At 64.6% G+C, this 56,186-nt stretch carries 53 protein-coding genes (1 of these 53 running past the window's edge); 17 read left to right on the top strand and 36 right to left on the bottom strand.

Annotated features, from left to right (window positions below):
- The 11 genes from AC1DEK_RS20360 to flgB all read right to left on the bottom strand — a co-directional run.
- Positions 1–1,016, bottom strand: a 1,016-nt coding sequence (locus AC1DEK_RS20360) for an MCP four helix bundle domain-containing protein (protein ID WP_478127095.1), incomplete at its 3' end; no start/stop codon positions are given.
- Between the two features lie 45 nt (positions 1,017–1,061).
- On the bottom strand, positions 1,062–1,583 hold the full coding sequence (locus AC1DEK_RS20365) for a chemotaxis protein CheW (RefSeq protein WP_478127096.1): 522 nt from the start codon (positions 1,581–1,583) through the stop codon (positions 1,062–1,064).
- Positions 1,584–1,593: 10 nt separating this feature from the next.
- Positions 1,594–2,586, bottom strand: coding sequence for a flagellar assembly peptidoglycan hydrolase FlgJ (gene flgJ / locus AC1DEK_RS20370; protein WP_478127097.1), 993 nt, complete (start codon positions 2,584–2,586; stop codon positions 1,594–1,596).
- A gap of 8 nt (positions 2,587–2,594) precedes the next feature.
- Positions 2,595–3,710, bottom strand: coding sequence for a flagellar basal body P-ring protein FlgI (locus tag AC1DEK_RS20375; protein WP_478127098.1), 1,116 nt, complete (start codon positions 3,708–3,710; stop codon positions 2,595–2,597).
- Between the two features lie 2 nt (positions 3,711–3,712).
- Entirely contained in the window at positions 3,713–4,381 is a 669-nt protein-coding gene (locus tag AC1DEK_RS20380) for a flagellar basal body L-ring protein FlgH (RefSeq protein ID WP_478127099.1), read from the bottom strand.
- 101 nt (positions 4,382–4,482) lie between these two features.
- Positions 4,483–5,265 (bottom strand): flagellar basal-body rod protein FlgG, encoded by a 783-nt coding sequence (gene flgG, locus AC1DEK_RS20385; protein ID WP_478127100.1) that lies wholly within the window; start codon positions 5,263–5,265, stop codon positions 4,483–4,485.
- A gap of 8 nt (positions 5,266–5,273) precedes the next feature.
- A complete protein-coding gene (locus tag AC1DEK_RS20390) occupies positions 5,274–6,017 on the bottom strand; it encodes a flagellar basal body rod protein FlgF (RefSeq protein ID WP_478127101.1) in 744 nt (247 codons plus the stop codon).
- Between the two features lie 13 nt (positions 6,018–6,030).
- Entirely contained in the window at positions 6,031–7,251 is a 1,221-nt protein-coding gene (flgE, locus tag AC1DEK_RS20395) for a flagellar hook protein FlgE (RefSeq protein ID WP_478127102.1), read from the bottom strand.
- Between the two features lie 66 nt (positions 7,252–7,317).
- Positions 7,318–8,004 (bottom strand): flagellar hook assembly protein FlgD, encoded by a 687-nt coding sequence (locus AC1DEK_RS20400; RefSeq protein WP_478127103.1) that lies wholly within the window; start codon positions 8,002–8,004, stop codon positions 7,318–7,320.
- A gap of 30 nt (positions 8,005–8,034) precedes the next feature.
- Positions 8,035–8,430: a flagellar basal body rod protein FlgC gene (gene flgC / locus AC1DEK_RS20405; protein ID WP_478127360.1), complete on the bottom strand. Its 396-nt coding sequence runs from the start codon at positions 8,428–8,430 to the stop codon at positions 8,035–8,037.
- 36 nt (positions 8,431–8,466) lie between these two features.
- Entirely contained in the window at positions 8,467–8,874 is a 408-nt protein-coding gene (gene flgB, locus AC1DEK_RS20410; RefSeq protein ID WP_478127104.1) for a flagellar basal body rod protein FlgB, read from the bottom strand.
- Positions 8,875–9,047: 173 nt separating this feature from the next.
- Here flgB and flgA point away from each other — a divergent pair, with 173 nt between their 5' ends.
- From flgA to AC1DEK_RS20425, 3 genes are all read left to right on the top strand, one after another.
- The gene (gene flgA / locus AC1DEK_RS20415) at positions 9,048–9,761 is read left to right on the top strand and encodes a flagellar basal body P-ring formation chaperone FlgA (RefSeq protein WP_478127105.1); all 714 of its coding nucleotides are present in this window, start codon (positions 9,048–9,050) and stop codon (positions 9,759–9,761) included.
- An 83-nt stretch (positions 9,762–9,844) separates the two neighbouring features.
- Positions 9,845–10,135 carry a flagellar biosynthesis anti-sigma factor FlgM gene (gene flgM / locus AC1DEK_RS20420; RefSeq protein ID WP_478127106.1) on the top strand — a complete coding sequence of 97 codons (291 nt, stop codon included), beginning with the start codon at positions 9,845–9,847 and terminating at the stop codon, positions 10,133–10,135.
- Entirely contained in the window at positions 10,132–10,587 is a 456-nt protein-coding gene (locus AC1DEK_RS20425; protein WP_478127107.1) for a flagella synthesis protein FlgN, read from the top strand. Before flgM ends, AC1DEK_RS20425 begins: the two co-directional genes overlap by 4 nt.
- A 32-nt stretch (positions 10,588–10,619) precedes the next feature.
- Here the strand turns inward: AC1DEK_RS20425 and AC1DEK_RS20430 are convergent, their stop codons facing one another.
- From AC1DEK_RS20430 to AC1DEK_RS20440, 3 genes are all read right to left on the bottom strand, one after another.
- Positions 10,620–11,753: a zinc-binding dehydrogenase gene (locus AC1DEK_RS20430; RefSeq protein WP_478127108.1), complete on the bottom strand. Its 1,134-nt coding sequence runs from the start codon at positions 11,751–11,753 to the stop codon at positions 10,620–10,622.
- Positions 11,754–11,802: 49 nt separating this feature from the next.
- Positions 11,803–13,182: a type II toxin-antitoxin system HipA family toxin YjjJ gene (gene yjjJ / locus AC1DEK_RS20435; RefSeq protein ID WP_478127109.1), complete on the bottom strand. Its 1,380-nt coding sequence runs from the start codon at positions 13,180–13,182 to the stop codon at positions 11,803–11,805.
- Between the two features lie 98 nt (positions 13,183–13,280).
- Positions 13,281–14,594, bottom strand: coding sequence for a hemolysin family protein (locus AC1DEK_RS20440; RefSeq protein WP_478127110.1), 1,314 nt, complete (start codon positions 14,592–14,594; stop codon positions 13,281–13,283).
- A gap of 23 nt (positions 14,595–14,617) precedes the next feature.
- Between AC1DEK_RS20440 and AC1DEK_RS20445 the strand changes: the two genes are divergently transcribed.
- Positions 14,618–15,460, top strand: coding sequence for a symmetrical bis(5'-nucleosyl)-tetraphosphatase (locus AC1DEK_RS20445; protein ID WP_478127111.1), 843 nt, complete (start codon positions 14,618–14,620; stop codon positions 15,458–15,460).
- 119 nt (positions 15,461–15,579) lie between these two features.
- Here AC1DEK_RS20445 and AC1DEK_RS20450 read toward each other — a convergent pair whose 3' ends face one another.
- The 4 genes from AC1DEK_RS20450 to guaD all read right to left on the bottom strand — a co-directional run bounded on the left by AC1DEK_RS20450 (position 15,580) and on the right by guaD (position 20,197).
- Positions 15,580–17,043: a DEAD/DEAH box helicase gene (locus AC1DEK_RS20450; RefSeq protein ID WP_478127112.1), complete on the bottom strand. Its 1,464-nt coding sequence runs from the start codon at positions 17,041–17,043 to the stop codon at positions 15,580–15,582.
- 169 nt (positions 17,044–17,212) lie between these two features.
- On the bottom strand, positions 17,213–18,094 hold the full coding sequence (gene ypfJ, locus AC1DEK_RS20455) for a KPN_02809 family neutral zinc metallopeptidase (RefSeq protein WP_478127113.1): 882 nt from the start codon (positions 18,092–18,094) through the stop codon (positions 17,213–17,215).
- 176 nt (positions 18,095–18,270) lie between these two features.
- Complete coding sequence (gene dcd, locus AC1DEK_RS20460; protein WP_478127114.1) at positions 18,271–18,837, bottom strand: dCTP deaminase; 567 nt, start codon at positions 18,835–18,837, stop codon at positions 18,271–18,273.
- A 70-nt stretch (positions 18,838–18,907) separates the two neighbouring features.
- Positions 18,908–20,197 carry a guanine deaminase gene (gene guaD / locus AC1DEK_RS20465; RefSeq protein ID WP_478127361.1) on the bottom strand — a complete coding sequence of 430 codons (1,290 nt, stop codon included), beginning with the start codon at positions 20,195–20,197 and terminating at the stop codon, positions 18,908–18,910.
- Between the two features lie 190 nt (positions 20,198–20,387).
- Between guaD and AC1DEK_RS20470 the strand changes: the two genes are divergently transcribed.
- Entirely contained in the window at positions 20,388–21,557 is a 1,170-nt protein-coding gene (locus AC1DEK_RS20470; protein ID WP_478127115.1) for a glycosyltransferase family 4 protein, read from the top strand.
- Positions 21,554–22,216, top strand: coding sequence for an acyltransferase (locus tag AC1DEK_RS20475; RefSeq protein ID WP_478127116.1), 663 nt, complete (start codon positions 21,554–21,556; stop codon positions 22,214–22,216). Before AC1DEK_RS20470 ends, AC1DEK_RS20475 begins: the two co-directional genes overlap by 4 nt.
- Before the next feature lie 25 nt (positions 22,217–22,241).
- On the opposite strand, the gene AC1DEK_RS20480 is transcribed toward AC1DEK_RS20475, so the two are convergent.
- Positions 22,242–23,351, bottom strand: coding sequence for a BMP family ABC transporter substrate-binding protein (locus AC1DEK_RS20480; RefSeq protein WP_478127117.1), 1,110 nt, complete (start codon positions 23,349–23,351; stop codon positions 22,242–22,244).
- A 188-nt stretch (positions 23,352–23,539) separates the two neighbouring features.
- Here AC1DEK_RS20480 and AC1DEK_RS20485 point away from each other — a divergent pair, with 188 nt between their 5' ends.
- Positions 23,540–25,738 carry a phosphocholine-specific phospholipase C gene (locus tag AC1DEK_RS20485; RefSeq protein ID WP_478127118.1) on the top strand — a complete coding sequence of 733 codons (2,199 nt, stop codon included), beginning with the start codon at positions 23,540–23,542 and terminating at the stop codon, positions 25,736–25,738.
- Between the two features lie 61 nt (positions 25,739–25,799).
- On the opposite strand, the gene AC1DEK_RS20490 is transcribed toward AC1DEK_RS20485, so the two are convergent.
- The 12 genes from AC1DEK_RS20490 to AC1DEK_RS20545 form a co-directional block, all read right to left on the bottom strand.
- A complete protein-coding gene (locus tag AC1DEK_RS20490; protein WP_478127119.1) occupies positions 25,800–26,216 on the bottom strand; it encodes a hypothetical protein in 417 nt (138 codons plus the stop codon).
- A 120-nt stretch (positions 26,217–26,336) separates the two neighbouring features.
- Positions 26,337–27,404: an adenosine deaminase gene (locus AC1DEK_RS20495; RefSeq protein ID WP_478127120.1), complete on the bottom strand. Its 1,068-nt coding sequence runs from the start codon at positions 27,402–27,404 to the stop codon at positions 26,337–26,339.
- Positions 27,404–28,405 carry an aromatic ring-hydroxylating dioxygenase subunit alpha gene (locus AC1DEK_RS20500; protein ID WP_478127121.1) on the bottom strand — a complete coding sequence of 334 codons (1,002 nt, stop codon included), beginning with the start codon at positions 28,403–28,405 and terminating at the stop codon, positions 27,404–27,406. Before AC1DEK_RS20500 ends, AC1DEK_RS20495 begins: the two co-directional genes overlap by 1 nt.
- A gap of 81 nt (positions 28,406–28,486) precedes the next feature.
- On the bottom strand, positions 28,487–29,662 hold the full coding sequence (locus AC1DEK_RS20505) for a BMP family ABC transporter substrate-binding protein (protein WP_478127122.1): 1,176 nt from the start codon (positions 29,660–29,662) through the stop codon (positions 28,487–28,489).
- Between the two features lie 66 nt (positions 29,663–29,728).
- Positions 29,729–30,649, bottom strand: a complete 921-nt coding sequence (locus tag AC1DEK_RS20510; RefSeq protein ID WP_478127123.1) for an ABC transporter permease — start codon at positions 30,647–30,649, stop codon at positions 29,729–29,731.
- Entirely contained in the window at positions 30,649–31,797 is a 1,149-nt protein-coding gene (locus AC1DEK_RS20515; protein WP_478127124.1) for an ABC transporter permease, read from the bottom strand. The genes AC1DEK_RS20510 and AC1DEK_RS20515 overlap by 1 nt, the downstream gene beginning before the upstream one ends.
- A complete protein-coding gene (locus tag AC1DEK_RS20520; protein ID WP_478127125.1) occupies positions 31,790–33,331 on the bottom strand; it encodes an ABC transporter ATP-binding protein in 1,542 nt (513 codons plus the stop codon). The genes AC1DEK_RS20515 and AC1DEK_RS20520 overlap by 8 nt, the downstream gene beginning before the upstream one ends.
- A 50-nt stretch (positions 33,332–33,381) precedes the next feature.
- On the bottom strand, positions 33,382–34,665 hold the full coding sequence (locus AC1DEK_RS20525; protein ID WP_478127362.1) for an NCS2 family permease: 1,284 nt from the start codon (positions 34,663–34,665) through the stop codon (positions 33,382–33,384).
- Positions 34,666–34,836: 171 nt separating this feature from the next.
- On the bottom strand, positions 34,837–35,793 hold the full coding sequence (locus AC1DEK_RS20530; protein ID WP_478127126.1) for a LysR family transcriptional regulator: 957 nt from the start codon (positions 35,791–35,793) through the stop codon (positions 34,837–34,839).
- Positions 35,794–35,858: 65 nt separating this feature from the next.
- Complete coding sequence (gene xdhB / locus AC1DEK_RS20535; RefSeq protein ID WP_478127127.1) at positions 35,859–38,285, bottom strand: xanthine dehydrogenase molybdopterin binding subunit; 2,427 nt, start codon at positions 38,283–38,285, stop codon at positions 35,859–35,861.
- 1 nt (position 38,286) lies between these two features.
- Positions 38,287–39,867, bottom strand: a complete 1,581-nt coding sequence (gene xdhA, locus AC1DEK_RS20540; protein ID WP_478127128.1) for a xanthine dehydrogenase small subunit — start codon at positions 39,865–39,867, stop codon at positions 38,287–38,289.
- A gap of 119 nt (positions 39,868–39,986) precedes the next feature.
- On the bottom strand, positions 39,987–40,898 hold the full coding sequence (locus tag AC1DEK_RS20545) for a LysR family transcriptional regulator (protein ID WP_478127129.1): 912 nt from the start codon (positions 40,896–40,898) through the stop codon (positions 39,987–39,989).
- 94 nt (positions 40,899–40,992) lie between these two features.
- Here AC1DEK_RS20545 and AC1DEK_RS20550 point away from each other — a divergent pair, with 94 nt between their 5' ends.
- The 8 genes from AC1DEK_RS20550 to AC1DEK_RS20585 all read left to right on the top strand — a co-directional run bounded on the left by AC1DEK_RS20550 (position 40,993) and on the right by AC1DEK_RS20585 (position 50,251).
- Positions 40,993–42,189: a PQQ-dependent sugar dehydrogenase gene (locus AC1DEK_RS20550; RefSeq protein ID WP_478127130.1), complete on the top strand. Its 1,197-nt coding sequence runs from the start codon at positions 40,993–40,995 to the stop codon at positions 42,187–42,189.
- Between the two features lie 35 nt (positions 42,190–42,224).
- Complete coding sequence (locus AC1DEK_RS20555) at positions 42,225–42,839, top strand: c-type cytochrome (RefSeq protein ID WP_478127131.1); 615 nt, start codon at positions 42,225–42,227, stop codon at positions 42,837–42,839.
- Positions 42,840–42,898: 59 nt separating this feature from the next.
- Positions 42,899–45,052 (top strand): thiamine pyrophosphate-dependent enzyme, encoded by a 2,154-nt coding sequence (locus AC1DEK_RS20560; RefSeq protein WP_478127132.1) that lies wholly within the window; start codon positions 42,899–42,901, stop codon positions 45,050–45,052.
- Positions 45,053–45,185: 133 nt separating this feature from the next.
- Positions 45,186–46,802 carry an indolepyruvate oxidoreductase subunit beta family protein gene (locus AC1DEK_RS20565; protein WP_478127133.1) on the top strand — a complete coding sequence of 539 codons (1,617 nt, stop codon included), beginning with the start codon at positions 45,186–45,188 and terminating at the stop codon, positions 46,800–46,802.
- A 134-nt stretch (positions 46,803–46,936) separates the two neighbouring features.
- A complete protein-coding gene (locus AC1DEK_RS20570) occupies positions 46,937–47,983 on the top strand; it encodes a TRAP transporter substrate-binding protein (RefSeq protein WP_478127134.1) in 1,047 nt (348 codons plus the stop codon).
- Positions 47,983–48,534 carry a TRAP transporter small permease gene (locus AC1DEK_RS20575; protein ID WP_478127135.1) on the top strand — a complete coding sequence of 184 codons (552 nt, stop codon included), beginning with the start codon at positions 47,983–47,985 and terminating at the stop codon, positions 48,532–48,534. The genes AC1DEK_RS20570 and AC1DEK_RS20575 overlap by 1 nt, the downstream gene beginning before the upstream one ends.
- Positions 48,531–49,832 carry a TRAP transporter large permease gene (locus AC1DEK_RS20580; RefSeq protein ID WP_478127136.1) on the top strand — a complete coding sequence of 434 codons (1,302 nt, stop codon included), beginning with the start codon at positions 48,531–48,533 and terminating at the stop codon, positions 49,830–49,832. Before AC1DEK_RS20575 ends, AC1DEK_RS20580 begins: the two co-directional genes overlap by 4 nt.
- Positions 49,832–50,251, top strand: a complete 420-nt coding sequence (locus AC1DEK_RS20585; protein ID WP_478127137.1) for an acyl-CoA thioesterase — start codon at positions 49,832–49,834, stop codon at positions 50,249–50,251. The genes AC1DEK_RS20580 and AC1DEK_RS20585 overlap by 1 nt, the downstream gene beginning before the upstream one ends.
- Before the next feature lie 99 nt (positions 50,252–50,350).
- Here AC1DEK_RS20585 and AC1DEK_RS20590 read toward each other — a convergent pair whose 3' ends face one another.
- The gene (locus tag AC1DEK_RS20590) at positions 50,351–50,713 is read right to left on the bottom strand and encodes an SPW repeat protein (protein WP_478127138.1); all 363 of its coding nucleotides are present in this window, start codon (positions 50,711–50,713) and stop codon (positions 50,351–50,353) included.
- Positions 50,714–50,863: 150 nt separating this feature from the next.
- Between AC1DEK_RS20590 and AC1DEK_RS20595 the strand changes: the two genes are divergently transcribed.
- On the top strand, positions 50,864–51,190 hold the full coding sequence (locus AC1DEK_RS20595; RefSeq protein ID WP_478127139.1) for a RodZ family helix-turn-helix domain-containing protein: 327 nt from the start codon (positions 50,864–50,866) through the stop codon (positions 51,188–51,190).
- A gap of 135 nt (positions 51,191–51,325) precedes the next feature.
- On the opposite strand, the gene AC1DEK_RS20600 is transcribed toward AC1DEK_RS20595, so the two are convergent.
- The 4 genes from AC1DEK_RS20600 to AC1DEK_RS20615 all read right to left on the bottom strand — a co-directional run bounded on the left by AC1DEK_RS20600 (position 51,326) and on the right by AC1DEK_RS20615 (position 55,816).
- Positions 51,326–52,198 (bottom strand): carbohydrate ABC transporter permease, encoded by an 873-nt coding sequence (locus tag AC1DEK_RS20600; RefSeq protein ID WP_478127140.1) that lies wholly within the window; start codon positions 52,196–52,198, stop codon positions 51,326–51,328.
- Between the two features lie 226 nt (positions 52,199–52,424).
- Positions 52,425–53,336, bottom strand: coding sequence for a carbohydrate ABC transporter permease (locus AC1DEK_RS20605; RefSeq protein WP_478127141.1), 912 nt, complete (start codon positions 53,334–53,336; stop codon positions 52,425–52,427).
- A gap of 41 nt (positions 53,337–53,377) precedes the next feature.
- A complete protein-coding gene (locus AC1DEK_RS20610) occupies positions 53,378–54,706 on the bottom strand; it encodes an ABC transporter substrate-binding protein (protein WP_478127142.1) in 1,329 nt (442 codons plus the stop codon).
- Positions 54,707–54,742: 36 nt separating this feature from the next.
- On the bottom strand, positions 54,743–55,816 hold the full coding sequence (locus AC1DEK_RS20615) for an ABC transporter ATP-binding protein (protein ID WP_478127143.1): 1,074 nt from the start codon (positions 55,814–55,816) through the stop codon (positions 54,743–54,745).
- 156 nt (positions 55,817–55,972) lie between these two features.
- On the opposite strand from AC1DEK_RS20615, the gene AC1DEK_RS20620 reads away from it, so the two are divergent.
- Positions 55,973–56,186, top strand: partial view of a FadR/GntR family transcriptional regulator gene (locus AC1DEK_RS20620; RefSeq protein ID WP_478127144.1) — the beginning only. The gene runs 614 nt beyond the window's last position; only the first 214 of its 828 coding nucleotides appear in the window; it begins with the start codon at positions 55,973–55,975; the stop codon falls past the right edge of the window.

Genomic DNA, 56,186 nt, shown 5'->3' on the forward strand with positions numbered 1-56,186 from the left:
CTGACCACGCTGCCGCCCTTGACCGCGACGGCCGACGCCGACACTGCGAGTTGATTCGCCTGCCGCGCGTTGTCCGCGTTCTGCTTCACCGTGGAGGTCAGCTCTTCCATCGAAGCCGCCGTCTCTTCCAGCGAACTCGCCTGCTCTTCAGTGCGCGATGAGAGATCGTGATTGCCCGCCGCGATCTCCTGCGAAGCCACGAGGATCGAATCCGTCGATGCGCGAATGCGGCCCACCACGTCGGTGAGCTTGTCTTCCATTTCACCCATTCCGCGCAACAGACGTCCGAAGTCGCCGCCGCGATCGGAATCGAAGTCCTTGCTGAGATCGCCCGCGGCAACGGTCTCTGCAATCAGCAGCGCCTCGCCGATCGGCTCGACGATGCTGCGCGTCAACAGCCATGCCAACACGGCACCCACGGCCAGCGCGATCAGTGCAAGCACGACCAACTGGGTCCGGCCCGAACGGTCAAGCCCGTCGATCGCATCTGCGGATTTGTCGATCTGCTCCTTCTGATAGGTGAGCATCGCGCGGATGCTTCCGTCATAGCTGTCGAGTGCAGCCAGCAGCTTGTCGCCGCTGAGCCGGTCGGCTTCCTCGCGCTTGCCTTCCGCCTTGAGCTTGAGAATCGTGTTGCGCAGCGCGACGTATTCGCCCCGGTTCTTCTTGATGTCTGCGCTCAGCGCGAGCTCTTCAGGCGATGCAAGAACATCCTCGAGCCGCTTCTGCGCCTCCGAAATCGCCGCACTGGTCTTGGTAATGTTCTTCTGCAGGTAGTCCTGCACGTCGGCATCGTTGCTCTTGAGCAGCGAGAAGGTGCGCACGCTGTTCGTGCTCGTGAGCAGGAGCCAGTTTGCCGCCAGGCGTTCTTTCTCGAGCGACTTCCGCGCCATCTCGTGGGTCGCGTCGCCAAGGCTCTGCAATCGCATCACACCGACGACGGCGATCGCGGCAGCCAATGCCAGCACCAGCGCGAATCCGCTTCCGAGGCGCGTCCCGATCTTCCAATCCTTCATTCCGGTCTCCCATGGTTTCGTTATGGATTTCAGGGTTTCAGGGCCTCAGGCGGCCATCTTCTCGATCAGTCCCATGTCTTCGCTGGACATCAGGCGGTCGATGTCCACCAGGATCAGCATCCGCTCGTCCAGCGTGCCCAGGCCGATCAGGTAGTCCGTGTCCAGCACCGAGCCCATCGCGGGTGCCGGCTTGATCTGCTCGGCCGCCAGCGTGATCACGTCGGAGACGCTGTCCACCACCATCCCCACCACGCGGCCTCCGATGTTCAGCACGATCACCACCGTGAACTGGTCATAGCTCGGCGTGCCCAGCGCAAACTTGATGCGCATGTCGATGATCGGAACAATGATCCCGCGCAGGTTCACCACGCCCTTGATGTACTCCGGAGCGTTGGCAATGCGCGTGACCGCGTCGTAGCCTCGCAGCTCCTGCACCTTCTGGATGTCGATGCCGTATTCCTCGTCGCCCAGCGTGAAGGTGACCGCCTCCAGGCGGCCCGCGCTCGCGAGTGCCGCCGCCGCAGCGGCGCTGCTCGCGTGTTGTTGAATGCTCGTGATCTCTGCCATGGGATTCCTTTCAACCGAACTTCTGCATGATGCGAACCAGCTTCTGGCCGTATTGCGGATCCGTCGCGTAGCCCGCGCGCTGCAAGCCGTGTGCGGCTTCGGCCGGGTCGTCGGTGGCCAGCACGTTGGCGTAGCGCGGATTGCGTGTCATGAAGCGCGCGTAATCGGTAAATGCCTCGTCATAGGAGGCATAGGCCCTGAACTTCGCGCGCACGCGTTGCGGCTCGCCATCCACGTATTCGGTCGTGGTCGTCTCGACCACGGGGCCCTTCCAGCTGCGGTCGGCCTTGATGCCGAAGAGATTGAAACTCTGCGTGCCATCGTCGGCACGGATCTCACGCTTGCCCCAGCCGGATTCGAGCGCGGCCTGCGCCAGGATCAGCGGAGCCGGCACGCCGCTCGCGTTGCTCGCCGCCTGTGCAGAGGCGCCCATGCGGTTGACGAATCCGTCGATGTGGCTCTGCAGCGATGCGGTAGCGGCCGAGCTGCTTGCCGAGCGATCGTTGTTGACCTGGTAGGCACTGAGATCCGCACGCGCCGCGGGCGACGGCGAAGATCCCACCGGCACGCCCGCGTCCGGCTTCAGCGGCATCGCGCCGCGAGGTGCCAGGGACATCGGCGCGACGTCGGCGTCCATGTTGGTCGAACCTGACGCGACGCTGCGCTGGAGCTGCGCCAGCATGGCCTCAGCCAGGCCCACGCCGCGTCCCGACAGGTTCTGTGAAAGCTGCTGGTCGAGCATCGACGTGTAGATCTTCTCGTTCTGGCCACCGTCGAGCAGGCCGCTGGATGGCGTCGCCTCGCGCATGCTCTTGAGCACCATGTTCATGAACATGGCCTCGAACTGGCGAGAGACCTGCTTGAGACCCTCTTCCGGCGAGTTGCGGACGGTGCGGCGCAGGGCATCGACGCCCTGCACATCGAGCGCGAAACGCTGGTCGAGTGCGCCGGCACGGCTGCCAGCGTCGCTGCCGGTCCACGAAGTGGCTGCGGGGATCGCCATGTCCGCCCTCAGATGATTTCAAGCTCGGCGCGCAAGGCACCGGCCGATTTCATCGCTTGCAGGATCGAGACCAGGTCCTGCGGATTTGCGCCCAGGGCATTGAGACCCTTGATCACATCCGAGAGGGAAGCACCGCTGCGCACCATCTGCAGCGCACCGCCGGATTGGTTCACCGAGATTTGCGAAACCTGCGCGGCAACCGTGTTGCCGTTGGAGAACGGTCCGGGCTGGCTCACCACCGGCTCGGTGTTGATGACCACCGACAGATTGCCGTGCGCGACTGCACAGTCGTTGACGCGGACGGCCTGGTTCATGACCACCGAGCCCGTGCGCGCGTTGACGACGACGCGTGCCACCGCCTGCGCGGGCGTGAGTTCGACGCCTTCGAGGCGCGCGAGGAAGCTGACCCGCTCCTGGGGTGCCTCCGGGGCACGGACGCGAATCACGCGCGCGTCGACAGCGTCCGCAACGCCTGAACCGAACTGCCGGTTGATCGCCTCGACAGCCTTCTGTGCCGTGCTGAAATCCGAACGCGTGAGTTCGATGGTCAGCATGCCATCGCCGCCGATGGAAGACTCCACCGTGCGCTCGACGGTCGCTCCCGACGGAATGCGTCCGGAGCTCAACTGGTTGATCTGCACCTTGCTGCCGTTGGCCGACGCACCCGCGCCGCCGACGACCATGTTCCCTTGCGCGATGGCATACACCGAACCGTCCACACCCTTGAGCGGTGTCATCAGCAAGGTGCCGCCGCGCAGGCTCTTGGCATTGCCCATGGACGACACCGTCACGTCGATGCTCTGCCCTGGCCGCGCGAACGACGGCAGCGTTGCGGTCACCATCACCGCGGCCACGTTCTTGAGCTGCATGTTCACGCCTTGCGGCACCGTGATGCCGAGCTGCTGCAGCATGTTGTTCAGGCTCTGCGTCGTGAACGGCGTCTGCATCGTCTGGTCGCCCGTACCGTCGAGGCCCACCATCAGGCCGTAGCCGATCAGCGGGTTGTCGCGGACGCCCTGGAAGGTCGCGAGCTCCTTCAGTCGCTCGGCATGCACGTAGGGGTTGAGGCACAGGGCGCAAAGGGCGCCCAGCGCGGCGGAGAGGATGAAGCGTTTGGTGATCATGATCAGAATGGCGACACATTCAGGAAGATGCGCTGCATCCAGCCCATGTGCTGGGCCTCGTCGATGTAGCCCTTGGCCGTGTATTCGATGCGCGCGTCGGCCACCTGGGTCGACAGCACGGTGTTTTGGCCGGTCACCGTGCGCGGATTCACCACACCCGAGAACCGGATGAATTCGGTCCCCTGGTTGATGCCCATCTGCTTTTCCCCACTCACCAGCAGGTTGCCGTTGGGCAGCACGTCGGTCACTGTCACGGTGATCACGCCGTTGAAAGTGTTCGCGGCATTGGCGCCGCCCTTCGCGGTCAGCGCGTTCGAGCCGGACATCTTCGCGTCCTGCCCATCAAGCAATCCGATCATGAACTTCGGAATCGTCGCAAAGGCCGCACCCACGCTGCCATCGCGGCTCGCGTTGGCCCCCGAGTTCTTGCTCGCATTCACCTTCTCGCTGATCACGATCGTCAGGATGTCCCCGACATACCGCGGCCTGCGGTCCTCGAACAGCGCCACCCCCACGCTCTCATTGAAGATCGCCCCCGTAGACGGCCGCCGCTGCATCGACCCCATCGTGTCCGCCCGAGCCGTCATAGGTTGATGCACCAACGGCTCCCGAGGCAACTGCGCACACCCGGCCGACAACACAACGACGCCCCAAAGAACCCCCGCGCCCATACCAGAGACACCGCGGAACCGGCTCCGCCGGGCCGCCGGTGTCGCCCCCTGCAAGGGGGTAGGCGAAGCGACACGAAGTGCGCGAAGCCTGGGGGTGTGCCTCATAGCTGCGCCAGCCGTTGCAGCATCTGATCCGACGTCTGGATCGCCTTGCTGTTGATCTCGTACCCGCGCTGCGTCGCGATCATGTTCACCAGTTCTTCCACCACGTTGACGTTCGACGCTTCGGTGTAGCCCTGGCTCAGGATGCCCGCGCCATCGACGCCGGGGTTCACCAGGTTGGGCGCGCCGGACGAATCGGATTCGGTATAGAGGTTCTCGCCCGTGCTCTGCAGCCCGGCCGGATTCAGGAAGGTGGCGAGCTGGAGCTGGCCGACCTGCACGGTTGCCGTACTGCCTGCCTGCGTGACCGAGACGATGCCGTCGCGCCCGATCGTCATGCTCGTGGCGTTCTGCGGAATCGTGATGACCGGCTGGATGGTGAAGCCGCTCGCCGTCACGAGCTGGCCGTCCTTGTCCGTCTGGAAAGAGCCATCGCGCGTGTACGAGGTCGTGCCGTCCGGCATCAGCACCTGGAAGAAGCCGGCGCCATTGATGCCGACGTCCTTCGGGTTGTCCGTCTTCGTCAGGTTGCCTTGCGAGTGCATGCGCTCTGTCGCGACCACGCGCACGCCGGTGCCGACTTGCAGGCCCGAAGGCAGGCGCGTCTGATCGGAGGTCTGGCCGCCCACCTGACGCAGGTTCTGGTAGAGCAGGTCCTCGAACACCGCGCGGCTCTTCTTGAAGCCGGTGGTCGCCACGTTGGCAAGGTTGTTCGACACCACGTCGAGTTGCGTCTGCTGGGCTTCAAGGCCGGTCTTGGCGACGTAAAGGGAACGGATCATTGGATTTCTCAGTTGTAGGCAAGCAGCTTGTTGGCTGACTGCGCGTTGGTGTCGGCGGACTGGATCGACTTCATCTGCATCTCGAAGCTGCGTCCGTTGGCGATCATTGCGACCATGGCTTCGACCGGGTTGACGTTGCTGCCTTCCACCGCACCCGCGGTGACCGTGACGGCGGGATCGGCGTCGGCGGGCGGCAGCCCGGGGCGCATCCGAAAGAGGCCGTCGTCACCGCGAACCAGATCGGCCGTCTGCGGGTTGACCAGCTTCAGGCGGCCGACTTCGGACACGCCGGTGATCGGATCGCCGGGGCCGCGCGCCGCGATGGCGCCGTCCGCGGCAATCGTGACGGTGGAACCCGGCGGAATCACGAGCGCGCCGCCGTCGCCGACGACCGGGCGCGAGCCCATCGTCATCACCTGGCCGTCCGGACCCACCTGCAGATTGCCGACGCGCGTATAGGCCTCGCCGCCATCCGGCGTCTGGACCACGAGCCAGCCGTCGCCCTTGACCGCGACATCGAGCTCGCGCCCGGTCTCGGTGATCGGGCCGTGCGAGAAGTCGGCGCCCGCCGTGGTCGCCGCCACGAAGGCACGCGTCTGCGCTTCCTCGCCAACGACCGGCACCGCACGGAAGGCATTCACCTGCGCCCGAAACCCGGGTGTCGAGACGTTCGCCATGTTGTTGGCGACAGAGGCCTGCTGTTCCATGGCCTGCTTGGCGCCGCTCATGGCGACGTACAACATTCGATCCACGACTGCTCCTGCTTCAGCGCATGTTGATCAAGGTCTGCATGACCTGATCCTGCGTCTTCACCGTCTGGGCGTTGGCCTGGTAGTTGCGCTGCGCCACGATGAGATTGACCAGCTCCGAAGTCAGGTCGACGTTGGATGACTCCAGTGCGCCGGATTCGAGCGAACCGAGCTTGGTGCCCTCGCCCGGCGTGCCGGTCAGCGCCTGGCCCGAAGCCTGCGTCTCGGCATACATGTTCTGGCCCTTGGGCTCCAGGCCGTTGGGATTGGCAAAAGACGAGAGCACCACCTGGCCCAGCAACTTGCTCTGCTCGTTGGAGAACTTGCCGGTGATCGTGCCGTCGGAATTGATCGAGAACGACGTCAGCTCGCCGGAGGTGTAGCCGTCCTGGTTGAGCTTGCTCATCGCGTTGGTGGAACCGAACTGCGTCGTGCCGGTGAGGTCGACCGTCATGTTCAGCGCCGCCGAGCCGTTCGGGAAGTTCGCGGTCGGCAGCGTGATCTTGCCGCCCGCGGGTGCCGTGAGATTGCCGTTGGTGTCGAAGGTCAGCGAACCGCCGGCGAGCTTGGCGCCGCCGTTGAGCGCAGCGCCGTCGAGGGTCCCGTAGGTGTCCCACGTGCCGGCGCCCGTCTTCACGAAGTAGACCGCGAGGTCGTGCGGATTGCCCAGCGAGTCGTACACCGGACCGATCGCATTGGAATAGTTGAAGGTCGCCGAATCATTGGCGTCGAAAGGCGTCTTCGTCGGGGCAGTGCTGCGCGAATCGAGATTGAACTCGGCGTCCACGCCCGTGGTGGCGTTCGGCGTCATGGCGGCGGTCGGGATCTGGATGGCCGACGGCGTGCCGCCGTTGATGCCGCCGCTGGCGTTGACGCCGAAGCCCGTCAGGCGCAGGCCGGATGCGTTGACGATGAAGCCGTCCTTGTCCTTGGTGAACTGGCCGTTGCGCGAATACATGACCTCGCCGCTGGCGCTGGACATGCGAAAGAAGCCATCGCCGTTGAGGATCGCGACATCCAGCGGACGGCTGCTGGTCTGCGTCACGCCTTGCGTGAAGTTCTGCACCACACCAGCCACCGACGCGCCGAGGCCGACGCGCGAACCGGCATAGACGTCCTGGAAAGTGGCGGCAGCGGACTTGAAGCCTACCGTGCCCGAGTTCGCGATGTTGTTGCCGATGACGTCGAGGTTGGCGGCGGAAACGCTCAGGCCGCTGATGCCTTGGGAGAAACTCATGATGAATCCTTGTTTGATGCAGAAGGAAAACGGAAGACGGGAGACGGAAGGCGTGCCTGCCTTGCGTCAGAGGAACATGCGCACGTCGGAGAGATTGATGGTCTGGCCCGATGCGAGCTCGAGCGTCGGGCCGCTCGCGCTCTGCTTGACGGCGGCCACCTGCGCGAAGGTGAGCGCAGTGGCGTCCACAGCCGTGCCGCCATTGGTTGCGGCCACCGTGAACTTGTAGCTGCCGGCCGCCACGGCGTTGCCCTGGTCGTCCTTGCCGTCCCAGGTCACTGCGTTGACGCCCTCGGTCATGGAGCCGGCTTCGATGGTGCGCACGGTCTTTCCGCTCGCATCGACGATCTTGATCTGCACGTCGGCCGCGGTGCCTGGCAACTGCACTGCAAAGGCCTGCACAGCCGGGTCCTTGCCGTCTTCCGGCGCCGTGGTGGTCAGCGAGTCGCCCGGCGACAGCACGTGATAGCCGATGAGAGACGCAGCCTGCAGCACCTGATTGGAGCCCGTCTGGTTCACCAGACCCGACAGCGTGTTGTTGAGCTTCTCGATGCCGCTCACGGTGCTCATCTGTGCGAGCTGCGAGGTGAGCTCCGCGTTCTCCATCGGATTGAGCGGGTCCTGGTTGTTGAGCTGCGTGACCAGCAGCTTGAGAAAGCGCTGCTCGGTGTCGTTGTTCGAGACACTGGCGGTGCTCGCTGCGGCACTGGCTGCGTTCAGCCCGCTGATGGAAGACGTGTCTGCGATGGCCATGGATGCTTTCCTTGCTTTCCGTGAGTGGTTTTATTGGCCGATGGTCAGCGTCTTGACCATCAGCGTCTTGGCTGTGTTGAGCACTTCGACGTTCGCCTGGTAGCTGCGCGACGCTGAAATCATGTTGGTCATTTCTTCGACGACGTTCACGTTCGGCATCGCCACATAGCCTTCGCCGTTGGCATGCGGGTTCTTCGGATCGAAGACCATCTTTGCGGGCGACTGGTCCTCGACGACGCCCGAGACCTGCACGCCACCGATGTCCTGCTGACCCGAGGGCGCGACTTCGAAGAAGACCTGCTTGGCACGGTAGGGTTCGCCGTCGGGGCCCGCCACGCTTTCCGCATTGGCAAGATTGCTCGCAGTGACGTTCATGCGCTGCGACTGCGCAGTCATGGCGGAACCCGCCACGCTGAAGATGTTCATGGAACCGCTGGAGATTGGCATCGCGTGTTCCCTCGCTTACTGCTGCACCGCGGAGAGCAGCGTCTTGATCTTGGCGCCGATCACGGTGAGGTTCGATTCGTAGCGCAGCGCGTTGTCCGCGAAGTTGATGCGCTCGACGTCCATGTCGACCGTGTTGCCGTCGATGCTCGATTGCATGGGCACGCGATAGAGCAAGTCCTGGTCGGGCATCGACTTCGCTTCGCCCGCGAGATGGCGCGACGATGTCGTGGCCAGCGCGAACGATTGCGACTGACGCCCTTGCTCCACGGCCTGGGACAGACGGCTGCTGAAATCGAAATCGCGGGCCTTGTAGTTAGGCGTGTCCGAGTGGGCGATGTTGGCCGCCAGCACTTCCTGGCGCTCCGCCCGGAGATTGAGTGCTTCGCGGTTGAAGCGAAGCGCCGCATCCAGCTTGTCGATCATTCTTTCCATCCTTGGTGGCGTCGCGTCCGCACTGGGCATGGCGACAGATGGAAAGCGAGTCTATGGACGCGCCGTTTTTGCAATGGGTCGAACAAAGGGGGTTTTCAGCGGCACTTCGCCACTTCGGCATCGGGGGTGTCTTCCTAGAATTGCCCGGCAACTCCTCGATCACCATGCAACAACGCAAGACCCGGAACCGCCTGCTGCGCCTCATGCTGCCGGCATGGATGGCCTGCATGGGCACGGCCTCTCTCGCGGCCGCGCCCGCGCCCGTGCCCGAAGCGGCACGCGCAGCCATCGACAAGCTTCTGCAGGCGCAGACGGCCGGCCTGCCCGGCAAGGCGACGGTCTCCATCAACTCGACGGGGTCTGCACCGCTTCCGCCATGCGATGACTTCGAGGCCTTCATGCCGACCGGCACGACGCCTTGGGGGCGTCTGTCGGTAGGCCTTCGCTGCCGGGGCGACAAGCCCTGGAGCCGCTTCATCTCGGTCAACGTCGCCGTGACAGGCACGTACTTCGTCGCCGCACGCGCCATATCGCCTGGCGAGAGCCTCGGCCCCGGAGACGTGATCGAACGCACCGGCGACCTGAGCAGATTGCCGCGCTCGGTCGTCACCGACGTTTCGGCGCTGCGGGGCGTCACCAGCACGCAGCGCATTGCCGCAGGCGCGCCGCTGCGAAAGGAATTGATGCGCGGCGTCGTCGTGATCCAGCAGGGCCAGACCGTGCAACTGGTCGCTCAGGGCCAGGGTTACGCCGTCAGCACCGAAGGCAAGGCGATGACACGCGCCGAAGCCGGCGCCACGGTGCAGGCCAAAACGCGCGATGGCCGTCTGGTGAGTGGGATCGCCGACGAGGAAGGCCAGATCCGGCTTGCTCAGTAAGCCGCGCTCGCCATTCGATGCGATCGGGCCTAAAGTTCCTGGTCAAGCCGCCGATATATGGGCCAGCCCTTTGAGGAATCATCTTGAAAATCGATCAACCCGCGCCTTCGGCCACGCCTCTTTCCCGCCCCTCCAAGCCGGGCTCTGCCCCAGCGTCCGCCGCCGACGCCGCGAGCCGCTCCAAGGAGGTGGTGCAGGTGTCCGGACAAATCCATGCGCTGCCCAACTCCGCTGGCAGCGATTTCGACGCGGCTCGCGTCGCGGCAATCCGCGAGGACATCCGCGCCGGCCGCTATCAAGTCAACCCCGAGCGGATCGCCAGCGGCCTGCTCGACAGCGTGCGCGACCTGCTCGGCGCCGAGAAGAAGCAATGAACACCATGCTGCTCTACCTGCACGCGGAAAAATCCTGCGTGGAGGAATTCCTGGCCATCCTGTCGCAGGAAGAGGAGGCCATGACGAACCGCCGCTTTGCGGAAGCCGAGCAGATCACCGAACAAAAGATCCAGTTGCTGGAACGCCTGGCTGAACTCGACCGCCAGCGCGAAGCCGCACAGGCCGCACTCGGGTTCGAACCCGGCCGCGCCGGCGCTGATGCGGCGGCGGCGGCCGGCGGGGAAGCAACCCGGCAGGCTTGGGCGGCATTGCTCGAACTGGCCGAGCAGGCCCGAGTGCACAACCTGCGCAACGGTTCGGTTGTCTACGCGCAGCTCGATTTCACGCAGAAGGCACTGCACTTCCTGCAGTCGAGCGTGCAGATGTTCTATGGACCGGACGGCGCCCGCAAGACGGCGGCCGGCGGCCGCGCGCGCCTGGCGCTGGGCTGAACTCTCCCCTCGGGCGCGAAAGCCGCGCCCGGCTACTTGTTCGGATTGAGCAGGTACTTCTCGCCGGTTGCGTGCTTCGAATAGACCGCAATCTCGTCCAGGCGCAGCGCCTCGACCAGCGAGACTTCTTTGGTGTAGCGGCTCGCAAAAGTCGTCTTGAGCTCCTTCGCCACCCGCGCCTTCAGCTTCTGCTGCCCTTCGGGGCCGATTTTCTGAAGGAAGGGGAACAGCAGCCAGCCGCCCATCCCCCAGGTCATGCCGAAATTGCGCACGAACTCCGTTGGCCCGCGATCGAGCCCGCCGTAGATGTAGACCTGCTTGTAGGTGGTCGAGCCATAGCGGCTGTATTCGGTAGCGGTCCTGTTTGCGGCAGCTTCCATGCAGGTCAGGATCTGGCCCGCCAGCTTGCCGCCGCCGATTGCGTCAAAAGCCAGCGTGGCGCCGGTGGCGACCAGCGCCTCCGTCAGATCCTGCATGAAGGTCGGCGATGTGGCGTCGCAGACATACTTGGCGCCCATGCCGCGCAGGAGGTCTTCCTGCTCCTTCTTGCGCACGATGTTCACCAGCCCGATGCCGTCCTGGATGCAGATCCGGTTGAGCATCTGCCCAAGATTGGACGCCGCCGCCGTGTGCACCAGCGCCTTGTGGCCGTCGCGCCGCATCGTCTCGACCATGCCCAGGGCCGTGAGCGGATTGACGAACGAGGACGCCCCTTCGGCAGGCGTCGCGCCGTCGGGAAGCACCATGCACTGCTCAACGGGAATGCAGCGGAATTGCGTGTACATCGCGCCGCCGAGCACCGCGACCGTCTTGCCCATCAGCGCCTGCGCTTCGGGCGAGGCGCCCGCCGCGACCACCACCCCTGCGCCTTCGTTGCCGACCGGCATCGATTGATCCAGGCGAGCGGTCATGCTCTTCATGGCGGCTTCGGGCACCGTGGCGGTGATCACCGGCCGGTCCGGCGTGCCGCCGGCCTTGGCTGTGCGCATGTCCGCCGCGCCGAACAGCAGGCCCAGGTCCGAAGGATTCATGGGTGCTGCTTCGACGCGGACGACCACTTCGTTGGCCGCTGGCTGCGGCAGTGCTTCCTCCGCGAGCGCGAGTTCGAGCACGCCGTCGCGGCGGATCAGCGAACGCAATTGGAGGGTGGTCTTGGGCAGGTGCATGGCGGTGTCCGGTCTGCGAAATGAGGGCGGTCAGTATAGGAGTCAGGGATCAGACGTGCTCGGCCCGATCCTTCAGGTGCCGCGCATTGGCTGCGGCGATTGCCCTGAAGGGATCGCTGATGCGTGCATCCGTAGACGCGCGATGCCAGAAGTCCAGGGCAGCCAGGCACGCGCCCGTCCAGACAGCCCGTTGAGCCGGCAACGGAAGAGGTGCCTCGAAGTTCCGCGGCGGGACCTCCCCGCCCGCGAGTGGCGCATAGAGCATCGGCAGCATGTCGTAGACCGGCGCGAGCGACAGGCAGCCTTGCGGCCGGAAACTGAGGTTGCCAAGATGCATGTCGGCGTTGGCAATCAACCGACCGAACCACCACAGATGCTGGATGCGGATTTCATCATGGGCAGATAGCAGCCCCGCGCCGGCAAGACGGCCCGCGATCCTGGTCCAGTCCATCGCAGCTTCGCCAACCAGCGCAGCGTTGATTGCTTCAAGGCTGCACAGGCGGCTTCTTCCAAACATGCCGATTCGATCGAAGCGCTCCACCTCCAGGAATGTGCGGCCATCGTGCACGAGGATGCGACTTCGCGAGCGCTCGATGCCGGGCAGCGTCCCGGCAGCTTCCAGCGCCAGATGTTCGGCCACCAGCAGATCCGCCCAACGCCGGACCGCCGGCGATCCGTCAGACCCCGAGAACTTGACCAACACATGGGGCGTCGCCTGTCCTTCGAGCGTTCGCAATGCTGGGAACTTCGGGAATTCACCCGCGGCGCTCGAGCCTGGCACCCCTGCCGCAATCGCCTGTTCCGCCAACGCGGCGTAGGCGCGGCCTACGCGCGAGCTGTTCAAGGGCTCGGCCGGCTTGACCTTGTGCTGAAGCCAATTCTCGTAGGCGAGGTCGCCGAGGATGAGGCTGCCACTGGCATCTGAACCTGTACGGCTCAACACGAAGAGGATGTCGTCGTCGGACCACTCGGTCGGATCCGGGGACACCGCAAGCTGGCGATGCTCAGCCCGTGCGAACTGGCGGCCCATGTACCCTTGCGGACGCATGTCGTAGAGGGGATAGGGAAGGCCCTGCCACCACCCGTCGCGCGACGCATCGTCCAGCGGCCAACCGGCCTTGGCGAGATCCAGCAGGGCGCCAGAAGGAGATACCGGGGTCAGCGACGCGATGGATTCGGCCCTGCCCTCGGCATTGACCTCGTACAAGGATAAGTCGGAGGCGTCCCCGCGCAAGGGACGGCGCAATGCATAGCGCGCGCGCCGCGCTTTACCGATGGTTAGGACTCGGTCTCCAAGCTCGCCCAACAGCCGATGCAAGGTCGCGACACTGACACCCACAGCATCAGCCAACTCGGCGGCGCTAGCCATCGGGCGTCTGGCGAGTAGCGCGGTCAGCTGGTCGCGCGCAGCCTGGTTACGAATTCGCATGCTCTTTATGAGAAGATTCCTGAGAAGATTATTCCCATCATCTCATAGAGCGATCGACCGATTTTTACTATCTTTTTTGAGAAGATCAGGAGACCAAATCAAGGCGCAAGATCATCCGCGCCCGCATCCGGATAGGCCAGCACCCGGTCGATCCGCTTGCCATCCAGGGCCGCGACTTCGAAGCACCAGCCTGCGCATTCGATGCGCTCGCCGACTTCGGGCAGCTGGCCGGAGACAGACATCAGCAACCCGGCCACGGTGTTGTAGCGGCCGCGATCTTCATCGGGCAGTTCGCGAATACCAAGCCGCGCGCGGAGTTCGGACACCGGCATCAGGCCATCGAGCTCCCACACGCCGTCGGGACGCTCCCGCGCCCAGGCTTCCTCGTGCGTCTGCACCTGCAATTCGCCGGTGATCGCCTCCAACAGGTCGCGCGGCGCCATCAGGCCCTGGACGACGCCGTATTCATCGACCACGAACACCAGCCGCCCGGCGCGCAGACGAAACTGCTCGAGCAGCTCCATGCCCGTCAGTGTTTCAGGCACGAACACGGCCGGCTGCGCCGCCTGTTCGACAGTCCCTTGGTGATCGGGGCCGAGCCGGAGCAGATGGGCGACGCTGATCACGCCGATGACGTCGTCCAGCGAATTTCGGCAGACCGGATACCAGGAATGGACCAGGTCGAGAGCGCCGGCGTCGGAAACCTTCCGAAGGCACTGCGCGATCGTGAAAGAGGCTTCGAGCCATTCGATGTCGGCGCGCGGAACCATCAGCGACGTGAGCCGCCGATCGTCGAGGTGAAACACATTGCGCACCATCTGGTGCTCGTGCATTTCGATCACGCCGGCATCGACGCCTTCTTCGAGACTGGCGGAGATTTCCTCTTCGGTCACTACGCGTGCGGCGTTCGAATCGATGCGCAGCAGCTTGAGGGTTGCGGCCGTGGCGCCCGACAGCAGCAGGACGAAAGGCTTGGCTGCCGTGGCAAGGCCGCGCATGGGGCGCGCCACAAAGCGCGCGACCGGCTCCGGATAGAGCTGTCCGATGCGCTTGGGCACCAGCTCGCCGAAGATGATCGTGAAAAAGGTGATGCAGCTCACGACGACCGCCGTCGACGCGATGCTGGCGCTGCCCCGGCCCATGCCTGCTTTTTCCATCCACTCGGCGAGCGGCGCCGCGAAAGCCGCCTCCCCGACGATGCCGCTCAGCATGCCAATGGACGTGATGCCGATCTGGACACTGGACAGGAACTGCGTCGGATCGGCCATCAGCTTCAGCGCCGCGGCGGCACCTGCGTCGCCCGTCTCTGCCAAGGCCGCGAGGCGTGCGCGGCGACTGGTGGAAAGGGCCATTTCGGACATTGCGAACAGCGCATTGAGCGTGGTCAGCAAAGCCAGTAGGAAAACATCCATGGACGCGGGAGAGAATGGGGACCATGGCACTTTACTTGATCGGCGATGTGCAAGGCTGCGACGAACCGCTGCAGCGCCTGCTCGACCTCATCGCCTTCTCGCCGAGCCGCGACGCTCTGGTGGTGCTCGGCGACCTTGTCAATCGTGGGCCGGACTCCGCCCGCGTGCTTCGGCGAATGCAGCGTTATGGTGCCTCGGCGCGCAGCCTTCTCGGCAACCATGACCTGCACCTGCTCGCCGTTGCCTATGGCGCCCAGAAGGCCGGGCGCAAGGACACCACCGCCGACGTGCTCACGGCGCCTGACCGCGACCTCATGCTCGATTGGCTGCGCCACCAACACATGGCGCTCCATCAGAAGATCGGCGGTGACGACCTGCTGATGGTGCATGCGGGCGTCTTGCCGCAATGGACGGTCGAAGACACCGTTTCGCTGGCGTCCGAACTGGAATCGGTGCTGCGCGGCCCGGCGATCGCCGATTTCCTGCCTGTGATGTACGGCAATGAACCCGACCAGTGGAATGACGCCCTCACCGGCGCCGAACGGCTGCGCGTCATCGTCAATGCGCTGACGCGGATGCGTTTCTGCACTGCCGAGGGTGCAATGGAATTCGAGAGCAAGGATGCGGTCGGCACTGCGCCATGGGGCTACATGCCGTGGTTCGACGTCCCAGCGCGCAAGACGGCGACCGCCACAGTCGCTTTCGGCCACTGGTCGACCTTGGGCTGGTTGTCACGGCCGGACCTGATCTCGACCGACACGGGCTGCGTGTGGGGCGGTTGCCTCAGCGCCGTGCGCTTTGGCGCATCTACGCAAGAACGCGAGCTGATCCAGGTGAAATGCCCCCAAGCCCAAAAACCAGGCTGAGCATAGATCAGCCCCCTTCGAGAAACACCGCGGAACCGGCTTAGCCGGGCCGCTGGTGTTGCCCCCGGCAGGGGGTGGGCGCCCGACACGAAGTAGTGCGGGCAACCTGGGGGCGAGCCCTATTCCGCCGACTTGAAGAGGGCGGGCACCTTGCGCTTGCTCTTGATGTTGCTGGAGAGCCCTCGGGCAGGCGCAGCTTTGGCCGCGGCTTCCCATGCGGGGGCGGCTTCGCGCTCGGCGGGCGCCTCATAGGGCTGCTCGAAGAACGGGTCTCGGGGGGCCGCGGGTGCACGGTGGGGGCGACCGCCTCGAGCCGAACGGGCATCGCCACGGTCGCGGGGGCGGTCCAGCGTGTCAAGCACGTCGCGTGCATCGCCCGCTTCGCCCTCTTCGCGCCAATGGCGGCGGCCATCGTTGATGCGGCCGCGCGGACGGTCTTCCTCGAACTCGATCGGCTCGAGCTCGATCTTCTTCTTGATCAATTTCTCGATGTCGGCGACGAGTCGAACGTCGTTGCCGCCGCTGGCGAAGCTCACCGCCAGGCCTGAGGCTCCGGCGCGACCCGTGCGTCCGATGCGGTGCACATAATCTTCGGCGTTGAACGGAATGTCGAAATTGAACACCGCCGGCACGTCCTTGATGTCGAGTCCGCGCGCAGCGACGTCGGTCGCAACCAGCAGGTCGACCTCGCCGGCCTTGAATGCAGCAAGCGCCTTGAGTCGCTCGTCCTGACTCTTGTCGCCGTGCAGCGCGGTGGTCTTGAGCCCCTCGCGCTCGAGCGAACGCGCGAGCCGCGCGCAGCCCAGCTTGCTGTTGACGAAGACGAAGGCCTGCGTGATGCCGCGCTGGCGCACGATCTGCTTCAGCGCGCGGCGCTTGTCGTCGTCACCCACGCTGTAAAAGCGCTGCTCGACCGTGGAGGCCGTTTCGTTCGGCCGCGCGACCTCGATCGTGACCGGGTTCTGCAGGTAGCTGCCAGCCAACCGCTTGATTTCAGGGGAAAAGGTTGCCGAGAACAGCAGCGTGATGCGCTGCTTGGGCAGATAGGACAGGATGCGCTGCAGGTCGGGCAGGAAACCGATATCGAGCATGCGGTCGGCCTCGTCGAGCACCACGTACTCCACCTGGTTGAGGACCGCGTTCTTGGCCTCGATGTGGTCGAGCAGGCGGCCGGGCGTTGCTACCAGCACTTCGACGCCTTTTTTGAGTTCGAGCGTCTGCGGCTTCATGTCGATGCCGCCGAACACCACTGCACTGCGGAGGTTCGTGTACTTGGCGTACAGCTTGACCTGCTGCGCGACTTGGTCGGCGAGCTCGCGCGTCGGCAGCAGCACCAGGGCGCGCACCGGATGGCGCGCGGGCGAGGTGGAGCTGTTCTCGTGCTTGAGCATCCGCTGCAGCAACGGCAGCGAGAACGCCGCCGTCTTGCCGGTGCCGGTCTGGGCGGCACCCATCACGTCCTGGCCCGACAGGACCACGGGAATGGCCTGCTCCTGGATCGGCGTCATGGTTTCGTAGCCCATTTCGGCTACGGCGCGCGCCAGCGGTTCGGCCAGGGAAAGATTGGAGAAGGAGCTTGTCATGAAGCCGAGCATTCTCTCACCCCCAGGCTCCGCGCACTTTGTGTCGCTTCGCCTACCCCCTGACCGGGGGCAACACCGGCGGCCTGGCGAAGCCAGTTCCGCAGTGTTTCTAGGATTTCGCCGTCCCGCTGCGGGGGGGGCGAATGAAGGCACACTGGCTGGCGGGTTTTTAGAGGCTTTTTGAGGCGAAGGTGTCGCAGTCTTCCATGTTGCCGCTCTTGAAGCCGGTCATGAACCAGCGTTGGCGCTGGGCGCTGCTGCCGTGGGTGAAGCTGTCGGGGACGACGGCGCGGCCGGCTGAGCGTTGGAGGGCGTCGTCGCCGATTTTCTGGGCGGCGTTCATGGCGGATTCGATGTCGCCCGGATCCAGCCACTGCTTGGACTCCTGGGAATGATGAGCCCAGACGCCGGCGAAACAATCGGCCTGCAGTTCCACACGGACGCTCAGCGCGTTGTTCTGGCCGTGGCTCAAACGGCCGCGCATCTGGTCGACCTTGCCGGTGACGCCGAGTTCGTCCTGCACGTGATGGCCGACTTCGTGCGCAATGACGTAGGCCTGCGCGAAGACGCCGGGCGCGCCGAGTTGGTTTCTCAGCGTGTCGTAGAAGCCGAGGTCGATGTAGACCTTCTGGTCGCCGGGGCAATAAAAAGGACCCATAGCCGACTGGCCGGTGCCGCAGGCGGTCGGCGTGGCGCCGCGGAAGAGCACCAGCTTCGGCGCCGTGTACCTCGCGCCGCGCTGCTGGAAGATGTCACCCCAGACCACTTCGGTGTTTCTGAGCACGGTGGAGACGAAGGCCGCGTCCTTGTCGTTGGCCGGCGGCTTGTGCGCCGGGCCCTGCTGCTGCACCTGGGGCGCCGGCTCGCCGCCGCTCAGGAGCCCGAGCACCGTCAGCGGGTTGATGCCGAAGATCCAGCCGGCGATCAACGCGACGGCCACCGTTCCGATACCGATCCCGCGCCCGCCGATCGGCAGGCCAAAGCCCCCGCCGCCGCCATCATCGCGGCGGTCTTCGACGTTGTCGGATTGTTCGTTGCCTTCCCATCTCATGACGCACTCCTTGCCGCTGCCGCAGCGGTCGCAAGATGGTACGCGTTCACCGCGGCACCACGTCTCCGACATTGATGGCGAGATGCTGCCGGTCGCGGGCAGCCGGCAAAGGCCGCTCCGGCCCCGAGATGCTGTAGGACCGGGCCCGAGGTGGCCCACAGGTTTCGGGAAGCCACTCAGGCCTTGGGCAAGGTCACGCCGCGCTGGCCCTGGTACTTGCCGCCCCGGTCCTTGTAGCTCGTCTCGCAGACTTCGTCGCTTTCGAAGAACAGGACCTGCGCGCACCCTTCGCCAGCGTAGATCTTGGCCGGCAGCGGCGTGGTGTTGCTGAATTCGAGGGTGACGTAGCCTTCCCATTCGGGCTCGAAGGGCGTCACGTTGACGATGATGCCGCAGCGGGCGTAGGTGCTCTTGCCCAGGCAGATGGTCAGCACGTTGCGCGGGATGCGGAAATACTCGACCGTGCGCGCGAGTGCGAAGCTGTTGGGCGGAATGATGCAGCTGTCGCCGTGAAAGTCGACGAAGCTCTTCTCGTCGAAGTTCTTCGGGTCGACGACCGTGCTGTGGATGTTGGTGAAGACCTTGAACTCGGGGGCGCAGCGGATGTCGTAGCCGTAGCTCGAGGTGCCGTAGCTGATGATCTTGTGACCATCGCGCTCGCGGATCTGGCCGGGCTCGAAGGGCTCGATCATCCCGTTCTTCTCGGCCATGCGCCGGATCCACTTGTCGCTCTTGATGCTCATGTCGGGGGTCCTTCCTAGGGGCCGCTATTCTAGGCAGCGGCGGCCCTCCGTCCCCCTGCCCTCCGCTGCCTCAGTCGGCGAGAGCTTGCGAGACCACGGTCCGCTCGATCAGCCGGTCGTCGCCCAGCACGATGAGGGCAAACAGCATCTCCTCGAGCGTGTTCGCCAGTGCCGTCTTGCGCGCCAGCAGCGGCGTCGCCGTCGGGTTGATCACCACGAAGTCGGCCTCGCAGCCAGGCTGCAGATTGCCCACCACGCCTTCCAGCCCGAGCGCTCGCGCTGCCCCTGCCGTGTGTCGCCACCAGAGCTGCGAGGGCGGAATGCTGACGCCGGGCTTGGTCTGGCCCTCGCGGCCCGCGTAGTAGGCAGCCAACATGGTGGCGAAAGGGCTGAAGCTGGTGCCGCCGCCGACATCGCTTGCCAGGCCATACGGATAGCCAATGCGATCTGCGCCTTCGAAGTCGAAAAAACCGCTGCCCAGGAAGAGATTGCTCGTCGGGCTGACGGCTGTCGCGGTACGGGTTTCGCGCATCAGGCGGCGATCGTCGTCGTCGAAGTGGATGCAATGCGCGTACACGGCGCGCTCGCGCATCAGGCCGAAGCCGGCATACACATCGAGGTACGAACGGGCATGCGGAAAGAGCTCCCGAGCCCATTTCACCTCGTCCTTGTTTTCCGCGACGTGCGAGTGAATCCAGGTGTCGGGGTATTTGGCCGCCAACTCGCCGGCGCCGCGCAACTGGGCGTCGGTGCTGGTGGGCGCAAAGCGCGGCGTGATGGCATAGCCGAGCCGGTCGACGTTGTGCCACCGGCGAATGAGCGCCTCGGAATCGATCAGGCTCTGCTCGGTCTGGTCACGTACACCGTCAGGCGAATGGCGGTCCTGCAGCACCTTCCCCGTGATCATGCGGAGTTTGCGTCGCCGGGAGGCCTCGAAGAAGGCGTCCACGGATGCGGGGTGGGAGGTGGCGAAGGTCAGCGAGGTCGTCACCCCATTGCGCATCAGTTCGTCCAGGAATACCTCGGCGACTTCGCCGGCATGAACCGGGTCGGAAAAGCGGCCTTCGGCCGGAAAGGTGTAGTTCTCGAGCCAGGGCAGCAGCCCGTCGGCAGGCGCGCCGATGATGTCGGTCTGCGGAAAATGGACATGCATATCGATAAACCCCGGCGCAAGGATGCGCCCGGGCCAATGCGTGACAGGCACTTGCGGATACCGCTGCGCGAGTGCGGCGTAGGCACCGGCGTCCTGCACGCGCTGCCGTCCATTGGCATCGGGGCCGACGACCAGGAGGCCGTCTTCGTCGAAGACCGGCTGGCCGGCGGGATCGAATCGCAAAAGGGAGGCACGGTACGCTTGCATGGGCACGGAGGGTAAGTCAGCAATGCGGGTACGCGATGTGCATGCGCGTATGGGCGCTATACGGCGGCAATACTGCAGCTTTCCGGCCGATGGTAAGCGCGGCACCGGCGCGAGGCTCGACCATAATTCCGGCAACTCTTTCCAGGAAGATCATGAAATCACGTGACGCCGCCAAGAGCGCCCGCAGCCGATGAAGGTGCTGCTGATCGCAAACTACGAGCCGGACGGACAGGCCAGCATGCTGGCTTTCAAGCGCGTCCTCGAACGTGAACTGCCCCGGCTCGGGTGCGAAGTCCGCGTGATCGCGCCCACCATGCGACTGCTGCGCTACTTCAAGACGTCGCGCTGGTGGAAGTGGCCCGCCTACGTGGACAAGTTCATCCTGTTCATGCCGTCGATTGCGCGCCCGGTGCGCTGGGCCGACGTGGTTCATGTGGTCGATCATTCCAACAGCATCTACGTTCCCTGGGTGGACAGCAAGCCCAACGTCGTCACGTGCCACGACGTGATCGCGGTGCAAGCGGCCAAAGGCATGATCGAGGGCTGGCAGGTCGGCCGGTTCGGGCGGCTGCTGCAGCGGCTCATCGCACGGGGGCTGGCAAAGGCCGACCTCATCACCTGCGTGTCGGATCTGACCCGCCGTGACCTGCTCGCGCTGGGCTTCGCGGACGAACGCAGGGTCACGACCGTGCTCAACGGCCTGAACGACAACTTCGCCCCGGTGCCGACGGACGATGCGAGGCGGCTGATTTCGCGGTTCGGCCTTTCTCCCGAAGACAAATACCTGCTCCACGTCGGCTCGGAACTGGACCGCAAGAACCGGCGCGGAGTGCTCGAAGCCTTCATCGCCCTGCAAGAGCGCGCCCGGGCCGGCGGAACGCCTGCCATCGTCCAGCGCCTGGCGCTGGTCGGGCCCGACCTGAACGACGAATTGATGAACGTGGCACGCCAGCACGGCGTGGCGGATCTGATCCTGACCGTCAGGAACATCTCGCATGAGGAACTGCGGGCGCTCTATTCGAGCGCCGTGGCGCTGCTTTTTCCGTCGTTCCAGGAAGGTTTCGGCTGGCCGGTCATCGAGGCGCAGGCTTGCGGCTGCCCCGTGTTGACGTCCAATCGTGCGCCAATGAACGAAATTGGCGGCCCCGGCGCGGTCTACGTCGATCCGAACGATCCGACAGCCATGGCCGCGGCGATCGAGTCGGCGGCACCGCACCTGGACGAGATGCGCCGCCTCGGCCTCGAGAACGCCGCGAACTACACCGCTGAACGGATGGCATCCAACTACGTCTCCGCTTACCGGCGAGTGATTGCCGAGCGAAGCGCGACGAACCAACCGCACCCGCGAAAGGCCCCATGAGAAAGCTGCTGGCGCTCGGCGTCGTGTTTCTCCCCTGGGCCATCAAGCGCTGGGTCTTGCGCCGCTTCTGGGGCTACCAGATCGCGGACGGGGCGCGCATCGGGCTGTCCTATATCTTTCCGGGCCAGCTGGTGATGGGCGAAGGCGCCTACATCGGGCACCTGAACGTCGCCATTCACCTGGGCCGGATGGAGTGCGGTGCGCACTCGATCATCAATCGCTCCAACTGGATCACCGGCCACCCGCCGGGCGGCGCCCACTTCACGCACCGGACGCAGCGCGATCCGGCGTTTCTGCTCGGCGACCATGCGGCGGTCACCAAGTCGCACATCATCGATTGCACCGACAGGATCGAGATCGGCGCCTTCACGACCGTCGCCGGCTACCAATCGCAGCTCATCACGCATGGGATCAACGTGTTCGAAAGCCGGCAGGACTGCAAGCCGATCCGCATCGGCGCCTACTGCCTGGTGGGCACGCGGGTCACCGTGCTCGGCGGCTCGGCCTTGCCCGACAGGTCAGTGCTGGGCGCCGGATCGGTGCTGAACAAGGTCCACACCGAGGAATACGCCGTCTATGCAGGGCAACCCGCTGCCAAGGTGAAGACCCTCGACCCCGAAGACGCCTACTTCCATCGCGCAAGCGGCTTCGTTGACTGAATCCAGGGCGGGCTGTGGCGGGAGGTCAGTTGACCTTGCCTTGAACACCTTCGACCAGCCAGTTCATCTTGAGGATCTGCTCATCGGTCAGGCTCTGGCCCTTGGGGATGACGACATGGCCCTGGTTGTCGCGCACGTCGGCAACGGCATGAAAAGGTTGCAGCTTGCCTGAAGCGATGTCCTGCTGGCGCAGCATCACTTCGTCCTGCACGGCCTTGGGCACCTTCGTGCCGAAATCGCCCACGCGGATCATTCCTTCCTTGACGCCACCCCACACGCTGCCGCTCTTCCAGGTGCCGTCGAGCACGGCGCGCGCGCGCTGCGTGTAGTACTCGCCCCACTGGTGGGTGACCGCGATGATCTGCGCATCGGGTGCGACCTTGCGCATGTCGGAGTGATAGGCCACGGCCATCTTGCCGCGCTCCTGCGCCGCGGCCATGACGGCGGTCGACCCTGTGTGAAAGGCGATCACGTCGACGTTCTGGTTGAACAAGGTCATCGCTGCTTCGCGCTCCTTGGGCGGGTCGAACCAGACGTCGAGCCACACCACCTTGACCTGCGCCTTGGGATTGACCGAGCGCATGCCCAGCGTGAAGGCGTTGATGCCCTGCAGCACTTCGGGGATCGGAAAGCCGGCGACGTAGCCGGCGACATTGGTCTTCGTCATGCGGCCGGCCGCGACACCTGCGAGATACCGGCCTTCGTAGTAGCGCGCGTTGGCGATCGCGACGTTGGGTGCGGTCTTGTAGCCGGTGATCGACTCGAACTTCACATCCGGAAAATCGCGCGCCACCTTCAGCGTCGGCTCCATGTAGCCGAAGCTCGACGTGAAGATCAGCTTGTTGCCCTGCTGCGCGAGATCGCGGATGACGCGCTCGGCATCGGCGCCTTCGGGAACGTTTTCGACATAGGTGGTCTTCACCTTGCCTGCGAGGGCGGCCTCGACGGTCTTGCGCCCGTTTTCATGCTGGCGCACCCAGCCGGCGTCGGTGACGGGCGCGACATAGACGAATCCGATCTTGAGCGGATCGGGCTTCGGCGTGGTGTTCGCGGGGGTTGCGGTGTTCGCGGGTTGCGAAAAAGCGGGAAGAAAAAAGCAGGCGGCCGCGAGCGCGGCAGCGAGGTTTTTGTACATGGTAGTCCTCTACATGGCCCCAAAAAGAAAAATGGCGCTGCGGGGCAGCAGCGCCGGGCGGGCATTTTACGCGCGCTGTGCTTGAATGAGGCGGGCCCGTGTCACACACTCTTCACGGCGATGTCACGGCTTCTCCCTAGTCTCGTGTGCGTTCACAGCCCACGAACCAACTCCCGGAGGAGAACCCCATGAACTCGCGCCGCAAATTCATCCAAGGCACCGCCACGACCGGCATTGCCGCCGCCACGCTCGCCGCATTTCCACCCAGCATTCGACGCGCTCTTGCGATTCCGGCGCACAACAAGACCGGCAGCATCAAGGATGTCGAACACATCGTGATCCTGATGCAGGAGAACCGCTCCTTCGACCATTACTTCGGCACGCTGCGCGGCGTGCGCGGCTTCGGCGACCGGTTCACGATCCCACTGCCGCAGGGCCTGAACGTCTGGCAGCAGACCGATGCCAACGGCCGGCAGGTGCTGCCCTTCCATCTCGACGGCAGCACGGGCAATGCCCAGCGCTTCAGCGGCACGCCGCACTCATGGGCGGACGGCCAGAACGCGTGGGACGGCGGCCGCATCAATCAATGGCCGCGCTACAAGACGGCCGCGTCGATGGGCTACTTCAAGGAAGCCGAGTTGCCCTATCAGTTTGCGCTGGCCAATGCCTTCACGATCTGCGATGCCTATCACTGCTCCATGCATACGGGCACCAATTCGAACCGCATGTTCCTTTGGACCGGCACCAATGGCCCGACCGGCGCGGGTGTCGCGTCGGTCAACAACGAGTGGGACTCCATCGATGCATCGACCTTCGGATACGAATGGAAGACCTACCCCGAGCGCCTCCAGGCCGCCAAGGTGAGCTGGATGGTCTACCAGAACATGCCGGACAACTTCGGCGACAACCCGCTCGCGGGATTCAAGCAGTACCGCATCGCCAACGAAGTCTCGGGCAAGCCGGTGAGCAACGACGCGCTTTCGCCCGCCTACGATCCTGCGAGCGATGATGCCGGCAACCCGCTCTACAAGGGCATTGCCAACACGATGCCGGGCGATCTCAACGATCCGTCGACCCACTTCGATCGGTTCCGCCAGGACATCAAGTCCGGCAAGTTGCCGCAGGTGTCATGGCTCATTGCCGGGGCGACCTATTCGGAGCACCCGGGCCCGTCCAGCCCGGTTCAGGGCGCCTGGTACATCCAGGAGACGCTCGATGCGTTGACTGCCGTGCCCGAGGTCTGGAGCAAGACCGTGCTGATCGTCGATTTCGACGAGAACGACGGCTACTTCGACCACTGCCCTTCCCCCTCCGCGCCTTCGCTGAATCCGGACGGCACGCCGGCCGGCAAGACGACGCTGCCCGAGCGCGAAGTCGCCTTCGAGCGCTTCACGCATCCCAATCCACCCGGCACGAAAGGCCAACCGCAGCCCGACGGGCGCGTGTACGGACCCGGCATGCGCGTGCCGATGTATGTGATCTCGCCATGGAGCCGCGGCGGCTGGGTCAATTCGCAGGAGTTCGATCACACCTCGGTCGTCCGCTTCATCGAGAAGCGCTTCGGCGTCAAGGAGCCGAACATCAGCCGCTTCCGCCGGGCGGTGTGTGGCGACCTGACGAGCGCCTTCAATTTCGAGAATCCCAATGACGAAGTGCTGCCCACGCTAGCAGGCCGCAAGTCGCGCGCGCAGGCGGACGCGCTGCGCGCCGAACAGGAAAAGCTCACGCCTATCACGCCGCCCGCCAACCCGCTGCTGCCGCAGCAGGCCACCGGAACGCGGCCGTCGCGCGCGCTGCCCTATGAACTGCACGTGAGCGCGCGCGCTGATGCACTGCATGGGCGCGTCCGGCTCGTGTTCGCCAATACTGGCGAGGCAGGGGCCGTGTTCCACGTCTACGACAAGCTCAATCTCGATCGCCTTCCGAGGCGCTACATGGTCGAACAAGGCGAGCGCCTGGAAGACGACTGGAGCGCCATGACCAGCAACGCCGGTCTCTACGATCTCTGGGTGCTCGGGCCCAACGGCTTCCATCGGCACTTCAAGGGAGACCTGAATCGCTTGCGCGCCCGCGGTGCACCCGAGCCGGAGTTGCGCGTCGGATACGAGAAGCGCCGCGGCGACCTCTATGTGAAGCTGCGCAATGACGGCGACCGGCCATGCCAGTTCACCGTCAAGGCCAAGGCTTACCGCAATGACGCGCGGCAGGTTCGCGTCAAGGGCGGTGAAGATACCGAGTTGCACTGGGACCTGGACGACAGCGGCTGCTGGTATGACTTCTCGGTGACCTGTGATTCGGACCCGGCCTATTGCCGCCGGTTTGCCGGTCGCGTAGAGACTGGCAAGCATTCCGTGAGTGATCCGGCCTTCGGCAAGCCGGATCTTTGAACCAGGAAGCAAAAAGGGGCGCTGCTCAGGCCGCGCCCCTTTTTCTTTCTATGGATTTTTTCTACTTGGAAGCGGTCGCCGGATTCTTCATGGTTGAAATGACTCGGCTGTTGACGCGCGAGCCGCCTACGACGTTCTGATCCGGCGCCGAAGCAGCGGCGATTGCCTGTGCATTGATGACCGCTGGGTCGACCATCGGCGTGAAGGGCTCCGCACCGCGCGAACCGCGCGTCACGTTCTGGTCCGGTGCATGCGCCGTTGCGATCGCTTGCTGCGCCATCTTTTCAGGATCGGCCATCGGCGTGAAGACTTCAGCGCCGCGCGAGCCGCGCGTCACGTTCTGGTTGGGCGCGTGGGCTGCGGCGACGGCCTCGGCCTGGACATCGGCACGGCTGCGGCCTTGAACGGTCTGAGCCTGGGCGCTGGCAACGGCGCATGCGGCCAAAAGCGCGCCACACGTGATCTGGGAGAGTTTCATGTCGAATCCTTTGGATGAGGGAAGTAAGGGAAAACCCTTTGGACGTTAACCCTCGTCCGTGGCGAAACGATGACGAAACCCAAACCCACGTCCCCGACGTGACGAACTCAAACACGCCGCTCAGGCGAAGCCGTCGAACACAGCGTTGAGCCGGTCGACATAGGCACGCTTGGCCGCCGCCTCGACAAAGCTCCCTTCGAAACTGTTGGCGGCCAGTTGCCAAGCATGCTGCGCAGTGAGGCCGGTGGCGGCAAAGGTCTCGATGAAGTTCTGGTTCATGTAGCCGCCGAAATAAGCCGGGTCGTCCGAGTTCACCGTCGCCACCAGACCGCCATCGAGCAACTCCCGTAGGTTGTGCTGGCCGAGATCGGGAAAAACGCAGAGCTTGAGATTCGACAGCGGACACACGGTCAGCGGGATGCGGTCGTGTGCGAGCCGCTTCATGAGCGCTGCGTCCTTGGTGCTTTGTACGCCATGGTCGACGCGCTCGACCTTGAGCACGTCGAGCGCGCTCCAGATATAGGCTGGTGGTCCCTCTTCGCCCGCGTGCGCGACGAGATGAAAACCCAGCTCACGGCAACGAGCGAACACCCGCGCGAACTTCTCGGGCGGATGGCCGAGTTCGCTCGAATCGAGGCCGACGCCGATGAAGCGATCGCGGAACGGCAGCGCCTGCTCGAGCGTCGCGAAAGCGTCTTCCTCGCTCAGGTGCCGCAGAAAGCACAGGATCAGTTCGGCATCGACTCCGAGCTTGGCCTTGGCCTCGACGCAGGCGCGGTGCAGCCCGTCAATCACCGTCTGCATCGACACGCCGCGCTCGGTGTGGGTCTGCGGGTCGAAGAACATCTCGGTGCGGATGACGTTGTCCGCAGCGGCGCGCTCCAGATAGGCCCAGGCCATGTCGTAGAAGTCCTGCTCCTTGAGCAGCACGCTGGCGCCCGCGTAGTAGATGTCCAGAAAGCTCTGCAGGTTCGTGAATGCGTAGGCGCGGCGCAGGTCTTCCACGCTCGCATACGGAATGGCGACGCCGTTGCGCTTCGCCAGCGCAAAGATGAGTTCGGGCTCCAGCGAGCCCTCGATGTGTATGTGCAGTTCGGCCTTGGGCATGGCGGCGAGCAGCGCGGGCAGGCGGTCGGCAGGCACGTCGCGGACTGCGTGCCGGGTGGGCCGGAACTTGGAGATATTCATCAGCAGACTCCGAAGGTAATGCCGCGCGTCTTGAGATGGCGGCGGTAAATGGACGAGGCCTTGTCGGCCACGGTGTGAAGCTCGGCCCGGAGATCGAGCGGCAGGCGCTTGGGGCTTTGCGACTCGAGCACCGGCTTGTCCTGCAGGAAGATGGTGTCCTGGAACGCGCGCAATGAAGCCTCGTCGCGCTCGAAGTCGGCCGTCGCAAAGCGGAACCAGACACGGCAACGCTCGGCGTCGATCGGGCAGATGTACATCGCGATCGATTCGCGGTAGTCGCCGATGCCGACGCTCACCGCGTCGGGCACCTTGGTGAGCACCGCCGCATACGGCGCAGTGACCTCGTAGGTGTATTCGACCTGCGCGGGCGCGGTCGAATTGACGGTCGACTGCGGCTGCCATGCCTTGCACCCGGTGGCAAGAAGGCCGTTGGGCGTGGCTTCGACGCGGTAGTCGTCGATGGCTGCCATGTCTCGCGCACCTAGCCAGCCTTCATGCACGAAGCCGAAGTGCGCCATGTCGAGAAAGTTCTCGATCAAGCGGGGAGCGCTGGTTTCGACGTCGTAGGGTCCGCAGTCGATCTTGCGAAGGCTCGCATCGGCTTCTGCGGCGAACGTGGGCAGCAATTCATCGCCGCTCCCTTCCGGCGCCGCAAGTTGAACCCAGATCAGCCCATTCGCCTCATGCGCTGCGTGCGGTGTAACGCGGTGTGTCGCCGGAGGGACGAACGCGGGCAGAGCGGGTACTTGCGTGCAATGGCCTCCCGCCTCGAAGCGCCAGCCGTGATAGGGGCATTCAAGGTGCGCAGTGCCCTCGCAGTCGACCACGCGCCCCAGCGAAAGCTGAGCGCCTCGGTGCGGGCAGCGGTCGGGCCAGGCGTGCACGGCAGCCTTGTCGTCGCGCCACAAAACGATGTTTTCACCCAGCAGCCGAACCGCGACGGGCGCGTTCGCCACGTCTTTGACAAGCGCTACGGGATGCCAGAGTTGTCTTTCGATCATTGCCAGATCTGAAATGAGAAAGCTGAAATGAAAAAGGGTTGCCCAAGGACAACCCTTTGCGCCGGAGAACCGGGCTGCGGATTACTTCTTGTCGCCGCCCGGAACCTTGCCTTCCACGCCCTTGACGTAGAAATTGATGCCGGTGAGGAACTTGTCGTCCGCCACCGCGCCGTTGGCGACCAGTTCCTTGCCCTCCTGGTCCACGATCGGGCCTTTCCAGATCGAGAAGCTGCCGTCCTTCAGGCCCTTCTTGACTTCGTCGACCTTGGCCTTGGCTTCGGCAGGCACGTCCTCGGCGATCGAGACGAGATCGATCGCGCCTTCCTTCACGCCCCACCAGCTCTGGCCGGTCGTCCACTTGCCGTCGAGCACGTCCTGGGTGGCCTTGATGTAGTACGGAGACCAGTTGATGACGGCCGAGGCGAGGTGAGCCTTCGGTCCGTAGGCAGTCATGTCCGAATCCCAGCCGAATGCGCGCTTGCCCTTTTCCTGCGCGGTCTTGAGCACGGCGGGCGAGTCGGTGTTCTGGAAGAGCACGTCGGCGCCGCCGTTGATCAGCGCGGTAGCGGCTTCGGTTTCCTTCGGCGGGCTGAACCATTCGTTCACCCACACGACCTTGGTCGTGATCTTGGGGTTCACCGATTGCGCGCCCAGCGTAAAGCTGTTGATGTTGCGCAGCACTTCGGGGATCGGCACCGAGCCGACCACGCCCAGCGTGTTGCTCTTGGTCATCGAGCCGGCGACGATGCCGGCCATGTAGGCGCCTTCATAGGTGCGGCTGTCGTAGGTGCGCATGTTCTCGGCCGTCTTGTAGCCGGTGGCGTGCTCGAACTTCACGTCCTTGTTGTCGGCTGCGACCTTGAGCATCGGCTCCATGTAGCCGAAGGTCGTGCCGAAGATCAGCTTGTTGCCCTGGCTCACCATGTCGCGGAACACGCGCTCGGCGTCGGCGCCTTCGGGCACGCTTTCGACGAAGGTGGTCTTGATCTTGTCGCCGAATTCCTTTTCGAGCGCCTTGCGGCCGTTGTCGTGCGCGAACGACCAGCCGCCGTCGCCCACCGGGCCCACGTAGGCGAAAGCAATGTTGAGCGGGCCCGTCGAAGCCGGTGCCGGCGCAGCGGCAGTGGGTGCCGGCGCTGCGGGTGCTGCCGCCGGTGCGGCGGCTTCTTCCTTTTTGCCGCAGCCGATGAGGGCGGCCGAAGCCACTGCCGTGAGGGCAGCCAGCTTGAGCAGGGAACGCTTGTTCAGATCATTCATTTCTTGAAATCCTCAAAGGACAGGTTGGCAGAGAAACAGAGCGAAACGGAAAACGGAAACGCGAGATTATGAGCCGGGGTAGAACGGTTTTCCTATCGAAGCGGGCATGTTCACGCGAATGAAAGCGGGGTTGCGCGAGATCAATGCCAGCACCACGATCGGCGCGACGTACGTCAGCATGCTCAGGAATTGACTCGGCACGTTGACGCCAGTGCTTTGCAGGTGAAAACCGAGCATGGAGACACCGCCGAACAGGTATGCGCCGAGCAGCACGCGCACCGGCCGCCAGGTCGCGAAAGTCGTCAGTGCCAATGCAATCCAACCCCGTCCGGCCACCATGCCTTCGACCCACAGCGGGGTGTACACCGTCGAGAGATAAGCGCCCGCCAATCCGCACAGCGCGCCGCCTGCGATCACTGCCGTCAAGCGAATGCGCCGTACCGGATAGCCCAGCGCATGCGACGACTCCGGCGATTCGCCGACCGAGCGCAGCACCAGTCCCGCCCGCGTGCGATAGAGGAACCAGATGAGCCCGAAGGTCAGCACCACCGCGAAATACACCATCGGGTGATGCCGGAACAGCGCCGGCCCGACCAGAGGGATATCGCCGAGCACCGGGATCGCATACGACACGCTCTCCGGCAGCTTGGCCTGCACGAAGTTGATGCCTGCGAATGCCGAGAAGCCGACGCCGAAGAGACTGAGCGCAAGCCCCGTCGCGTACTGGTTGGTGTTGAGCCAGATCACCAGCACGCCGAAGAAGGTAGCCAGCAATGCACCGGCAGCCATGCCCGCCAGAAAGCCGAGCCAGGTGTTGTGCGTCGTGACCACCGTGGCAAAGCCCGCGATGGCGGCGCAGAGCATCATGCCCTCGGCGCCGAGGTTCACGATGCCGGCCTTCTCGTTGATCAGCAGGCCCAGCGCCGCAATGGCGAGCACCGTGCCGGCGCTCAGGGTTGACCCCAGGAGGAGTGCGTAGCTTTCCATCATGCAGTTCCTTCGGAAGGACGGGCGACGGGCGCAGTGAGGGGTGTGCTGGCCTGCAGCGAAGACGTTCCGGGTTCAGCCACGGCCTTGGGCGCGAGCTTGCGCCGGATGCGATAGGCAATGAGCGTGTCGCAAGCCAGCAGCGTGAACAGCAGCAGGCCCTGGAACACTCCCGTGAGCGATTTCGGCAATCCCAGCCGCGACTGGGCCAGTTCGCCGCCGATATAGAACATGCTCATCAGCACCGCCGAGAAGATCATTCCCACCGGATGCAGCCGTCCGACGAAGGCCACGATGATCGCGGCGAAGCCGTAGCCGGCCGGCACATAGGGATTGAGCTGGCCGATTGGCCCGGCGACTTCGAGCGCCCCTGCAAGACCGGCCGCACCGCCCGAGGTGAGCAGCGCGATCCACACCGCGCGCCGCGCCGAGAAGCCTGCGTAGCGCGCCGCGGCCGGCGCCAATCCGCCGACCTGCTGAGCGAAGCCCGCCCGCGTGCGGAACAGAAAGACCCATAGCCCCGCCGCGCCGATCAGCGCGATGACGAGGCCGATGCTCACGCGCGAGCCCTTCATGAGCCGCGGAATCTGCGTCACCGCTTCGAAGGTCTTCGTCTGGGGGAAGTTGTAGCCGTGCGGATCCTTCCATGGCCCGTAGACCATGTAGCCCAGCAGCAGCGTCGCCACGTACACCAGCATCAGGCTCACGAGGATTTCGTTCGCATTGAACTTGTCCCGCAGGAACGCCACGATGCCGGCCCACACCATCCCGCCGGCAATGCCCGCGAGCAGGATGCCAGCGACGATCCACTGGCTGGTCTCCTTGTCGGCCAGCAACGCCACGCCGCCGGCTGCCATGGCGCCGAAGACGAACTGCCCTTCGGCGCCGATGTTCCACACGTTGGCGCGAAAACACACCGCAAGACCGAGCGCGATGATCAACAGCGGCGTGGCCTTGACCATCAGCTCGCCCAACGCATAGCTGCTCTTGATCGGCTCCCAGAAGAAAACCAGCAAGCCCTTGACCGGGTCCTTGCCCAGCAGCGCGAAGAGCACCATGCCGATCAACACCGTGATCAACAGTGCCAGGATCGGAGAGCCGTAGCTCCAGAAGCGCGACAGTTGCGGGCGGGGTTCGAGCTTAAGCATGGGCCACCTCCGACGACGCCGCGGCGCCCTGGTGCGACTTGTCCCAGAGCCCGCTCATCCACTCGCCGATCTGCGGCACCGTCGCAGCGGCGCGGTCGATGGACGGCGACAGCCTGCCCTTGGCGATCACGTACAAGCGGTCGCTGATCTCGAAGAGCTCATCGAGTTCTTCGCTCACCACCAGCACTGCGCAGCCTGCGTCGCGCAACGCGAGGATCTCGCCGCGAATCAACGCCGCGGCGCCCACGTCGACGCCCCAGGTCGGTTGCGAGACGATGAAGATCTTCGGGTTGGCGTCGATCTCCCGGCCGACGATGAATTTCTGCAGATTGCCGCCCGACAGCGAGCGTGCCGCAGCGCCCGGCCCCCCGGCCTTGACGTTGAAGCGCTTGATGATGTCGCTGGCATGCTGGTTCAGCGCGCGTGTGCGAATCCATCCGCCCTTTCCGATCGCATTGCTGCGCGTGAGCAAGAGGTTGTGCGCCAGACCCAGCGTCGGCACGGCGCCGCGGCCCAGCCGCTCCTCGGGCACGAAATGCAGCCCCAGCGCGCGGCGGCGGCGTGGCCTGAAGTGCGCGGCAGGCTGCCCGAACACCTCGATCATCCGGGACTCCGCACGGGTGTCTTCGCCCGACAAGGCATAGAGCAGTTCCTTCTGCCCGTTGCCCGACACACCCGCGATGCCGACCACCTCGCCGGCGCGCACATCCAGCGAGATCCCGTCCAGGTCGACGCCGAACTGGTCCTCGCGCGCCAGCGACAGGCGCTTGACCTCGAGCGCCACCGCGCCCGCATGGATCGGCCGGTGCGTGAGCGGCGGCGGCTCCGCGCCAATCATCAGGCGCGAGAGCGATTCGTTGGATTCGTTCTGCGGGTTGCAGACCCCCGTCACCTTGCCGCCGCGCAAAACCGTGCAGGCCGTGCACAGCTCGCGGATTTCATGCAGCTTATGGCTGATGTAGAGGATGCTGCAGCCCTCGGACGCCAGCTTCTTCAGCACGACGAAGAGCTTTTGCACCGCCTGCGGTGTCAGCACCGAGGTCGGCTCGTCGAGGATCAGCAGCTTGGGGTCCGTGAGCAGCGCGCGGATGATCTCGACGCGCTGCATCTCGCCGACCGACAGCGTGTGCACCGGGCGCGAGGGGTCGATGTCCAGCCCGTATTCGCCAGCCTTGGCCTCGACGCGACGCGCGACTTCCGCCAGCGCAAGGCTCTTGTCCAGGCCCAGCCAGACGTTTTCGGCGACGGTGAGCGTGTCGAAGAGGCTGAAGTGCTGGAAAACCATGCTGATGCCCAGCGCCCGCGCTTCCTGCGGGTTGCGCACGTTCACCGGCTGGCCGTTGAACATCACGGTGCCTTCATCCGGCTTGACCGAGCCGTAGATGATCTTCATCAGCGTGGATTTGCCGGCGCCGTTTTCGCCGAGCACCGCATGCGTTTCGCCGGCAGCCACCGTCAGCGAAACATCGCTGTTGGCGACGACCGCCGGATAGCGCTTGGTGATGTGCGCGAGCTGGAGTCTGTGGATTTTCATGGCTGTGCCTGCCTTTTCATGCGCGTATTACACCCCCGAAACAGGCCGGGTCATGAACCGCCTATGTAGATGAACTTGAAGAGGAAGACTCCGCCGATGAGCCACACCATCCAGTGCACCTCCTTGACCTTGCCCGTGAACAGCTTCAGCGCCGCATAGGTGATGAAGCCGAACGCCAGGCCATTGGCGATGGAATAGGTGAATGGCATGGTGAGCGCCGTCACGACTGCGGGGATCGTCTCGGTGGTCTCGTCCCAATTCAGCTCGGTCAATTCCCTAAGCATCAAACAGGCCACGAAGAACAAGGCCGGGGCTGTCGCATACGCCGGCACTGCACCTGCCAGGGGCGAAATGACCAGCGCCGCCAGGAACAGCACGGCCACGGTGAGCGCCGTCAGCCCCGTGCGGCCACCTGCCTGCACGCCCGCGGCGCTTTCCACATAGGCGGTCGTGCTCGACGTGCCCAGCAGCGAACCCGCGAAGATCGCGCCGCTGTCGGCGAGAAGCGATTTGTTCAGGCGGTCCATCTTGCCCGGCACCAGCAGGCCCGCGCGCTTGGCCACACCCATCAGCGTGCCGGTGGCGTCGAAGAGTTCGACAAGGAAGAAGACCAGCACCACGTTCAGGATGCCGCCAGACAGCGCCGCCTTGATGTCAAGCTGCAGGAAGGTCGGCGCAATCGAAGGCGGCGCCGCGAACACGCCATGAAAGGTGTTGCCGCCGAAGAAAAAGGACAGCACCGTCACCGCGATGATTCCGATCAGGATCGCGCCGGGCACCTTGAGCCGGTCGAGCACCACGATCAAGAAAAAGCCGAGCGTCGACAGGACGACCTCGGGCGTGTGCAGATTGCCCAGGGTGACGTAGGTCGCCTTGGAGGGCGCCACGATGCCCGCGCTCTTGAGCGCAATGATCGCGAGGAAGAGCCCGATCCCGACTGTGATCGCGATTCGGATCGAATGCGGTATGCCCCTGATGATCAGCTCGCGAAGCTTGAACACCGTCACCAGCAGGAAGAGGCACCCCGAGATGAACACCGCTCCCAGCGCAGCCTGCCAGGTGAAGCCCATCTGCAGCACCACCACATAGGCAAAGTACGCGTTGAGCCCCATGCCCGGCGCCAGCGCGATCGGGTAGTTGGCATACAGCGCCATGATGCCGGTGCCGAGTGCGGCGATCAGGCAGGTGGCAACGAACACCGCGTCCTTCGGCATGCCCGCGTCGCCGAGGATCGACGGGTTCACGAAGATGATGTAGGCCATCGTCAGGAAGGTCGTGAGGCCCGCCACGATTTCCGTGCGCACGGTGGTGCCGTGCTCTTCGAGCTTGAACATCCGTTCCGCCCAGCCCTTGGCAGAGGCTTGCTGCGGGGCCGCGTGGCGTGGGGGGGCCTGCCCGCTGAGGTCGAGCATCTGATCTGTCCGGTTCATCGTCTTGTCTCCGAGTGCTTGTGTGTGTCGATGGCGTGGGTTGTCTTGATCGCGACGCCGGCGCGAAAAACTGTTCTATTCGGGGCCGGAGCCGGGGGCCGCCATGGGCCGCAACGACGCCGCTACCGACTTGGCCCGCTCGCGCAGCCAGCGCGCCGAACTCGATGAATGGGTGCGCTCATGCCACAACTGGTAATACATGAGGCGCGGCAGCGGCACGGGGCATTCGAGGATCGCCACCGGCAGCCGGTCGAGGAAGCGCTCGCAATACTGGCGGCCGGTGGTCAGCACCAGCAGGCTCGACGCGACGATGTCCGGAATGAGCCCGAAGTGCGCGCAGCGCGCTGTGATGTTGCGCTGCCGGCCCATGTCGTCGAGCATCTGGTCGATGATCCCGCGCGCGCCCGGATGGGTGGGCGTCGGCGCGATGTGCTCGGCCGAGAGCCAGCTTTCCAGGTCCCATCCGCGGCGCACAGCCGGATGGTCCTTGTTGACCAGCGAGACGATGTCGTCGCCGAAGAGCCGCGCCATGTGCAGGTCTTCCGGCGGCTTGAGCCAGTTGCCGATCACCACGTCGACCTGCCCGAGCGAGAGATGCGCGTGATAGTCCGAATCCGAGGACAGCGGATGGATCTCGATCTGGCAGAGCGGCGCCTGGCTCTTGATCTGCGCCACCAGTTGCGGCAGGAAGAGCGGGTCCATGTAGTCGCTCGCCGCGATGCGGAAGGTGGTGGCCGCCGTCTGCGGATCGAACCCGCGCGCGTCGCTGAAAAGCACCTCGGCGGACCGCAGGATGGCGGCAGCCGGCTCGATCATCCGCAGCCCCGCATCCGTCGGGACCATGCCCGAGCCCGAGCGCACCAGCAACGGGTCGCCCGACAGCTCGCGCAGCCGCTTCAGGGCTGCGGAGACGGCGGGCTGGTACATCCCCAATCGGATGGCGGCACGCGAAACGCTGCGGTCAGTCAACACGGTGTGAAGAACCCTGATGAGATGAAGATCAATCTTGTCTAGAAGCGCCTGGTCTCTCATAGCTGCCCGCGTAGGTCTGGTAGGTGCGGGCAGTTATACAGCGCGGCTTTCACATGAAAGCGCCCTCAGGCAGCCGCGTTCTGCACCGCGGTGACCGCACGCAGGATCGACTCGCTGGTGGCAGGCGCGCGCAGCGGTGGATCGGTGCGATGCTCGCCCGCTGCCGACACGGCGTCGCGGATCGCGAAGAACACCGAGAACGGCAGCAGCAGCGGTGGCTCGCCCACCGCCTTGCTGCGATGGATCGAATCCTCGAAGTTCTCGCCTTCGTAAAGCCGCACGTTGAGCACCGGCGGGCAATCGTTCGCGGTCGGAATCTTGTAGGTGCTGGGCGCATGCGTGGTCAGCAGTCCGGTCTTCGGGTGCCACACCAGTTCTTCGGTGGTCAGCCAGCCCATGCCCTGGATGAAGGCGCCTTCGACCTGGCCGATATCGACTGCAGGGTTCAGCGACTTGCCGGCGTCATGCAGGATGTCCGCGCGCAGCAACTTCCATTCACCCGTCAGCGTGTCGACGATGACTTCGCTCACCGCCGCGCCATAGGCGTAGTAGAAAAAGGGACGGCCCTGCATCTTGTCCTTGTCCCAGCTCAGGCCGGGCGTGGCGTAGAAACCGTCGGACCACAGTTGCACGCTGTCGAGGTAGGCCTCGCCGACCAGCGTGCTGAAAGGCAGTGTGCGCCCGTTGACTTCGACTTTGTCGTTGGCAAAGCGCACTGCCGAAGCCTCGCCGCCGTGGCGTGCGGCCGCGCATGCGGCCAGGCGTTCGCGAATTTGCCGGGCGGCATCCTGGGCGGCCTTGCCGTTCAGGTCGGCACCGGTCGATGCCGCGGTGGCCGAGGTGTTGGCGACCTTCTGCGTATCGGTGGCCGTGACCTTCACGCTCTCGAAGCTCACTCCCAGTTCATGCGCAACGACCTGCGCCACCTTGGTGTTCAACCCCTGCCCCATTTCGGTGCCGCCGTGGTTCACGAGGATCGAGCCGTCGGTGTAGACGTGCACCAGCGCGCCGGCCTGGTTGAAGTGCTTGACGTTGAACGAGATGCCGAACTTCAGCGGCGCGAGTGCGATGCCGCGCTTGAGAACCGGACTCGCGGCGTTGAAAGCCGCAATCGCTTCGCGGCGCGCGCGGTAGTCGCTGCTGGTCTCCAGTTCGTCGACCAGTTCATGAATGATGTTGTCGGTCACGACCTGGCCGTAGGGCGTGACGTTGTTCTCGCCCTTGCCGTAGAAATTGACCCGGCGCACATCCAGCGGATCGCGCCCCAATTCACGCGCCACGGTGTCCAGGATGTTCTCCATCGCAATGGCACCCTGTGGACCCCCAAAGCCGCGGAAGGCCGTGTTGCTTTGCGTGTTGGTCTTTCCGGAAAAACCGTGCATGGCCACGTCGGGCAGCCAGTAGGCGTTGTCGAAGTGGCAGAGCGCACGCGTCATCACCGGGCCCGAGAGATCGGCCGAGTGCCCTGCTCGCGAGACCATCGTGATCTCGGCGCCGAGGATGCGGCCTTCGTCGTCGTAGCCGACTTCATATTCGTACCAGAAGCAATGGCGCCGGCCAGTGATCATGAAGTCGTCGTCCCGGTCCAGCCGCAGCTTGACCGGTCGCTTCAGCTTGTTGGCGGCGACGGATGCCACGCAGGCGAAGAGCGCCGATTGCGATTCCTTGCCGCCGAAGCCCCCGCCCATGCGACGGCACTCCACGTGCACTTCGTTGGCATGCAGATGAAGCGCATGCGCCACCAGATGCTGCATCTCGCTCGGATGCTGGGTCGAGCAATACACATGCATCGAACCGCCTTCCTTCGGGATGGCATAGCTGATCTGGCCTTCGAGATAGAACTGCTCCTGCCCGCCGACGTCGAGCTCGGCCTTCAGCCGGTGCGGCGCCCTGGCGATGGCCGCCTTCGCACCGCCTTCGTTCGTGCTGCGCACGACGTGCATCGGCGGCACGACGTACTGCTCTTTCGCATGCGCTTCTTGCGGCGTCAGGACGGGCGGCGCGGCCTCGATGTCGAGCGCGTCCTTGGCGCGGGCGGCGGCGCGTCGTGCGGCATCGCGTGTTTCGGCGATGACGGCGAAGACGGGCTGGCCCATGTAGCGGATGTCACCGCTGCAGAGGATGGGGTCGTCGTGCACGATCGATCCGCAATCGTTGCTGCCCGGGATGTCCGCGGCGGTGATGACCGCCACCACGCCCGGCATGGCGCGAATCTCATCGAGCTTCATGTCCTTGAGCCGGCCGTTGGCCACGGGCGAGAGACCCAGTGCGCAATGCAGCGTGCCCGCAAGTTCGGGGATGTCGTCGATGTAGGTCGCCTCGCCGGCCACGTGCAGCCGCGCCGATTCGTGCGGCCGGCTGATGCCCACGCGCGCGCCATCGTCATGCGCCTTGGCTTCCGCGCCCACGTCGATGCGTGCGGCGGTGTTGGTGAGGTAGTCGGCAAAAGCCTCAGCCGGTTTGAGGAGGTTCGGGTCCAATGGCTTGTTCATCTCAGGCTCCTTCCGCCACGATGTGCGGCATCACGCTCCAGACGCTGGTCGCTTCGAGCGGCAACGGATCGGTCGCGCGCGTTTCCAGCCAAAGCCGTTGCAGCAGGTTCTGCGCCACCTGGAGTCGATAGTCTGCGCTTGCCCGCATGTCGGTCAAGGGCTTGAAATCCTGCGCCAGCGCGAGCTTGGCGGCGTTCACGCTGGACTGTGTCCAGGGCTTGCCGACAAGGGCGGCTTCGGCCTGCGCAGCACGCTTGACGATCGCGGCCATGCCGCCGAAAGCCAGGCGCACCTCCTTCACGACGTCACGGTCGAGGGTGACCGCGAATCCGCCGCACAGGGCCGAGATGTCGCAATCGAATCGCTTGCTGATCTTGTAGGCCCTGATCTGGCGCTGGAGCGCGGCGAGAGGAATCGCGAGCCCCTGGACAAATTCGCCTGGCAGCAGGCGGTTCTTCATGTAGTCGACATAGAAATCGGGCAGCGGCATGCGGCGCACGTGCTCGCCTCGACGCAGTTCGATTTCGGCGTCGAGGGACATCAGCACGGGCGGCGAATCGCCGATGGGCGAGCCGTTGGCGACATTGCCACCGATGGTGCCGGCATTGCGGATCGGCGGCGAGGCAAAGCGCAGCCACACGTCGGTCAGGCTGGGGACGCGCCGCGTCAGGGCCGCGAAGGCGGATTCGAGCGATGCGCCGGCGCCGAGATAAAGCTCGTCGGCGCGCTCCTCGATGGTCTTCATTTCGGCCACATCGCCGACGAAGATGATGTCGCCCAAGTCGCGGAACTGCTTGTTCACCCACAGGCCCACATCGGTCGACCCGGCCAGAAGCTGCGCCGCGGGCTTTTCCATGCGCAGCGCCGCCAACTCGGCCAAGGTGGTGGGCGCATGAAAGTGGTCGATGCGCTGACCCAAGGGGGCGGCGTATTCGAAAGTGCTCTCGTGCTGCAGGCTCGTGAGCGCCTTCACCACAGGCTGGGTGTCGAGGCGCGCATCAGGCAGGTCGAACATGCGCTGACCGGCGTCGAGGATGGGGCGATAGCCGGTGCAGCGGCAGAGGTTGCCCGAAAGATCGTCGGCCAGTTGCTGCCGCGTCGGCCGCGTGCCATCGGCCTGATGGTGCTCATAGGTGGACCAGAGCGACATCACGAAGCCCGGCGTGCAGAAGCCGCATTGCGAACCGTGGCAGTCGACCATCGCCTGCTGCACCGGATGCAGGCGCTGCACGGGGTGCTTGTCGTCCACGTGCGCGTCACGGCCCTGGCTGCATTGCGCCTTGAGATCCTCGACGGTGAACAGCGCCTTGCCGTGCAAGGTCGGCAGAAACTGGATGCAGGCATTGACGGTCTGCAACCGCAATCCGCCGATCGCGCCCTTTTCGCCGGGTTCGGCCAGTTCGCCGATCACAACGGTGCATGCACCGCAATCGCCCTCGTTGCACCCTTCCTTGGTGCCGGTGCAGCGAGCATCCTCGCGCAGCCAGTCCAGCACGGAGCGCGTCGGGTGGACGCCGCTGATGTCGACGATCCGGCCTTGGTGGAAAAAGCGGATGGGTTGTGTGCTCGGTGTCATGCTCATGCTCGTTCAAAAATCGGGCCAACTGGAAGTTAGTCCTTTAGAGCCGCATACGCATATATGCGTGCCCATATCGGCTATGTGGGGCTTGGTATGGAAGGGGTGGGTAAACACCTAAGCACCTACGCCTCCGTGAACAGATCCCGGACCACCTGACGCAGCCACCGGTTCGCAGGGTCGGCCTCGAAGCGCTTGCTCCAGTGCAGCGACACCGTGAAGTCGCGCAACGGAAACGCCGGCTCGACGATCGCGTAGCCGCCCTCTTCGGCAAAGCCGCGCGCGATGTTGCGCGGCATCACCACGGCCAGGTCCGTCGCGCGGACGATGGCCGGCAGCACCATGAAGTGCTCGGTCGTCAGGCGCACACGATCTTCTAGATTGAGCAGTTGCAGGATGCGCAGCGTCTCGGCGTGCGTGCGCACCGCCACGTATTCGAGCTTGCGCAAGGCCTCCAGCATGGCCTGCCCATTGCGCCGCGATCGCGCGAACGGATGGCCCTTGCGCAGGAGCACGATGTAGCGGTCCTTCAGCAGCGCCGCGCGTTGGGTGTCGCGCACCTTCGAAAGGAACCCAAACGCGAAATCGACACGCCCGCTGTCGAGCGCGGGCGCGATGTCGCCGGGCTGCAGCGGAAAGGTCTCCAGCCGCACGCCAGGCGCCAATTCGCCCAGCCTGGACATCAGCAGCGGAAGAAAACGGCCTTCGCCGATATCGCTCATGTGGATGCGGAAAGTCTTGCGCGATTCGGCGGGCTCGAAGCGATCGGGCTCGCTGAGCGCATCTTCGAGCGTGCCCAGCGCCGATTGCACCGCCACCGCGAGCCGCTCGGCGCGCGGGGTCGGCGCGACGCCTCCCGGCGCCCGGATGAAGAGCGCGTCCTTCAGCAGCAGACGCAAGCGCCCCAGCCCGTGGCTCGCGGCGGGCTGCGTGAGCCCAAGCGATTCGGCCGCACGGCTGACGCTGCGGGCTCGATAGACGGCGTCGAACAGCCGCAGAAGGTTGAGGTCGATGGCGTCGATATGCATGGCGTTCATATTGCTTAGCTCGATTATTTTATTGAACGCGCACAGCGGCAAACGCACACTGTCGGGTGGCGCAAGCCAACCCACAACGAGAAGGAGACACCACATGGCCACGATCCGTCAGTTCGCGGTGATAGCCGCTTTGCTCTGCGCGGCAACCGCCGCATGGGCCCAGCAAGCTCCGGCAGACGAGCCCGGTTGGGCCAAGGGGCGTCCGAAGACGGACGCGGCCAATCGTCTGGCGCCGGTGCCGGCCTTCCCGATACCGACCGCACCCGACCAGTTGCCTACAGCCAAGTTCAAGCTGCCGCCGGGCTTCAAGGTGGAGACCTGGGCCTCTGGCGTGCTCGACGCGCGCGAACTGCGCGAAGGTGCCAAGGGCAACGTGTTCGTGAGCACGCTGTTCGTCGGCAACAAGGTCTACGTGATCCCCGGAAAAGGCAAGCACGAGCCCAAGACGCTCATCGACAAGATGCCCTTTGCCACTGGCATCGCCTATCACAAGGGCGCGCTCTATCTCGCCACCAACACGCACATCTACCGCTACGACAACATCGAGGACAAGGTCGACAACCCCGGGACGCCCGTGGTGCTCACGGACAAGCTGCCGGGCGGCCAGGACCACAGCTGGCGCTTTCTGCGCGTACACAACGACAAGCTCTACTACGCCGTCGGCGCACCCTGCAACCTCTGCGAGCCGGACGACCAGCACGGACGCATCTTTCGCATGAACCTCGACGGCAGCAACGTGGAGACCATTGCGCAGGGTGTACGCAACACGGTCGGCTTCGACTTCGATCCGAAGACGGGCGACCTCTGGTTCACCGATAACGGGCGCGACTGGTTCAGCGAAGACCTGCCGAACGATGAGCTCAATCACCTGACGAAGGTCGGCCAGCATTTCGGCTATCCATATTGCCATCAGGGCAACATCCTCGACGCTGAGTTCGGCTGGGGCAAGAGCTGTGACGACTACGTGAAGCCCGCGGCGCTGCTCGGCCCGCACGTGGCCGGACTGGGACTGGTCTTCTACGACGGCAAGATGTTCCCGAAGAAGTACCAGGGCGCGATGTTCATCGCACGCCATGGCCCGTGGAACCGCTCGAAGAAGTACGCCGACATCGCCGTGGCATGGCCTGACGGCAAGGGCGGCGCCAAGGTCGAGCCCTTCATGACCGGATTCGTCGAGAACAACCAATACCTCGGGCGGCCGGTCGATTTCCTCGTACTCAAGGACGGCTCGATGCTCGTGAGCGATGACCACGCGGGTGCGATCTATCGCATCAGCTACGGCGGCCGATGAGGAGGCTGGCGCAACCGGCGATCAGGGCGGGGGCCATGGCGCTCCTGGGGCTTGCGGCTCTGGCAGCAAGCGCCCAGGGGACGCAAGGCGCGGCATCCACGCAAGGCAGCTATGCGCAGCGCTTCGCAAGCGTGTGCGCGGCCTGCCATGGCGCCAATGGCCGCAGCGAGATGGCGGGGACGCCATCGCTAGCGGGCCAGCATTCGTTCTATGCGATCACGCAGCTCTTTCTGTTTCGCGAAGGCAGGCGCAGCAATGAGGCGATGTCGGCCATTGCCAAGGGCATGACGGACCAGGACATGCGGGGCTTCTCGGATTTCATCGCGACGCTGCCGCCGGTGCCTCCACCTGCACCGGCCACGCCGCCCGATGCCGCGCGCATGGCGCGCGGCCAGGCGCTCTCGCAGGAGTTTCGCTGCGTGATGTGCCATGGCGCGGATCTGAGCGGCGGCCAGCAGGTGGCGCGCATCGCGCAACAGAGCGAGGACTACCTGAAGCTCACGCTGCACGAATTTCAATCGGGCAAGCGCCCGGGCTACACGCAGGCGATGGCCGAGGCCGTGAGGCCGATTCCGTCGGACGACCTCGACACGCTCGCCTACTACATCGCGCGCTTTCCCGGCGCGCCGAAACCATCGGCCGGCAAGTAGCGGTGCAAACAGCGGCGCAGACAGCGGCAGCAATTTCAACGCGATCGGAGTCAAGTCTCTTGGAAGTTTCATTCAGCAAGGAAATCGAGGCCTTGCGCCTCGGTGCAGGCGATACGTTTCATGGCGAGGGCATCCTCGCCATCACCAAGGGCCTTCTGCAATCGGGCGTGGCCTATGTCGGCGGCTACCAGGGAGCGCCCGTGTCGCACCTGCTCGACGTGATGGTGCAGGCCAAGCCGTATATGGACGAGCTCGGGGTCCACGTGGAAGCTTGTTCGAACGAGGCATCGGCGGCGGCGATGCTCGGTGCGTCGATCCACTACCCGCTGCGCGGAGCGGTAACGTGGAAGTCGATCGTCGGCACCAACGTAGCGGCCGATGCGCTGTCCAACCTGTCGTCGCCGGGCGTGAAGGGCGGCGTGCTGATCGTCGTCGGCGAAGACTATGGCGAGGGTGCTTCCGTCATCCAGGAGCGGACGCACGCCTACGCACTCAAGTCGAGCATGTGCCTGCTCGACCCGCGGCCCGACCTTGGCGTGATGGTGAACATGGTCGAGCACGGTTTCCGCCTCTCCGAACACTCGAACATGCCCTGCATGATGGAGCTTCGCATTCGCACCTGCCATGTGCGCGGCAGCTTCGAATGCAAGGACAACCTGCCGCCAGCCATCTCGAAGCGCGCGTTGATCGAAGAACCGGCCGGCTTCGACTACATGCGGCTCGCGCATCCGCCGGTGACCTTTCGCCACGAGAAGCTCAAGGGCGAAGAACGGCTGCCGGCCGCACGCCGCTATATCGCCGAACACAAGCTCAATGAGCTGATCCCCGGCACGCACGCCGACCTCGGCATCGTCGTGCAAGGCGGGCTCTACAACGCGCTCATCCGCAGTCTTCAGCAACTCGGCTTGGCGGATGCCTTCGGCGCCACCGACATTCCCCTGCTGGTGCTCAACGTCGCCTATCCGTTGGTGCCGGAAGAAGTGGCGGACTTTTGCGCGGGCAAACGCGCGGTGCTGGTGGTCGAGGAAGGCCAGCCCGAATACATCGAGCAGGAGATCGCCACCCTGCTCCGCCGGCGCGACATCCAGACGCCGCTGCATGGCTGCGACATGCTGCCGGCCGCCGGCGAATACGGCGTCGAAGTGCTGGCGACCGGACTTGGCCAATTCGCGGCGCGCTATCTGCCGGAACATGCGCAAGACTCCGCCGCGGAATGGCTGACCGGGAATCGCGACCGCCGCGCAGCCGTGGCGAAGTCGCTGGAGTCACCGCTGCCCACCCGCCCGCCCAGCTTCTGCATTGGCTGCCCCGAGCGTCCTGTGTTCGCGGCGCTCAAGCTGGCACAGCAGGACAGCGGCCCCGTGCACATCGCCGCGGACATCGGCTGCCACGCGTTCGGCACCTTCGAGCCCTTCTCGATGGGCCACTCGATCCTCGGCTACGGCATGAGCCTGGCAAGCCGCGCGGGCGTGTCGCCGATGATGCAGCGCAGGGCGCTTTCGATCATGGGCGACGGTGGCTTCTGGCACAACGGGCTGCTGACCGGGGTGCAGAGCGCACTCTTCAATGGCGATGACGCGGTGCTGCTGATTTTCAAGAATGGCTACACCTCGGCGACGGGCACGCAGGACATCATCTCGACGCCGGACGACGAGGTGAAAGAGCGGGCCATCGACAAGCAGCAGAGCCTGGTCGACAAGAACCAGACCATCGAGTCGACGCTCAAGGGCCTGGGCGTGCAATGGCTGCGCACCGTTCACACCTATGACGTCGACAAGATGCGCAAGACGCTCAACGAAGCCTTCACGAGCGACTTCAACGGGCTGAAGGTCATCATCGCCGAGGGCGAATGCCAACTGGAGCGCCAGCGCCGCATCAAGCCGTGGATTGCAAGCCTGCTCAAGAAGGGCGAGCGCGTGGTGCGCGTGAAATACGGCGTCGACGAGGACGTGTGCAACGGCGATCACGCATGCATCCGCCTGTCGGGCTGCCCGACGCTCACGATCAAGGACAACCCCGATCCGCTGAAGGTAGATCCGGTGGCCGTGGTCATCGACGGCTGCGTGGGCTGTGGCTTGTGCGGCGCCAATGCGCACGCCGCCACGCTGTGCCCGAGCTTCTATCGCGCCGAAGTGGTGCAGAACCCCAAGTGGCACGAAAGGCTGCTGCATTCGCTGCGCGGCGCCGTCGTGCGTGCGCTCCAAACGGCATGAGATTGGCACTCCCCCAGGTTGGCTCACTTCGTGTAGCCGCCCACCCCCTCGCCGGGGGCAATACCAGCGGCCCGGCGAAGCCGGTTCCGCGGTATTTCTGGAACAGACAAGCGCAGAGTAAGCAGGATTCTTCATGAACGACTCTCAACCGATCACCCTCCTCATTTGCGCGCTCGGCGGCGAAGGCGGCGGTGTGCTGACTGAATGGCTCGTCGATACGGCGCGACACGCCGGCTTTGCGGCGCAGAGCACGTCCATTCCCGGGGTGGCGCAGCGTACGGGCGCCACCACTTATTACGTCGAAGTCTTTCCGGTGCCGCTGGCCAAGCTCGGGGGGCGCCGGCCGGTCTTCAGCTTGAGCCCGGTGCCGGGCGCGCTGGACGCCATCATCTCTTCGGAGCTGCTGGAGACCACGCGACAGATCGGCAATGGCATGAGCGCGCCCGAGCGAACCATCGTCATCACCTCGTCGAACCGCACGCTGACCACCGCCGAACGCATGCAGCCCGGCGACGGCCGCGCCGATGGGCAAAGACTGCTGGATGTCGTGAAAGCTTTCAGCCGCGAGCACCACGTTTTCGACATGGGCGCTGCGGCACGCGAAGCGGGCACCGTCGTCAGCGCAGTCATGCTGGGCGCGATCGCAGGGAGCGGGCTCTTTCCCTTTCCGCGCGAAGCCTATGAGCGCGTCGTGCGCGGTGGGGACACCAGCGCGCCCGAGAAGGTGAGCAAGATGGCGGCGGCCAGTCTGCGTGGGTTCTCGAAGGCGTTCAACGCGGTCAACGCACCGCGCCAGCGCGCCGCGATGATCACGAGCCTGCTGGCCTCCAGCGGAGACGAGGCGCCGGGCGCAGAGGCGCTGTCCTCATCGGTGGCGAGTTTGTTCCCTCCGTCAGTGCACGAGATGCTGGCGCTGGGCCATGCACGCGTTCTCGACTATCAGGATGCGCGCTACGCCGATCTCTACGTCGAGCGCCTTCAGCGGGTGCTCGCCGCCGAGCGCGCTGCCGATCCGGCGGGTGCACAGGGCTTCGCCGTCACGCGCGAGATGGCACGCTGGCTCGCGTTGTGGATGGCCTTCGACGACATCGTGCGGGTGGCCGAACTCAAGAGCCGCGCAAGCCGCTCGCGGCGCGTGCGCGATGAAGTGAAGGCCGGCGAAGACGACATCGTGAAGGTCTACGACCACTTCAAGCCCGGCGCGCCGGAGTTCGCGGCGCTGCTGCCGGCTTCGCTGGCCAATCGGGTGACCGCATGGGATCGGCGCCGTTCGGCGCCTTGGGCGCTGCCTCTCAAGGTGGGCAGCCATTCAGTCTTCGGCATGGCCTCGCTGCGCTTGCTGGCGTCCCTGCGTTGGCTGCGCAGACGCGGACAGCGATTCGCGCAGGAACAGGCACTGATCGAACGCTGGCTCTGGGCGGTGGTCGAGGGCACGCGCACGCATTGGCGCCTGGGGCATGAGATCGCGCTCTGTGGCCGGCTCATCAAAGGCTATGGCAGCACCAACGAGCGCGGCAAGAACAATCTGCTGCACGTCATCGACCATCTGGCCATCGCGCCGCTCCCCGACGGTTCGCCGGCCTCGCGCGCCACGGCCATCGCGGCGGCGCGCGAAGCCGCACTCGCGGACGATGCCGGCACCGCGCTCGATGCCACGCTGGTGCGCCACGGCGCAGCGCCGCGTCCCGTCAAGCCGCAACCGATCCGATGGATGAAGCGCACGCCAAATGCCGCGCCTCGCGCGCACTGAGAAAAGTCTCTCAAGGTAAACGCCGATTTACGCAATCAGCGACTCTTATAAAAAATAACCGATTTCGCACCGCACAAAGTCGGCATCCGCAGAGTGCCGACTGCCACCGAACCAACAACACCTAGGAGACACCCATGTCGACAACTCGCTTCATGACTTCGGCCGCCGCGCGCGCCGTGCTGGCGCTTTCGGCCGCGCTGGCGCTCGCCGCCGCACCGGTCCATGCACAGGACAAGCCGGTCAACCTCAAGCTGTCCAGTTGGGTGCCGGCGCAGCATCCGCTGAATCCATCGCTGCAGGCATGGGCCGATGACATCAAGAAGGCGTCGAACGGCACGATCACCGCGACGCTGTTCCCATCGGAGCAGCTCGGCAAGGCTTTCGACCACTACGACATGGCGCGCGACGGCATCGCGGACTTCGCCTACATCAACCCCGGCTACCAGCCGGGCCGCTTCCCGATCATGGCGGGCGCGTCGCTCCCCTTCCTCTTTGCCAACGCCAAGGGCGGCACGGTCGCCATCGACACGTGGTACCGGCAGTACGCCGCCAAGGAAATGAAGGATGTCAAGTTCTGCTTCGCCTTCGTGCATGACCCCGGCACCTTCCATGCGCGCAAGAAGATCGTGCTTCCGACCGACATCAAGAGCATGAAGATTCGCCCTGCGACAAGCACCATCGGCCAGATGGTCACTTCGCTCGGCGGCACCAACGTGCAAGCCTCGGCGCCCGAATCGCGCGACATGCTGGAGCGCGGCGTGGCCGACGCCATCACCTTCCCGTGGGGCTCCATCGGGCTGTTCGGCATCGACAAGGTGGTGAGCTATCACATGGATGTTCCGCTCTATGTCACGCCTTTCGTGTGGGCCATGAACCAGAGCAAATACGACAGCATGTCGCCCGCGCAGAAGAAGGTGATCGACGACCATTGCACCAGCGAGTGGGCTGAGAAGGTGGCCGCGCCATGGGCCGACTTCGAATATGGCGGCCGCGCGAAGATCGGCTCGCAGGCCGGCCACGAGATCTACAAGCTCACGCCCGAACAGCTCGACGCGTGGCGCAAGGCGACCGCGCCCGTCGAAGCGCAGTGGGCTGAAGGCGTGAAGAAGGTCGGACAGGATCCGAAGGCCGTGCTCGATTCGCTGAAAGCCAACCTCGTCAAGAACAAAGCTGCCTTGTGATGGCGGGCCGCGACGACGCCCCGTCGCCGGCGCCTGTGAAAGGGATGCTGAGCGACAAGCTGATCAACGGGATCGAATGGCTCGCGGCCATGTTTGTCGGCATCGTCGCGCTCAATATCTTCGTGGCGGTGGTGTTGCGCAAGTTCTTCGACACGTCGATCCCCGACGCCTACGACTTCGGACGCATGCTGCTGGGCATCCTCATCTTCTGGGGCATTGCCGCGACGAGCTACAGGGGCGGCCACATCACGGTCGACCTCGTGTGGACAGCGGCCAGCCCGCGCATGAAGCGCTGGATCGATGTCTTCGCCACGCTGGTGCTGCTGTTCGTGGTCGCGGTGCAGACCGCCACGCTGTTCGACAAGGTGCGCGGCACCTATGTCGACCACGTGCTGACCTACGACATGAACATCCCCACCTGGCCGTTCTATGCGGTGGCGTGGCTCGGCGACGTCTCGGCGGTCGTGCTGATCGCTATCCGCACCTATCGATTGATCTTCCATCCTGAGTTGCTCCACGACGAGAAGCCGGAAATGAAAGCTGATGAATGAGCACTGACGCGATTGCCGTTCTCGGCTTCTTCGTTCTTTTCGCGTTGATGTTGTTGCGGGTGCCGGTCGGCATGGCCATGGGACTGGTGGGAGTCACCGGCTACGCGTGGATCGTCGGCCCCGGGCCTGCGCTCAAGCTGGTCGGCCAGACTTCGATGCGCACCGTGACCGACTACACCTTCGGCGTCATTCCCATGTTCATGCTGATGGGGGCGCTGGTCTCCGTGTCGGGCGTGAGCCGCGAGCTTTTCAAGGCCGCCAACTCGATGATCGGCCACCTGCGCGGCGGCCTGGGCGTGGCGACCGTGGTGGCCTGCGGCGGCTTTGCGGCGATCTGCGGCTCGTCGGTGGCAACGGCTGCCACGTTCTCGGCCGTGGCGTATCCGGAGATGCGGCGCTTCAACTACCCGCAGTCGTTTTCCACAGGCGTCATCGCCGCGGGCGGCACGCTGGGCGCCATCCTTCCGCCATCGACAGTGCTGGCGGTCTACGCGATCCTCACGCAGCAGGACATCGGCAAGCTCTTCATGGCGGGGATCATTCCCGGCATTCTGGCGATGGCGATGTATGTGATGACCATCGCGCTCATCGTGCGCTTCAGGCCGACGTGGCTCCCCGGCGGCGAGATCAAGCCATGGGCAGAGCGCGTGGCCGATCTCAAGAACGTGTGGGCGCCGCTGGTGCTTTTCATCTTCGTGATCGGCGGGCTGTATGGCGGTTTCTTCACGCCAACCGAGGCTGGCGGCGTGGGTGCGAGCGGCGCTTTCATCCTGGGCGTGCTGCGGCGCAAGCTGGACGGACCGAAGATCCGCGAGGCCCTTCTGTCAGCCACGCGCACCGCGGCAGCGGTGTTCACGGTGCTGATCGGCGCGCTGCTGTTCGGCTACTTTTTGACGATCACGCAAAGCCCGCAGAAGCTCACCGAATTCCTGACCAGTCTCGGCATCGGCCGCTATGGCGTGCTGGCCCTGATCATGCTGATGTACCTGGTACTGGGCTGCCTGATGGACGCCATGGCGATGATCATCCTGACGGTGCCAATCATCTTTCCGGTGATCGTGCATCTGGGCTTCGATCCCATCTGGTTCGGCGTCATCATCGTGATGACCGTGGAGCTCGGGCTGATCCATCCGCCGGTGGGGATGAACGTCTTCGTGATCAAAAGCGTGGTGAAGGATGTGAGCTTCACGACGATCTTCAAGGGCGTTCTGCCGTTCATCCTGACCGACATCCTGCGCCTCATCATCCTCATCGCCTTCCCGATCATTGCGCTGTGGCTCCCGACGAGAATGAACTGATGAGCATCGAAGTCACCTACACCGTGCGGGTCGAATTCGGCGATTGCGATCCCGCCGGCATCGTCTGGTTTCCGAACTTCTTCCGGTGGATCGACGCCGCTTCCCGTCACTTCTTCGCCGAACGCGGCGTGCCGCGATGGGAGGAAACCGCGCAAACGCTCGGCGTCATCGGCACGCCGCTGGTCGACACGCACACACGTTTCGTCAAGAGTGCCAGCTATGGCGACACGCTGAGCGTCGCGGTCACGATTCCCGAGTGGCGCGAGAAGAGCTTCGTGCAACGCTATCGCGTGACGCGGGGCGAAGACCTGATCCTCGAATGCGACGAGGTGCGCATTTTCGCCGCCAGGCGCGAAGGCGGCGGCATCCGCGCAGTGCCGATTCCGCTCGACATCCGCCGGCTCTGTGACGAGGCCTGAGCGCAGGCACTACTACCCCCCCTGTCGATCCTCGTCGACATCTGTTGCAAAGACGCTCGCGGCGGCCGCCTCCGCAGGGCTCCCGCCGCGGCTTTCAGTTCAATGCGCGGCGCGGTTCAGCCAGCCGCTGTAGTCCTTGTCGGTCGTCAGCGTCCAGAGCGCCAGCACCGCGACGACGATGCCGCTGATCACCGTGGAGAGCATCGGATCCCGCATCGTGCTGAAGCCCAGCACCCACGGCGATATCACCAGCCAGGCGCCGAGCGCGCACTCGATCCACTCTTCCCAGGCGCGCGGCACGATCATGGCTCCGAGCGCAGCCGCGATCAGCGCCACGCCCACCACGACGGCGTTCGCGGTGGGGGTCCTTTCGCTCTGGAAGCCCACGATCCAGGGGGACAAGACCAGCCAAACGCCAAGCAGCGCATTCACCACGTCCTGCCAATGCTTGAGTCGCTTCATCACACACCTCCTGCCGGCCTCCAGACACGAGAAATTCCGGCCGGCAAAAGCTTCGATAAAGCGAATTCGGCCGTGTTCCCGAGCCCCGATGATGTGGTCGGTCGATATCTATCCTTAGCCAAATCACGTCCTTTGTGAAAAAATAGTTTCATGCCGCGGAACTCCGATGCCATCGAAACACTTCCATCAGCCGTCGCTGTCGCATTGACTCAGCTCGGCTCCGATCTTGCGCTTGCACGCAAGCGGCGCAAGCAGTCGCTCCGAAGTTGGGCAACGCGTCTGAACGTCTCTGTCCCTACGCTCGCCAAGATGGAAAAAGGCGATCCGACAGTGTCTGTCGGGGTCTACGGCACGGCGCTGTGGCTGATCCAGCGTCACGACGCTCTCGCCACCTTGGCCGCACCACAGCACGACCTTGCGGCGCTGGAAAGCGAAATCCAGACAGCGTCTCGTCGGGGAGCGAAGAGCAATGCCTGAACCCATTCCCTACGTCCCCCGGGATCAGCTTTCGCCTTGGACGGACGCTCGCGCAATATCTGGACAACGACAGGGCAGGCGCGCAGCGAAGGGGCCACGCTGCCAGTGGTAGTCCGGTGCATCGGCAGGTCTACCTCACTCTTTCACAGACCCCGTAAGCCCCGAGACGTAGTACTCGACAAAGAACGAGTAGATGAAGGCCACCGGCAACGAGCCCAGCAGCGCCCCGGCCATCAGCGGCCCCCACTGGTAGACATCACCCTGCACGAGCTCGGTCACGACGCCGACCGGCAGCGTCTTGATCTCCGACGAGGAAACAAAGGTCAGCGCATAGATGAACTCGTTCCACGACAGCGTGAAAGCGAAGATGCCCGCCGAGATCAAGCCCGGCACTGCGAGCGGCAGCACGATCTTCACCAGGATCTGCCAGCGCGTGGCGCCGTCGATCAGCGCGCACTCCTCCAGTTCCGCGGGGATCGATCTGAAATAGCCCATCAGCAGCCAGGTGCTGAACGGAATCAGGAAGGTCGGGTAGGTCAGGATCAGCGCCCAGCGCGTGTCGAAGAGCCCCAGATTGAAGACGACGCTCGCCAGCGGAATGAAAAGAATCGACGGGGGCACCAGGTAAGCCAGGAAGATCGCCAGCCCTGTATGCCGCGCGCCACGAAAGCGCAGGCGTTCGATGGCGTAGGCGGCAAACACCGACGCCGCGAGCGAGAAGAAGGTCGACACCACCGAGACGATCAGCGTGTTCCACAGCCATTGCGGATACGAAGTTTCGAAGAGCAGCTTGTGAAAGTGCTCGATGGTCGGCGCGATCACCCAGAAAGGATTGCCTTCGCGCGACAGCAGCTCGGCGTCGGGCTTCACCGAGGTGATCGCCATCCAATAGAACGGAAACAGCAGCACGATGAGGAAAGCCAGCAGCGGCAGGTAGACCGTCACCATCTTGCGCGGAATGGACTCCAGGTAGCCCATGCCGACCACATCGATCTGACCACCTTTCATGACCCCACTCCCTGACCCTTCACAGGCCCCTTCAAGAAATACCGCGGAACCGGCTTCGCCGGCCCGCTGGTGTTGCCCCCGGTAGGGCGTGGGCGGCCACACGAAGTGGGCAAGCCTGGGGGCGAGCAACAGGAATACCGCGGAACCGGCTTCGCCGGGCCGCTGGTATTGCCCCCGGCAGGGGGTTGGCGAAGCGACACGAAGTGCGCGCAGACTGGGGGCGAGTTCACTTGTCGGACCCCCCTTGCTGCCAGGCCCGGCGCTGCAAGCCGAAGAAGCTGAACATGATGCAAGCCAGGAGGAAGGGCACCATCGCAATCGCGATCGCCGCACCCTCGCCCAGCGCGCCGCCTGAAATCGCACGCTGGAACGACAGCGTCGCCATCAGGTGCGTTGCATTGAGCGGACCGCCGCGTGTGATGACGTAGATCAGCTGGAAGTCGGTGAAGGTGAACAGCACCGAGAAGGTCATGACCACCGCGATGATCGGCGTCAGCAGCGGCATCGTGACATGCCGGAATTGCTGCCAGGGCGTTGCGCCATCGATGGCCGATGCCTCGTAGTACGAAGGCGAAATGGTCTGCAGGCCAGCCAGCAGCGTGATCGCCACGAATGGCACTCCCCGCCAGACATTGGCGGCGATCACCGCCATGCGTGCATTCCAGGGGTCGCCGAGAAAGTCGATGTAATGATCGATCAGCCCCATCTTGACCAGCGCCCAGCTGACGATTGAGAACTGCGAGTCGTAGATCCACCAGAAGGCAATCGCCGACAGTGCGGTCGGCACGATGTAGGGCAGCAGGATGACCGCCCGGAAGAAGGTCTTGAAGCGGATGTTCTTGTTCAGCAGCACCGCCAGCCACAGGCCGAGGAAGAACTTGAACACGCTCGCCACCGTTGTGTAGAAGAGCGTGTTGAAGAGCGCCAGCCGCGTGACCGCATCGTTCCAGAGAAAGATGTAGTTCTCCAGACCGATCCACTCGCCTCCGCGGCCCACCTTGGTATCGGTGAACCCCAGCCAGGTGCCCAGGCCGAGCGGATAGGTCAGGAACATCAGCAGCAGCACCGCCGCCGGCAACATGAACAGGAAGCCGAGAGCGTTGCGGCTGTTCTGCAGCCGGGCCAGTGGTGTCGTCATCGAGGCGGGCGTGCGCGTCAGACTTTGCGTCACACCTTGCGTCAGACCTTGTAGTAGCGCTCGGCGCGCTTCTGGGCGCGCTCCATCGCCTCTTTGGGCGTCTTGGAGCCGCTGGCCGCTTCAGCCACCATGTTCGGAATGATGAAGTCAGCCGCGACGCCCGCGGACGCATAGCCCAGCTTGCCTTCGTAGCCGGCTGGACGAAGGTTCTTGACCGAATCGCGGTAAGGCGTGTTCTTCGGATCCGAGGTCCAGATCGGATTGGCCTCGTACGCGCGAAGCGGTTGCGCGACATAGCCGCCCGCGCCTTTCAGCCAGTCGTCGAACTGCGGCCGCTCCATCATGAAGCGCAGGAATTCTTTGGACGCCTGCGGGTACTTCGTGTACTTCATGATCATCTGATTGAAGAACAGGTGCGACTCGGTCGGCACGCCCACGGGGCCGATCGGGAACACGGCATGGTTGATGTCCGCAGCCATTTCCTTGAGCTTCGGATCGGGCGAGTTCTTGGCCGCGTAGTAGATTGAAATGCCGTTGTTGGTGAGGCTGATCTGACCGTCGAGGAAAGCCTTGTTGTTGTTCGGGTCCAGCCACGACAGCGTGCCTGGGATGAAGTTGGCGTACAGCTCCTTGGAATACTCCAGCGCCTTGAGCGTCTCGGGGCTGTCGAGCATGACCTTGTTGTTCTTGTCGACCAGCTTGCCGCCGAACGACCAGATCAGCCAGTTGGTCCATGTAGCGTCGCCCGTCGCGTTGCCGAGCGCCATGCCGCCGGGGATGCCCTTGTCCTTCAGCGCCTTGTAGAGCTTCAGGAAATCGTCGGTGTTCGTCGGGAACTTGTCGAAGCCCGCCGCCTTGACCATGCTTTCGCGATAGACCATCAGCGAACCTGCCGCGCCGAGCGGAAGGCCGATCCACTTCTTGCCATCCGGCCGCATGAAGAGTTCGCCGGCCGGATACCAGCCGCCGTATTTCTTGCCGAGATATTCCGCCAGATCGGTGACATCGAGCAGCTTGTCCGGATAGAGGTTCGCGTCATCGTTGGTCGACAGGATGATGTCGGGGCCCGCACCGGTATTGGCGGCCACCGCGGCCTTGGGGCGGACGTCTTCCCAGCCTTCGTTGTCCACGCGAACTTCGACGCCGGTTGCATCGCTGAACTTCTTCACGTTCGCCATGTAGGCGTCGATGTCTCCCTGCACGAAGCGGCTCCAGCGCAGCACCCGCAGCTTGGCGCCCTTCTCGGGCTTGAAGGTCACGGTCTGGGCATTCGCGAGCGGCGAAAAGATCGCGGTGCCGACGCCGAGCGAAGCGGCAGCGGCAATGCCTGCCGAGCTCTTGAGAATCTCGCGGCGATTGAAGTCACTCATTCATGTCTCCTGTGTTGAACGGGCCAGAAAAGAACCTCAAGCCACCAGCCGCTGGCCGGTGCCTGCATCGAAAAGGTGTGCGCGCTGCAGATCGGGCTGCAGGTGGATGGTCGTCCCTGGCGCGAAGTCGTAGCGCTCGCGGAAGACCGCGGAAATCTCGGCGCCTTCGTGGCGGCAGGCGACGAAGGTGTCCATGCCGGTCGGCTCCATCACGACCACGCGCGAAGGAATGCCGCCGTCGTCCGAAAGGCTCAGGTGCTCGGGCCGGGTGCCGTAGATCACAGCCTGTCCGTCGGCGCCGCCGGATCGCAGCGGTGCATCGAGCTGCGTGCCGTCCGCGAGCTCGACCCGCGCCGCGCCGCCGCCGCGGCGCAAGGTGCCCGGCAGGAAGTTCATCGCCGGAGAGCCGATGAAACCCGCGACAAACTGGTTGGCCGGATGGTCGTAGAGATCGAGCGGACTGCCCGTCTGCTCGATGCGCCCGTCGCGCATCACGACGATCTTGTCGCCCATCGTCATCGCCTCGATCTGGTCGTGCGTGACATAGATGGAAGTCGTCTTCAGCCGCTGGTGAAGCTCCTTGATCTCGCTGCGCATGGCCACGCGCAGCTTGGCGTCGAGGTTGGACAAGGGCTCGTCGAACAGGAAAACCTGCGGATCGCGCACGATCGCCCGGCCCATCGCCACGCGCTGGCGCTGCCCGCCCGACAACTGGCGCGGGTAACGTCCGAGCAACGGCGTCAGCGCGAGGATCTCGGCTGCGCGCCCGACTTTCTGCTCGATGGCGGCCTTGTCCATCTTGGCCAGCGCAAGCGCAAAGGCCATGTTGTCGCGCACGGTCATGTGCGGATAGAGCGCGTAGTTCTGGAAAACCATCGCGATGTCGCGCTCCTTCGGCGGCAGGTCGTTGACTCGCCGGTCGCCGATGCGGATTTCACCGCCGTTGATTTCCTCCAGCCCGGCGATCATGCGCAGCAACGTCGACTTGCCGCAGCCCGAGGGGCCCACCAGCACTGTGAAGGAGCCGTCGCGTATGTCGATGTCCACGCCATGCAGGATGGGCACTTCGCCGAAATTCTTCTTGACCGCCTGGATCGTGACACTTGCCATGCACTGGAGTCCTCGGAGTTCGCAGAAAACGCGGATCACGCAAGGTATGAAGGCCTTGCGTCGCAACCGCGCAGTATTGGCATTGAGACAAGCTCGCGCATCAGGGCAAACCGTTAGGCATTAACCCCTGCAAATTTGTATGATCACCGTATCACCGTGCAAACATCTCCCATCGCCGGGCGGCCTCCGGCGCCCTCCCCCACCCAGCCCCTTCCGCTGATCGTCGATCGGCTGTCGGACCGGTTGGCCGTGCTGTTGAGCGAACAGATCGAATCCGGCACGCTCCAGGCGGGCGACCGGCTTCCGACCGAGCAGCAGATCGCCGCCGCGCACCGCGTCTCGCGCACCGTGGTGCGAGAGGCGGTGCATC

This window comes from Variovorax sp. 10N420, assembly GCF_056394705.1.

Excerpts from the sequence above, each read along its gene's own strand:
- AC1DEK_RS20595 (WP_478127139.1), top strand. The coding sequence starts at position 50,864 with ATGCCGCGGAACTCCGATGCCATCGAAACACTTCCATCAGCCGTCGCT.
- AC1DEK_RS20375 (WP_478127098.1), bottom strand. The coding sequence starts at position 3,710 with ATGATCACCAAACGCTTCATCCTCTCCGCCGCGCTGGGCGCCCTTTGC.
- AC1DEK_RS20475 (WP_478127116.1), top strand. The coding sequence starts at position 21,554 with ATGAGAAAGCTGCTGGCGCTCGGCGTCGTGTTTCTCCCCTGGGCCATC.
- flgC (WP_478127360.1), bottom strand. The coding sequence starts at position 8,430 with ATGAACATCTTCAGCGTGGCGGGTTCCGCCATGACTGCGCAGTCGCAG.
- xdhB (WP_478127127.1), bottom strand. The coding sequence starts at position 38,285 with ATGAACAAGCCATTGGACCCGAACCTCCTCAAACCGGCTGAGGCTTTT.
- AC1DEK_RS20580 (WP_478127136.1), top strand. The coding sequence starts at position 48,531 with ATGAGCACTGACGCGATTGCCGTTCTCGGCTTCTTCGTTCTTTTCGCG.
- AC1DEK_RS20525 (WP_478127362.1), bottom strand. The coding sequence starts at position 34,665 with ATGTTCAAGCTCGAAGAGCACGGCACCACCGTGCGCACGGAAATCGTG.
- AC1DEK_RS20600 (WP_478127140.1), bottom strand. The coding sequence starts at position 52,198 with ATGAAAGGTGGTCAGATCGATGTGGTCGGCATGGGCTACCTGGAGTCC.
- xdhA (WP_478127128.1), bottom strand. The coding sequence starts at position 39,867 with ATGAGCATGACACCGAGCACACAACCCATCCGCTTTTTCCACCAAGGC.
- AC1DEK_RS20585 (WP_478127137.1), top strand. The coding sequence starts at position 49,832 with ATGAGCATCGAAGTCACCTACACCGTGCGGGTCGAATTCGGCGATTGC.
- AC1DEK_RS20510 (WP_478127123.1), bottom strand. The coding sequence starts at position 30,649 with ATGGAAAGCTACGCACTCCTCCTGGGGTCAACCCTGAGCGCCGGCACG.
- flgA (WP_478127105.1), top strand. The coding sequence starts at position 9,048 with ATGCAACAACGCAAGACCCGGAACCGCCTGCTGCGCCTCATGCTGCCG.
- guaD (WP_478127361.1), bottom strand. The coding sequence starts at position 20,197 with ATGCAAGCGTACCGTGCCTCCCTTTTGCGATTCGATCCCGCCGGCCAG.
- AC1DEK_RS20565 (WP_478127133.1), top strand. The coding sequence starts at position 45,186 with ATGAACGACTCTCAACCGATCACCCTCCTCATTTGCGCGCTCGGCGGC.
- AC1DEK_RS20555 (WP_478127131.1), top strand. The coding sequence starts at position 42,225 with ATGGCGCTCCTGGGGCTTGCGGCTCTGGCAGCAAGCGCCCAGGGGACG.
- dcd (WP_478127114.1), bottom strand. The coding sequence starts at position 18,837 with ATGAGCATCAAGAGCGACAAGTGGATCCGGCGCATGGCCGAGAAGAAC.
- flgG (WP_478127100.1), bottom strand. The coding sequence starts at position 5,265 with ATGATCCGTTCCCTTTACGTCGCCAAGACCGGCCTTGAAGCCCAGCAG.
- AC1DEK_RS20545 (WP_478127129.1), bottom strand. The coding sequence starts at position 40,898 with ATGAACGCCATGCATATCGACGCCATCGACCTCAACCTTCTGCGGCTG.
- AC1DEK_RS20365 (WP_478127096.1), bottom strand. The coding sequence starts at position 1,583 with ATGGCAGAGATCACGAGCATTCAACAACACGCGAGCAGCGCCGCTGCG.
- flgJ (WP_478127097.1), bottom strand. The coding sequence starts at position 2,586 with ATGGCGATCCCCGCAGCCACTTCGTGGACCGGCAGCGACGCTGGCAGC.
- AC1DEK_RS20515 (WP_478127124.1), bottom strand. The coding sequence starts at position 31,797 with ATGCTTAAGCTCGAACCCCGCCCGCAACTGTCGCGCTTCTGGAGCTAC.
- yjjJ (WP_478127109.1), bottom strand. The coding sequence starts at position 13,182 with ATGCGAATTCGTAACCAGGCTGCGCGCGACCAGCTGACCGCGCTACTC.
- AC1DEK_RS20550 (WP_478127130.1), top strand. The coding sequence starts at position 40,993 with ATGGCCACGATCCGTCAGTTCGCGGTGATAGCCGCTTTGCTCTGCGCG.
- ypfJ (WP_478127113.1), bottom strand. The coding sequence starts at position 18,094 with ATGAGATGGGAAGGCAACGAACAATCCGACAACGTCGAAGACCGCCGC.
- AC1DEK_RS20570 (WP_478127134.1), top strand. The coding sequence starts at position 46,937 with ATGTCGACAACTCGCTTCATGACTTCGGCCGCCGCGCGCGCCGTGCTG.
- AC1DEK_RS20500 (WP_478127121.1), bottom strand. The coding sequence starts at position 28,405 with ATGATCGAAAGACAACTCTGGCATCCCGTAGCGCTTGTCAAAGACGTG.
- AC1DEK_RS20400 (WP_478127103.1), bottom strand. The coding sequence starts at position 8,004 with ATGGCCATCGCAGACACGTCTTCCATCAGCGGGCTGAACGCAGCCAGT.
- AC1DEK_RS20445 (WP_478127111.1), top strand. The coding sequence starts at position 14,618 with ATGGCACTTTACTTGATCGGCGATGTGCAAGGCTGCGACGAACCGCTG.
- flgB (WP_478127104.1), bottom strand. The coding sequence starts at position 8,874 with ATGATCGACAAGCTGGATGCGGCGCTTCGCTTCAACCGCGAAGCACTC.
- AC1DEK_RS20575 (WP_478127135.1), top strand. The coding sequence starts at position 47,983 with ATGGCGGGCCGCGACGACGCCCCGTCGCCGGCGCCTGTGAAAGGGATG.
- AC1DEK_RS20530 (WP_478127126.1), bottom strand. The coding sequence starts at position 35,793 with ATGAGAGACCAGGCGCTTCTAGACAAGATTGATCTTCATCTCATCAGG.
- AC1DEK_RS20590 (WP_478127138.1), bottom strand. The coding sequence starts at position 50,713 with ATGAAGCGACTCAAGCATTGGCAGGACGTGGTGAATGCGCTGCTTGGC.
- AC1DEK_RS20615 (WP_478127143.1), bottom strand. The coding sequence starts at position 55,816 with ATGGCAAGTGTCACGATCCAGGCGGTCAAGAAGAATTTCGGCGAAGTG.
- AC1DEK_RS20480 (WP_478127117.1), bottom strand. The coding sequence starts at position 23,351 with ATGTACAAAAACCTCGCTGCCGCGCTCGCGGCCGCCTGCTTTTTTCTT.
- AC1DEK_RS20470 (WP_478127115.1), top strand. The coding sequence starts at position 20,388 with ATGAAGGTGCTGCTGATCGCAAACTACGAGCCGGACGGACAGGCCAGC.
- flgE (WP_478127102.1), bottom strand. The coding sequence starts at position 7,251 with ATGAGTTTCTCCCAAGGCATCAGCGGCCTGAGCGTTTCCGCCGCCAAC.
- AC1DEK_RS20430 (WP_478127108.1), bottom strand. The coding sequence starts at position 11,753 with ATGCACCTGCCCAAGACCACCCTCCAATTGCGTTCGCTGATCCGCCGC.
- AC1DEK_RS20490 (WP_478127119.1), bottom strand. The coding sequence starts at position 26,216 with ATGAAACTCTCCCAGATCACGTGTGGCGCGCTTTTGGCCGCATGCGCC.
- AC1DEK_RS20380 (WP_478127099.1), bottom strand. The coding sequence starts at position 4,381 with ATGGGCGCGGGGGTTCTTTGGGGCGTCGTTGTGTTGTCGGCCGGGTGT.
- AC1DEK_RS20495 (WP_478127120.1), bottom strand. The coding sequence starts at position 27,404 with ATGAATATCTCCAAGTTCCGGCCCACCCGGCACGCAGTCCGCGACGTG.
- AC1DEK_RS20450 (WP_478127112.1), bottom strand. The coding sequence starts at position 17,043 with ATGACAAGCTCCTTCTCCAATCTTTCCCTGGCCGAACCGCTGGCGCGC.
- AC1DEK_RS20440 (WP_478127110.1), bottom strand. The coding sequence starts at position 14,594 with ATGGATGTTTTCCTACTGGCTTTGCTGACCACGCTCAATGCGCTGTTC.
- AC1DEK_RS20605 (WP_478127141.1), bottom strand. The coding sequence starts at position 53,336 with ATGACGACACCACTGGCCCGGCTGCAGAACAGCCGCAACGCTCTCGGC.
- AC1DEK_RS20425 (WP_478127107.1), top strand. The coding sequence starts at position 10,132 with ATGAACACCATGCTGCTCTACCTGCACGCGGAAAAATCCTGCGTGGAG.
- AC1DEK_RS20505 (WP_478127122.1), bottom strand. The coding sequence starts at position 29,662 with ATGAATGATCTGAACAAGCGTTCCCTGCTCAAGCTGGCTGCCCTCACG.
- AC1DEK_RS20520 (WP_478127125.1), bottom strand. The coding sequence starts at position 33,331 with ATGAAAATCCACAGACTCCAGCTCGCGCACATCACCAAGCGCTATCCG.
- AC1DEK_RS20485 (WP_478127118.1), top strand. The coding sequence starts at position 23,540 with ATGAACTCGCGCCGCAAATTCATCCAAGGCACCGCCACGACCGGCATT.
- AC1DEK_RS20610 (WP_478127142.1), bottom strand. The coding sequence starts at position 54,706 with ATGAGTGACTTCAATCGCCGCGAGATTCTCAAGAGCTCGGCAGGCATT.